Raw genomic sequence first — 57,671 nt, forward strand, 5'->3', positions numbered from 1 at the left:
ACCGTCGCCCAATTTACCGACACCACATCTTCATCGTAATGGCTCTCATTAGTCGAGGATGAATCAACCCCCGTCGCCCAATTTACCGACACCACATCTTCATCGGAATGGCTCTCATTGGTCGATGATGAATCGACTCCAACCATCGAAAATTTCCAGCAATTAGCGATCGATGACTCCATCGATACCACCTTTGATTCTGGCAATTCGATCGAACCTGATTTAGAGATTGTCGAGATTGGCGACTTTGAGCCAGAAGCGATCGAGTATAGCACCGATCTAATTCAGACAGAATATCTCATCGAAGCGATCGAGCAAAGCCCACAATTGAGGAACGATCGTTCTAGTTCCGAATTAGTAGTGAGTACCAGCTCTGGAGTCGATCGCATCTTCCAATCGATTTGGCTCGGACATCCAGAATCATCCTCACCTGAAGATCTCGATCCGTCAGCAACCACCCCAGCTACCGAACGCGAAGCTCAACCCGAAGCACTGGTGAGCGTGCGGGTTGCTACCATTCAACTCGAACGACTCAGCCACACCATCGGCGAATTGCTAATTGACGACAACCAACAATATCTCCGCGCCGAGCAACTCCAAAAACTCGTTCGCTCCACCGTCGAACAATATCGTCGCTGCGAACAAAAACTTCGCCTAGTGAGCGATTGGGCTGACAAAAATACCTTACTCAACGAAGGCTCGAAATCTTCCACCCGCCGTGGTAAGCACAACAGTAAAAGAGCCAAAAAAGCAGCCAGTGAAATCCACTCTCAATTCGATAGCCTCGAATTGGATGTCTACAGCGATTTGAGTATCCTGATCCAAAACCTGACAGACGACATCACCAAACTAGGTATCGACGTCAACAATTTGGCAGAAACAACCCAAAAATCGCGGACGACATTAAACAAGCGAAAACAACTACTCGCCGAAGCTCAGTCAGAATTATTTGAAGCCAGAATGGTGGAGATTTCTGGAGTGCTCAATCGCTTTCCGCGTCTACTCCAACAGATGGTGGCTTCCCATCGCAAACCCGCGCAACTGCAATTAATTGGTAGTACAGTCTCGATCGACAAAATCATCGCCGAAAAGCTCTACGATCCTCTCCTCCACCTCGTCCGCAACGCTTACGATCACGGGATCGAATCATCCGAAATTCGCGCCACCCAAGGCAAATCAGCCACCGGACAACTGACGATCGAAGTTTATCACCAAGGCAACCGCACCAAAATCGAAGTCAGCGACGACGGACAAGGATTGAACTGGACTAAAATTCGTCAACGCGCGATCGATCTCCATCTCCTCGCAGCCAACCACGCCGATACCGCGACCGAAGCCGAACTAGCCGAAATCATGTTTGCTCCAGGCTTCTCCACCGCTGAGAAAGTAAACGATCTTTCAGGTCGCGGCATCGGTTTAGATGTCGTCCGCGACCGTTTGAGTGCCTTGCAGGGGACGATCGATGTCCGCTCGATCGCTGGCATTGGGACAACATTTATCATGCAGTTCCCACTCAATCTCACTACCACCCGCTTGATGATTTGTGAATCCCAAGGATTCATCCACGCACTGCGCTCCGAAGCCATCAGTCAGGTATTATTACCCTCACCCGATCAGATTCAATCCCAATCATTATTCGCCCAAGGTACATCCAACTTCTTGCGCTGGGGCGACGGCTCCGCCCAGAAACTCATCCCCATTTACCCGCTCAATAGCCTCCTAGAATACCACTGCCCGATCGTCGCCAACGAACATGCGCTGAGTCTGTTCCCAGCCAAATCAAAAAACAGCACCAACACCCTCCTCCTCCTCGATATCGATAACGAGCAAATCTGTCTCGAAGTCAGTCGTATCCTCGTCGAACAAGAACTAGTAGTCAAATCTCTCAGTCAAACCTTTGGATTGCCCAACTACATCCAAGGCTACAGCGTTCTCGGCGATGGTAGCCTTACCCTAGCACTCGATCCAGTCGAATTGCTAGCACGAGTACAGACAAAAACCTCCACCTCAGCACCTCGGATCCCTGCTAACCTACCCGCACTACCACCGACAACCCAACAACCAGCCCTGGCTCCAGCCAACGATTCCCCCCTTCCTGACGAAGTTGCCGATACCCTCAACGAGTTAAATAATCGCAACTCCGCCCAACCAGGTAGACAGCTCCAAGTTTTGGTAGTAGATGATTCCCTCGTCCAACGCCAAAGCCTAGTCCGCTCCCTCACCAAAGCCGGATGTCAAGTAATTCAAGCCAGTCACGGACGCGAAGGCATCCTCCGACTCCAAGAACACCCCCGCATCCGCCTCGTAGTCTGCGACATCGAAATGCCCCAAATGAACGGCTTCGAGTTCCTCAGCTATTGCCGTCAAGATCCCAAACTCAAAGCCATTCCGATCGTCATGCTCACCACTCGCGGCGGCCAAAAACACCGCGATCTCGCCATGACACTAGGAGCCAAAAACTACCTCACCAAACCCCAATCCGATCGCGATTTACTAGATATCGTCGCTCAACTAGCTCAACCGAGTGGGGTTTAGGCTTTAGGCTTTAGGTTTTAGGCTTTAGGCTACCCCTGCGAGCGGGACTAGTAATCCAAAGCCCAAGCACTAATGCGAAGCGCAAGCCGCTACACACTAGTCGAACCTTACGCAGGGGAGTTTGAGGGGCGGCGTTCCGCTCCTCAACGGGGGGTCTGGGGGTCGGAACCCCCAGATCCGGGTTCTGTCCACACTAGGAAAATCGCCACCCTCAAGTTCTCTTCGGATACCGATTAGCTGCTTACTAGAAGATCTCAAATGGGTTCTCCCCAGACTAATAAAACTCGCAACCCACCAGTATTTATCATTTACCACTCCGCCCAGCACAATCACTCACCCCAACCCCCATGCTCACCCCATCCCTCCTCCCCCAACGCCTATCCAGCCTCAACGACAACCCCAACACCATCCGCACGATCGTCTTTAGCCTCGCAGACATCGAACACACCTCAATGGCTAAATACCTATTTGCCCTCCCCGTCGAAGCAGTCGAAAAAGCGATCGTTTATCCTCCCGATCGAGCTATCCTCAAAAATGGGATCGGCATGATTAATCTCGGCGAACAAACCCTCACAATTGTAGATTTGCGCCAAAAATTTACAAGTATTGAATCCGATCGTGATTCCTCAAAATTTCTGATCTTATTTCACACTCAAGCCGGAGAATTTTGCGGTCTTCCCATCAAAGATGCACCAGTCCTAATCGATATCGATCCAGGCACGATTCGATCGATCCCCCTCGCCTATCGCGAAGTCAATCAGCTCAGTTTCGTCAGCCACATGGCGATCGTCCCCCAAGAAAATGGTCTAGAACCCTTGCAAATACTGCTCTTAGGTCTTGGATCTCCAGCACAATTAAGTGCTAATTCAGCCAGTCATCTCAATTAATCATTAGAGATCGGGAACTAGAACATATACTTGATCGCCATAGCAATCCTATTTGAGTTCAGAGCGAAAACAATCGATCTGTAGGGGCGGTGCTTCATGCCCGCCCTCTAGGGATTAAGCTTTTCATTTAGAATCGCTAGATGTGAGGATCGATCGACGATTCGCGAACGGAGAGAAGCTACTTGCGATAGTGTGGGAAGATAGAGACTCTCGCGTAATTGACAGAGATCTACCGTGGCACAAGTTACTCTAGAAAATATTTACAAAAGCTATAGTCCTGCGATTCCCGAAGCTAATCGGAAAGCCGGAACAACAAATCTCTCAGTTGCAGAAAGCGTTCTGCGCCGGATAAATTTGACCGTCAACGATGGTGAGTTTATGGTGCTAGTTGGAGCATCCGGCTGTGGTAAGAGTACGCTCTTGCGGCTAATTGCGGGCTTAGAGACAGTGACTGCGGGGAATATCAGCATCGGAGAGATCCTCGTAAACGATTTACCGCCCAAGGAGCGGGAGATCGCGATGGTGTTCCAGAGTTACGCACTCTATCCACATATGCGGGTGTATGACAATATCGCTTTTGGGTTGCGGCGGAGTCAATCTTTCGCCACCGCAGATCTAACCAAAAAAAACGACGGTTTACCCCCGCAGGTGGAAAACTTTCTGGTAGAAATTAGTCGCGGTTTTCCACGCGGGTTTCGCTATATTTCAGCACGGGAAAAAGTTATCGCTCAGAAAGTTTTGCAAGTTGCCAAAATGCTGCAAATCGATAGTTTATTAAATCGCTTCCCCAAACAACTATCAGGCGGACAAAAACAGCGGGTAGCATTGGGTCGTGCGATCGCGCGTGATGCTCAAGTATTCCTCATGGACGAACCATTATCCAATCTCGATGCCAAACTCCGCGCCGAGACTCGCACCCAAATCGTCAAATTACAACGTCAATTAGGGACGACGACGATCTATGTCACCCACGATCAAACTGAAGCGATGACTATGGGCGATCGCATTGCCGTCATGGATCGGGGACAAATTCAACAAGTTGCTACCCCGCTAGAAATTTATAACCATCCTGCCAATATTTTCGTCGCCCAATTTATTGGTTCTCCACCGATGAATTTAATCCCTGTTCAAGTAAAACTACCACTATCGATCGGCAATCAACAATTTTGGATTACGTTAGAAGCAGAATGGGAATCGCTCCTCAGTGAGTACTCGAATCGATCGTTATTAATGGGTATTCGTCCCGAACATTTAACGATCGGTTTACCTGCAACCAAAAACTTTCATGGCATTGTCGAAACAGTCGAAGCCTTGGGTAATGATACTTATATTGCTGTCAGAGTTGATAATTTAGAGCCAGCAGATTTAACACTCCAAGTTCGAGTTTCACCAGATAAATTAGTCGCGGTTGGCGAGGAAGTCTGGCTCTCAGTAGCTACTGATAAAGTTCATCTATTCGATCGAGATACTGGTTTAGCACTGAGGGTAGTTGATAGTTGATAATTGATAATTGGTAGTCGATCGAGGTAGGGTGTGTTAGGCGCAAGCCGCATGAGCACCAGTATCCGCTCGTCGCCAGGATCTGATTTAGGATCGCTCAGTTGACAGTCATCGATCGGTTGATATATATGGTAAAAATTACTATAATAAATTTATTACTTAATTTTATATAAACCATATATGACACAGTTACCTATCCCCCAGCACTTCCAGCCAGCCAGAGTCGGGGAGATCTGGCGAGTGCCTTATCAAGACCTGTCGATCGCAGCTAGAGCCTGGGCACAAACACACCAACTGCAACCCACATTACAGGGACAGACCAATGTTCGACTATTACTCATCGACGTGCAGAATACCTTCTGCTTGCCTGACTTTGAACTATTTGTCGGGGGCAGAAGTGGGCGGGGCGCGATCGATGATAATCTGCGACTATGCGAGTTTGTCTACCATAATTTAGGTGACATCGACCAAATAGTTGCAACGATGGATACTCATCACCTGCACCAGATCTTCCACCCGATTTTTTGGATCGATGAAAAAGACGAACATCCCACGCCAGCAGTGACGACAATTACACCAGAGGATGTGATGTCGGGAAAATGGCGAGTTAATCCTGAATTTGGAGCAGAACCAGACAAGCTTCAAGCGTATGCGCTGCATTATGTACAGCAGTTGAGTGGTGGCGGCAAATATCCGCTGCTGATTTGGCCGTATCATGCCATGTTAGGCGGTATCGGTCATGCTTTAGTTCCCGCTGTGGAGGAAGCGATCTTTTTTCATGGGATTGCACGAACTAGTCAGGCGAGTTTTTCGATTAAGGGCGATCGAACTTTGACGGAAAATTACTCGGCTTTGGCTCCAGAGGTTTTTACAAACCAATTTGGTGAAGAGATTGCTAGTAAAAACGATAGTTTAATCGAGCTTTTATTAGGATCGGATAAGTTAATTATCGCTGGACAAGCGCAGAGTCATTGTGTTGCTTGGACGGTTAACGATCTATTGACAGAAATTGGGGCGATCGATTCGCAATTGACACAGAAGGTTTATTTATTGGTAGACTGTACATCTCCAGTGGTCATCCCTGGAGTAGTCGATTATACCGATCGAGCTGATGCTGCTTTTCAACGGTTTGCTGAGGCGGGGATGAATATTGTTAAGTCAACAGACGATCGGATATTTTTACAGTAGTTTGTGGGGTAAATTGTATGTTTGGCGATCGCGATCGTGCTAAATCCAGTTCTAGTACCCGCTAACCCACCAGCCCTCACCCCCAACCCCCAACCCCTCTCCCAAGCTTGGGAGAGGGGAGCCAGAGCCGGAGGCGAAGGCGGGGAGAGGGCAATATAGCAAAGATTCTTATCCCGAATTGACGCTAGGCTATTAATCCTTATTCCTGAGTTAAAATTCGATGTCTTCAACGAATTTGGGGACGGCGGCGGTAAGGACTTCATTTCCGGTAGCGGTGACGAGGACATCATCTTCGATGCGGACACCGATACCTCTCCAACAGTCATCGATCGAGGGTTGTCCTTCAGCGGCTTCGATGTCGGGGGAGATGTAGATCCCAGGCTCGACGGTGATGATATTCCCTGGTTGGAATTGGTACCAAGTTTCGGCTCCGTGCATGTAGATCCCCGCGTCGTGAACATCCAAGCCGAGCCAGTGTCCGGTACCGTGCATATAGAAGTTTTTGTATTTTCCTTCTTCGATCAGGGTATCGACATCACCCGTGAGGAGTTCGAGGTTGACTAAGCCTTCGGTGATAATTTGGACGGAGGTATGGTGGAAGTCTTTCCAGGTGGTGCCTGGTTTGACTTGTTCGATACTCGCCATTTGAGCATCCAGGACTAGTTCGTAGATGATTTTTTGTTCGGTGGTAAATTTACCATTGACGGGGAAGGTGCGGGTAACGTCGGAGTTGTAATAGCCGACGGAGCAACCAGCGTCGATCAGGAGTAAGTCGCCGTCTTTTAGTTCGCTGTTATTTTCGATATAGTGGAGGACGCAAGCATTAGAGCCAGTTGCGACGATCGAGGGATAAGCAACACCCATCGCACCATGTTTGCGGAAGATATATTCGATTTCGGCTTCGATTTCGTATTCCTTTACGCCTGGTTTAGCAAACTTGCGGGCGTGGTTGTGGGCGATGGCGGCAATTCTGGCAGCTTCGCGCATCAAGTCTAATTCGGCAGGACTTTTGATCATCCGCAGGGGATGGAGGGTGAGGAAGGGGTCTTCAATTGCGATCGGTCCTGTACCGCGTTTACCATAGGAACGGAGCAGACGTTGCCAATGCTTGATTACTTTATTATTGAGCTGTTCGTCACGCCCCATGTGATAGTAGATTTTGTCCCCTTTCTCTAGATATTGGGGGAGTTTTTCGTCGAGTTCGCTAATCAGATAGGCTTCATCTGCACCATATTCGGCTTTGGCGGCATCAACACCAACGCGGTATCCCGTCCAGATCTCCTTCTCGCGTTCTTTAGGCTGCACGAACAGGATAAATTTGTGTTCGTCGTGGTGCGGGGCGAGGACGATGACGGCGTTGGGTTCGTTGAAGCCAGTCAGGTAGTAGAAGTCACTATCTTGACGATAGACATATTCGACATCATTGTGCATCACAGCCATCGGCGCACTACTGACGATCGCGGTGCCATTGCCAATTTTGGACATGAACTGTTCCCGACGGTGGCGGTATTCTGCTTGCATGAACTTCTAACCTATGCTGAGTATATTGTTATCTTAGCAATCCTGGACGATTTAGAGGTTTCATATGATTATGGACATATGGCTTGATAAGGAGCAATGGAAAAATGACGCTTACTTTTAGTCGAGATCGATACAGGGACTTATTATTGGAGTATCAACCCAAGCTGATTAAAACAGAAGTTGAAAACGAGCAGGCTCTCGTAATAGTTGAGAAGTTGATGCACTTGTCCGATCGCACTCCAGAGCAACAGGAACTGTATGAGTTGACGATCGTGTTACACTCAAAACGGCTACAGGATGGACTTTTTATTCAATAGCCTAAGCTTTGCTCCACAAGGGTTTCAACCCTTGGAGTAAAAGTCTAGCTCTCATCCGTGTTTAGTATAGTAGAAAAATTCGAGCAGGATTTTTATCAGCGGGACAAACCAATCAACCCATTATCGATGCTATTATTCCTAATGGAGCAGCGAGATCTGCGATCGACTGAGTTAGTAGATATTTTCGGATCTCAATCAGCCGTTGAAAATATCTTGAATGGCAAGACTCAGATCGATCGATCGAGTGCTGAATTACTGGGTCAATTATTTCACGTCGATTCGATGTTGTTTAGTCGAGCATAAATCATCGACTGGGCATTCGATCGATAATTAACATTACAGTCTTAATCTTGCTAAACATTAGATTATGAGCGATCGCCTGCACCTCATCGAACCTCACATTCAAGACTTGGGCGGATTTGAAGCCCGTCGCTTGCTACCATCAGACACGCTGACACTAGTTGGCCCCTTTATCTTTTTCGACCACCTCGGCCCAGCGGTGTTTCCCCCAGGCAAAGGTGTAGATGTCAGACCTCACCCGCATATTAATTTGGCAACCGTCACCTATTTGTTCGAGGGTGTATTGCTACATCGCGATAGTATCGGCAGCGTTCAGGAAATTCGTCCTGGTGCGGTGAACTGGATGACCGCAGGACGCGGCATCGTTCACTCAGAGCGGACACCGGATGACGAACGAAGCAAAGAAACTACCCTACATGGGATTCAAACTTGGGTCGCACTTCCCGATGAGGATGAGGAAACAGACCCCTGGTTTCGGCATCATCCAGCCAGCGAGTTACCAGCTTGGGAGAGTGAAGGTGTATCATTCGTGCTGATTGCTGGTACCGCATTCGGTCAGACTTCGCCTGTGCAGACGTTTTCACCGATGATTTATCTCGATGTGCAACTTGCTCCTGGATCGCAGTTTACGTTGCCGAGCGATCATTCAGAGCAAGCTATTTATAGTGTCACCGCCGGATTGCAAATCGATGGCACGGCACTGGCACAACATCGCCTAGCAGTGCTTGCGCCTGGAGCATCAGTATCGATCTCTGCCCAGAGTTCAGCTCGTTGTGTTGTCATTGGCGGCGAACCCGTTGGCGAACGGCTCAAATGGTGGAATTTTGTGTCGAGTCATTCCGAGCGGATCGATCGAGCCAAGCAAGATTGGCAGCAGGGACATTTCGGGCAGGTGCCTGAAGAAACCGAATTTATTCCCTTACCTGAAGAAACCGATCGCCAAGAACAACCACTGTAATCGATCCAAGAAATAGATATCCACCATCCACCATTCACCATCCACCATCCACCGTTCATTCCTACCTAAATGTCTAATTTGTCATAGGTTCGGGAGTAGCTTCGAGTTGCAGTTGTCGCGATCGCTCGGTGCGGCGGGCGCGTTGTTCGGGGGTAATTGACGGGTAGCAGCGGGGACAACAGATGCCTGGTTCGTAGTGGGGGGAGGTGAGATCTGACTGAGCGATCGGATCGCCACAGCCCCAGCAGATTTGATAGGTGCCTGGTGCTAGTCCGTGAGTGACGGCGACTCGTTCGTCAAAAACAAAGCATTCACCTTCCCATTGGCTCTGGGTGGCGGGGATTTCTGCTAGGTATTTGAGGATGCCGCCTTGGAGGTGGTAGACGTTCTCGAAGCCTTGGGAAAGGAGGTAGGAGGTAGCTTTTTCGCAGCGGATACCGCCTGTACAGAAGAGGGCGATGTGTTTGTGTTGGTGGGGATCGAGATGGGTGGCGACGTACTCAGGAAATTCGTTGAAGGAGTTGTTGTGCGGATCGATCGCACCTGCAAAGGTGCCGATTTCGACTTCGTAATGATTGCGGGTATCGATCGCCATTACATCGGGATTGGCGATTAGTGCGTTCCAGTCTTGGGGTTTGACATAGGTACCGACGAGATTGGTGGGATCGACGGTAGGAACACCCAAGGTGACAATTTCTTTTTTGAGTCGGACTTTAAGCCTGTCGAATGGTAGTTTAGTGGCGATCGATTCTTTATATTCTAGATCGGTAAAACAGGGATCGGCTCTGAGATCGGCAAAGATGGCATCGATGCCCGATCGAGTCCCCGCAATCGTCCCATTAATCCCTTCAGCAGCCAGCAAAATTGTGCCTTTAATCTGATGCTGCTGACAGAGATTTAGCAAGGGTTGACGACGCTCTGCGTAGTTAGATAGCTTCACAAATTTATAAAAGGCGGCAATAACTCGATCCATAACTGTTGCTTATTTGTCACATTGATTAATTCTAACTAGATCGACTTTGGGGATCGGTCTTACTGTAAAAGCTTTGCTATGAAAGCGTTGTGGTTTTAGCTACCTCACAGTTTAAATAACTCAATTAGAGTTACTAATCTATGGTCAATGCTAATTGTCTCACAGCATACAGATTCGAGCGATAAGATCGGCGAATATATTTACCTAGAAGTTTAATAGCAACTTGTGCTCACTCTAGCCCATGAATATTATCGTGGACGGTCGTTACCAAATTATCAAACGGCTCGGTAAAGGTGGCTTCGCGCATACTTATTTAGCAAAAAATCTGGCTGCACTAGGCGAACCCCAGTGTGTGGTTAAGCAACTGCGCCCGAAAGTCGAGCATCCTCGGATGTTGCAGTTGTTTAAGTTGGAGGCGGCAATCCTCGATCGGTTTCAGCACAGTCAGATTCCCAAAACTGTGGAGTGCTTCGAGCATCAGGGCGATTTTTTTATGGTGCAGGATTTTGTCGCTGGAGACGATCTGAGTAAGGAATTTACGATCGGTCATCGGTGGAGCGAAGCGAAGGTAATTGGATTTCTGCGGGAGATGCTCAAGGTATTGGGTTATGTGCATCAAAAGCAAGCGATTCATCGCGATATCAAACCTGCTAATATCATCCGGCGGTGGGACAATGGGCAATTGTATTTGATTGACTTTGGGGCGGTTCAAGATTTGGAGGGTGATTCATTAGTTCCGATGACGGTGGTAGGTACTCCAGGCTATCACGCACCAGAGCAAGCGGCAGGATTAGCTACTTTCGGGAGTGATATTTACGCGCTGGGGATGACAGCAATTCAATTTCTGACGGGACATTACCCGCTCCACTTGCCCAAGAATGCAGCGCATGAAGTATTATGGCGGGATTTAACGAAGGTTAGCGATCGATTGGCAACGATTTTGGAGCAGATGACAAGGGTTGAGTGTATCGATCGATATGATTGTACGATGGCAGTATTGGCAGATCTGGAGACATTATCGCGATGTGACAACGATATCCCCGTCTCATCAAGTCGCTCGATCGATGCTGAGTTTAGTCATCAACGATTAACTAGCAAAATTATGACGATGGCGATCCTGGTTGGATTGGGTTTGGTCGGTACCGTTGGGGTCGTTAGTCGGATACAATCTGTGGGAGGTATGGGTGGTGGATCGATTAGCGATTCTCCTTTGGATCTAATGCACGAATGAGCGGCGATTGGCTACTCATATCTTGCATCAAGACAAAGTTACTAGTATTGAGAGGGTAGAGGGTAGCGATTCGCGATTCTCGATTCTCGCCCGCCTTTGTTTCCCGACTGCAAGAGCGCGTCGCTGGTGCAAGATGTGAGTAGCTAAATCTACTCGTGCGACGGATCTCAATTGCGGTAAAATCGTTCGATATGACGATCGATAGATTGATAACTATGTCTACTCCATTACGTACCTTCCAAGTTGATGCTCTGCAAGTTGAGGTCTATCGTCAGGAAGCAGATTTGGTTGATAGTCTAGTCCTACAAACTCAGTCTTATCTGAACGCGGTAATCGATAGACAGGGTGCTGCGGCGGCAATTTTGGCGAGTGGTGCTTCACAGATCGAGTTGCTCAAGAATTTGACAACATTTGGCGAGATTGACTGGGGACGAATAACGTTGTTTCATTTAGATGAGTACCTGGGGATTGGGGGTACGCATCCAGCGAGTTTTCAGTTATTTATGCGAGAATTGGTAGAGCAAAAAGTGACTCTGCGTAAATTCAATTATCTAGCTGGAGATACATTGGAACCGATGGCGGAATGCGATCGCTATCATGGCTTATTATTAGCACAATCGATCGATCTCTGCTTGCTAGGGATTGGTGAAACCGGACATATTGCCTTTAACGATCCAGAAGTGGCAGATTTTAACGATCGTTATCCGGTAAAGTTGGTAAAATTGGCAGACAAATCGCGACAACAACAGGTAAATACCGGATTTTTCGATCGAATTGAAGCTGTCCCTCAATACGCCCTCACGCTCACGCTCCCGACGATTTGTCGAGCGCGAAAGATTTGCTGTCTGGCAATGGGAGCGAGGAAAGCAGGTATTATTAAAACTATGCTGACTGGTGAAATTTCGCCAACATGTCCAGCGTCCATCCTGCGGAAGTATCCGACCGCAACATTATATTTAGATGAAGCCGCAGCTAGTATGCTCCAATAACGGACGATTTCGATCGCGATCGCTTAATTAGGAACAGAGCGAATACTCCAGCGTCGAAGTATATAAACCATGAATAACTACGCTAGCTGAGTAGTTGTTTTTGAATTTTACACGATCGCAATCCTAAATGAAAAGCTAGGTTAATGTAGGGTGTGTTGGGCTGCTGCCGTAACGTACCAGTATAAAGATCCTAAGTATCTAATGTAGGCTCGCTATAGTACTAATTAAGTAGAGGTAAAATTAGTGAAAGTTGTACAGTCGATCGTCGTTAGTGCTGTTTTATGCCTGAGCAATTCAGTCGTAACTATGGCAAATGTGAGTGGCGATGCAGTAGTAGTCAGTCAGAGTAGTGTCATCGTCACCACGGATGCCGATGGCGGGCAAGTTCAATCTACCACGGTGAGTCTCGATCGAGCCGATCTCAGTCAACCACATATCTTGCGGGTACAAGGATATACGAATAATGCTCCAGTGCGGATGGAGCGAGTAGAGGTGAAAATGAATGGCAAAGTTATCAAAACGATCTCTAATAACTCGCTAGAATTAAACCTCGCACCGATGATGAAAGCGGGACGCTATGAAGTAGAAATATCTGGAATTGCACCTCGAACTGACGATACAATTTTAGTAAGCTTTACAGGTAAAAATACTAATGTTACCCAGCAGTTTTCTGGCTCTGGTCGAATCGACCAGAAACTAGTTATCGATGTTCAGTAGAACTAGTTATAATTTTTAGTATATTAATCGTCGCAAACATATGTCTTCTGCCGCCATCACAACAATTGTCAAAATGGTTGAATCCCTGCCTGCCGATCTACAGGATCGAGTTTCCGAGCATATTCGCGAATATATTGCCGATTTAGAGGATGAAGCAAAATGGGAGTCTTCATTTCAGAGATCGCACACTAATTTAGTTGCTGCGGCTCAACAAGCGAAGCGAGAGATTGCTGAAGGTAAGTCAGTGCCAATGGATTACTCACAGTTATGAAGTCCGCAACGCTGCCCTCATTTTGGGCTGAATACCAAAAACTTAGCAACCCAATTAGAGAAAGAGCGCGAAAAACATATCGCCTTTGGGCTGATAATCCCTTTCATCCCTCGCTACATTTCAAGTGCATCGACAGCAAAGAAGGAATTTGGTCGATTCGAGTCACACGTAACTATCGCGCTGTTGGCATTTTGGATGGCGATAAGGTGACATGGTTTTGGATTGGTAGTCATGATGATTATGAACAATTCTACTGATAAGTCGATCCCGCCAAGCGGAGGCTACATCAACGAGTTTGAACGCTCTCGATCTTGGTAAATATGAGATAATGAACCAATGACAGCATCTATAGAAGAAATACGCCAGAAAATTGCTGATGAGCAATTCGAGTTTTCTAAACATGCTGTTGACCAATCAATTATCCGTAAGATTGTGCTGCGGGAAGTCAGGGAATCGATCGCTAATGGACAGATTATAGAAGACTATCCCGATGATAAATATGGTGCAAGTTGTCTAATCAGTGGTTTGACACAAGACAAACGACCAATTCATATTCACTGTAGCTATCCTTCTCGCCCACTGATAAAAATTATCACCTTATATGAGCCAAGTCTGCAACGCTGGAATGATGACTTTACACAGAGGATAAGTAATTAATAATGAGTAATAGAGACATGCAAGTTGAACAGCAGGTGACATATACACTCGAACTTAATGGAAAAATTTTCGTAATTGAAAATGTGCCTGCGCGTGTGGATGAAGAAACGGGAGAGCAGTTTTTTTCGCCGTCAACAGTGGAGCATTTACAGCAAATTATCATGACTGGGCAAGCACCCGATCAATTTACTGAAGTTCAAGTTTATAAATATGCTGCATGAGATTCGATCGAGTAAAACAGTCGATCGAGATAACTGGGATAAGCTTGAGAAATTCGATTCTACCTTCCAAATTATCTCGCTCAATACACGCGTACTTAAAATATTTGTATAATAAATTATTATTGAATCTTCCAGGTAAGGGAATTACACAATGAGCGATCGAAACAATGACATGAGTACAAAATCAGATGATGTGAGCGGAGGTATTTTGACAAGTGCTGGTGATTTATTCACTGATTTAGTTACTAGCTCATCAATTCCTGCACCCATTAGAAAAAATGTATTCAAGGCTTTGAATCAGCTTTGTTCAGCCGCTATTGATATCCCAGTTGCTTATCTTGAAGGGATTGCTACAGAAAAACGAGCAGAAACGCAATCACGTGTCAAGCTTATGACTACAAGCGGCGACCAAATTGCCAACCAGATGAATGTCAATCCTGAATTTGCCAATGCTGCGGCAAAAAGATATAGTCAAAAAATTGTTCGTGAGCAGGTCAATCTTGATAAAGTTTCTGAGATCGCAGTTCAACAGATTCATCAAGATGTCATTGAATCTGCATCAATGTCAAATGAAGCAACAGAAGTTCCCGCAATGAATGAGGACTGGTTAAATAATTTTGAAAAGGAGGCTAGTCAGAAAAGTACAGAAGAAATGCAATTTCTATTTGGTAAGATTTTAGCTGGAGAGATTCAACGGCCTTCATCATTTTCGATCAAGACTGTGAAGCTGTTAGCAGAGCTTGACAATAATGCAGCGATTTTGTTTCGACAACTTTGTTCACTGTGTGTATCTCTAAAAATCGGCAATACATTGATTGACGTACGTGTTGTATCAATAAATGGTGACGCAGGATCAAATTCTCTTCAAAGCTATGGACTACAATTTGACAATCTTAATATCCTGCATGAATATGGGTTAATAATTCCTGACTATAACTCCTACCAAGATTACCAAATATGTATTATTAAAAGAAATGATCAAGCTATACTTCCGTTTTTATATCAAAACCGTAAATACGTTCTTAGTACATCCAATGAACGAGTAAGCAATCAAGAATTAAGGCTCAGTGGGGTTAAGCTTTCACGCTCTGGGATAGAACTTATGAATATTATTGATATTGAACCTTCTGAAAGTTACACAACTGCACTCACAGAATACTTTGCACTTCAAAATTTACAGATGATGGAAATCGAAATTATTCCAGCATAATACTGACGCATTTCTAAAAACGAAGCTTAACTCATGATTGGCAGCAGAATTCTAGACAGATTCAACCACCACCGCCAAGTTCGTTAGAATAAGATGCTGTCTGTCAGAGTGAAAATCGATGCACCGTCTCGCTACAATACCTAGTGGGTGGAATCCTGTGGCGGAGGGAGTGATATTTGTCGAACAACAGCCAGCCCCGATCGTAAAAATCAATATTTTATTGTGATGCTTTAACTTTCTCAATATCTGCAATCACTGCATTCAGCGATCGATCTTCAATATCTGCGATCGTTTGTACCGCCTGATAAATTCGCAAAGGTGTATCTTTTAGGTCATTGCTTAGAGGTAAAGCTAGTCGGATCGATCGACCATCATTATCTACCAATCCAGCAAAAACCTGGAGGTTTTTATTGGGGTGATCTACTTGTTGCCAGCCATGACTGAGGATATAAGTTTCGACAGCTTGTTTAGACAGATTCAAGTCTATAATTGGATTATGTTCTATCGTATCAATTGCGTTAGTGGTTACGATCGAATCTTCATCAAATAAGTATGGGCAAGATTTTTTTAAATTATCCAAAAACTGTTCTGACGCGATCGTTTCAAAGTGATTAGCAAATACTTTCTCGAATTCTTTAGGATCTAATGGCATAGCTAAATATCATCCATTGTGAGTATACATAACTCTTCAATTAAGCTTGAATCCAAAATCGCAATCTGGATATGAGTGAGATCGTAAATTGCCGAACTTGGAAAAATCCTGTCACCTTCTATAAATGCCGATCTAATTGAGTCGATCCGATAGTCGGAAGAACTATTAAATGTTTTCACCACATAATTGAAGAATGCAGAGTCTAGTCGATGGGCTTTGGATCGATCGGGATTCTGCTGTGGAAGGGTGAGATTTTGTTGTGTGTAACTGGTTATAAACCCATTGTACATCGTCTTTAAAAGTGGGGAATAACCGATGTCCAATAAATCTAAGCAGCTACGATCCAGTTTCAATCTAGATTTCACCACTGCTGGATTATTTGGATGCGTGGATTGTGCCCATTGCCAAGCTCTTTTGGGGGCATCTTGCCAAAAATAAATACCTTTACCCAGCCAGTCATACTCATTATTACTAGGGTTGAAGCCAGTTTTGACAATTGCGGAAGCTCGATCCATACTGGTGCCATGATAGCCATACACCCAAATAGTTTCACTCATTCTCAGACTGCTTAAATATCTCTAATGCCAAGCATCATACCAAGTTCGTTACAATGAGGTGCTGTCTGTCAGAGTGAAAATCGATGCATCGTCTCGCTACAATACCGGGTGGTTGGAATCCTGCGGCTGAAGGAGTGATCTTTGTCGAACAGCAGCCAGCACCGATCGCATTCATTACCGCCGCCGATACTGATATTCAGACATTAGCAGTCGCTACAACCCAGCTATCAGAAGACTTTCCCCAGGTGCGGGTGGTAAATTTGTTGCAGTTACAGCAGCAATTGACGATCGATACTTATGCCGAGGATGTATTGACGGCGGCGAAGGTAATTATCGTGCGGTTGATTGGGGGTCAATCTTACTGGAGTTATGGGCTGGAAGTAGTCCAGGAGACTGCCAGACAGACGGGAGCGGTGTTGATTGTTTTGCCAGGTGATGAGCGTCCCGATCCGACCTTGATGAGCCATTCTACGGCGAATTTGGCAGATGTCGATCGAGTCTGGCAATACCTGATTGAGGGTGGGGTTGATAATTACCGTCAGTTATTGAATTTTATCGCCAGTCGGTGGTTGGATTTTGAGTGTGAATATCGATCGGCAGAAGCTGTACCGCGCGTGGGGATTTATGATGAGCTGCGCTGGCTACCAGATGGATTGCCGTTACAGGGTGGGGCGGCGATAATTTTCTATCGGGCGCATTATCTATCTGGAAATCTAGCCGCGATCGAGGCATTGTGTCAAGCTTTAGTCGATCGCAAGCTGACTCCGGTACCGATTTTTGTATCTTCGCTCAAAGATCCGGCGGTGCAAAGGGTGTTAACTGGTTATTGTCAGCATGGTGTGGATGTTTTACTCAATACCACGAGTTTTTCCTTGGCTAGTTTGGATACGGATACGCCTCCGGTGGGTTTTTGGGCGACGTTAAATTTGCCTGTTTTTCAGGTGATTTTAAGCGGTGCGGGGAAGGAATTTTGGGAGTCTGGTTGGCAGGGTTTGACACCTCGCGATATGGCGATGAATGTGGCTCTCCCAGAGGTGGATGGGCGGATTATTACCCGTGCGATTTCGTTTAAGGCGGTGCAAAATCAGAATTCGGCACTTCAGACGGATGTGTTGGTGTATGAACCTGTGGTCGATCGAGTCGAATTTGTGGCAGAATTGGCGTTAAATTGGAGCAAGCTCCGGCAAACTCCGGTGGGCGATCGCAAGGTAGCTCTGATCCTCGCTAATTACCCTACCCGCGATGGTAGGTTGGCGAATGGGGTGGGTTTAGATACGCCCCAAAGTTGTGTCAAAATCCTCCACGCACTCAAGGCGGCGGGTTATCAAGTTGGCGATATTCCGGCTGATAGTGGGGAGTTGATTAAGTTATTGACGGCGGGTGTGACTAACGATCCTGAAGGGGATGGATGGCGGAAGGCTAATCAGTCTTTGGATGGTGCGGAGTATTGGGCACATTTTCAGACATTACCGACTTTAGTACAGCAGGGGATAGTTGAGAGGTGGGGCACGGTGGATGGATTACCCCCCCAACCCCCCTTGGAAAGGGGGGCTTTGAATCCTAACATCGCCATCCCAGGCATCCAATTCGGCAACGTTTTCGTCGGTATCCAACCCGCACGCGGCTACGACAAAGATCCCAACCTCAACTACCACGCACCCGATTTAGTTCCGCCCCATCAATACGTCGCTTTCTACCACTGGATTCGCGCTAACTTCGGCGCAAATGCGATCGTCCATGTCGGCAAACATGGCAATCTAGAATGGCTCCCAGGTAAAAGCGTCGCCCTCTCCGAAAACTGCTATCCCGAAGCCGTATTTGGAGCCATGCCCCATTTATACCCCTTCATCGTCAACGATCCTGGCGAAGGTTCCCAAGCAAAACGCCGCACCCAAGCCGTAATCCTCGATCATCTCACGCCGCCAATGACACGAGCGGAACTCTACGGCGGTTTAAATCAATTAGAAGGCTTAATCGACGAATATTACGAAGCCCAAACCCTAGATCCGCAACGGATGCCCTTAATACGCGATCGATTAATTGCCCTCATCCAAACAGAAAACCTCCATCAAACCCTCAACATCGAAATCCCCTCTAGCAAAATCCCCTCCTCGGAGGGGTACCCGAAGGGGGGGGTGGGTAAAGGATTAGATGTGAATTCCAGCGATGACACAATATCGAGGTTTTTAAATACCGCCGACGGTTATCTTTGCGAACTGAAAGAAGCCCAAATCCGCGATGGTTTGCATATATTTGGGCAGTGTCCACAGGATACACAATTGCGGGATCTAGTTGTCGCGATCGCCCGCAATCCCAATGCAAACAGACTCGGTTTAACTCGCGCTCTAGCTCTAGATTGGAACTGGGATTTCGATCCGTTGACAGCAGATTTAGGCGAGGAATTAGTGGGGTTCGATATTGGTGGAGATCCCCCTAAATCCCCCTTCAAAAGGGGGACTAAGAGTTCGATCGATCCATTTCTAGAGAGCGATAAGAATCCGAATCCGGTTCCCCCCTTTTTAAGGGGGGCTAGGGGGGATCGAAATGCCGAAGCGGAGCTAATTTCTAAGCCCTGTCGCATCATCGGCGACGCAGTAGAAATCCTCGAAGAATATGCCGCCGAATTAGTCACCGCCATCATCACAAATCGAGAAATACAAGTAGGCACCCATACCCAAGCCGAATTAAAATGGATAAAAACTAAACTTCTCCCCGCGCTCCAACAAACTAACCTCGAAATGGTTAATTTATTACGCGGTTTAAACGGTGAATATATCCCCAGCGGAGCATCCGGCGCACCCACACGCGGAAAACCCGAAGTACTCCCCACCGGGAGAAACTTTTACTCCGTAGACATCCGCGCCGTACCCACCGAAACAGCCTGGAGCATCGGTAGAAAAGCCGCCGAAGTGCTGATCGATCGATATACTCAAGACAATGGTGAATATCCTCAAACCCTCGGCTTATCCATCTGGGGGACATCCACAATGCGTACTGGCGGCGACGATATCGCCCAAGCTCTGGCATTAATCGGCGTACAACCTGTGTGGGATGGAGTCTCGCGGCGAGTGGTAGATTTTGAGATCTTACCCCTATCAGTATTAGCTCGCCCTCGCGTCGATGTCACCTTACGAATTTCCGGTTTCTTCCGCGATGCTTTTCCCAATCTCATCGATTTATTCGACAGTGCAGTAAAAGCTATAGCCGCATTAGATGAAACCCCCGCCCAAAATCCATTAGCCGATCGAGTTCAACAAGAAATCACAACTTGGCAACAACAAGGACTAACATTAGATGAAGCGGCAACTCGATCGCAATACCGGATCTTCGGCTCCAAACCAGGCGCATATGGTGCCGGATTGCAAGGCTTAATCGAATCCCAAAACTGGGAAACCGAAGCAGATTTAGCCCAAGCTTATATCAATTGGAGTGCCTACGCTTATACCAGCAAAGCCGAAGGCATCGCCGCACCCGAAGCCTTCAACCAACGCTTAGGCAACATGCAAATCGTCCTTCAAAATCAAGATAATCGTGAGCATGACTTACTTGATTCTGATGATTATTATCAATTTCAAGGTGGTTTAACTGCTGCAATTAAACAAGTATCAGGCAAAGCACCCGAAGCCTATTTCGGCGACAATTCTCGCACCGAAAATCCCAAAGTTCGCAAACTAACTGAAGAGATCGATCGGGTATATCGATCGCGCGTCATCAACCCCAAATGGATCGCCGGAGCCATGCGCCACGGCTACAAGGGAGCCTCAGAAATGGCAGCGACGTTAGATTTCTTATTTGCCTATGATGCCACGGCAAATTGCGTTCAGGACTTCATGTATCAAGGTGTGGCAGATGCTTATTTATTCGACGAACCAGTCCGCGAATTCATCGAACAAAATAATCCCTGGGTGCAACGAGATATGGCAGAAAGATTGCTCGAAGCTAATCAGCGGGGTTTGTGGGAGGATGTTGAATTGGGGACGTTGGAGCGATTGAAGTTGATGGTAAATGAAGCCGAAGGCGTAATCGAATCTCAGGGGAATTAATAGTAAATAATGGGAATACTAAAGCTGTAATCAACATTCTTTCCAATTTAAATCATGAAAGTATCAATAGCAGATAATAATGACTTTCTTGTCATTTATTGTGAAAATCTTGAAAATTGCAAAGCAAATATTAAGAATCCAAACACAATATTTATAATTGGATTCCCCTCTTTCTTGGTTTTTGTTTGTGTTTCTCAGTTTAGCTTAGTGCAAATTGAATCTTATTTGAGCAAGCACACAATGTTAAGCTTTTCAATTATTTTTCTTTTAATTACTATAGCAGTTAGTGTGATTCACGACTTTTTCTTAAAACATCCCAGGACAAGAACTTCGTTTGTTTATCAAGTAGATAGGGATGGCTCTTTCTCATCTTATGATGGAAAAGTTAAAAAAATAAGCGATGTCAATATAGAAGAAAAAGATAGTATAATTGAATCATTAAAAATCGTAGTTGATATGCCGATAGGCTCTTATGAAGAAGATGCACTTTATGTCTCGTCCGATATTTTCTACAAAGTCATTGTTGAATTAAATTCAGGAAAATATTTTTCGATAGAGGAGAATAGTATAGAAGTTTACAGTCATTCTGAGAACCACGTTGCATTCCAGAAACTAACAACAGAAACTAATATAGCAGTAGGGCAGATTAAAAGTTTTCTGGAAAAATCTAAAAACTAAATTACTCAATTTTTACATTCCATTTATGCTATCAATTGCTGCTTTCAATTCATTACGATCGATCCTTATCGTACCCAGCCACACCACTCACCCCAACAATATCTAACTCTCTAATTTTGTGCCGATCGCCCAATATTCCACAACAAAATTAGAAGTTATAATGATATCGGCACGAAATAATTGTTAAATACTCATCTTCCACTGCATAAACCAACCGATTGGCATCATCAATTCGCCGCGACCAAAAACCCGCTAAATTCTCTCTCAGTGGTTCCGGTTTACCCACACCTTCAAACGGATCGCGCATCGTTTCTGCGATCAATTTATTGATTCTTTTAAGCGTCTTTTTATCTTGTCCTTGCCAGTAAAGATAATCATCCCACGCCTCATCTGTCCAAGCTAATTTTCTACTCATCCAGCAAGTCTCGCTCTACCACCTTTCCAGCTCTAAATTGGGCGATCGATCGCTCTAAATGAGCCGCATTTGCTGGCGACTTGAGTAAATGCACCGTCTCCATCAGACTATTAAAAGACTCCAAGGACATCACTACCACGTCATCGGCATCGCGTCTGGTGACAATTGTATAATCAGCATCCGCCGACACTCGATCGAGTACTGTCTTGAGGCTACTTCTCGCCTCACTGAAGGATACAACTTTCATCTATTTAACTTGTACACTTATCAGTACAAGTATAGCAACGTTCGGCAGTTATGGCAATCCGATCGATCGCGGCTCTAGATATAATGGTAACTAGATTCCTGAGCTTACCTGTCAATGAATACTCAGTTAGTAGACTCAATCGTGCAAATGGTTCAAACTCTTCCCCCAGCCGAAAGGGAATTAGTCAAACAGAAATTATCGATATCATCCGATTTTCGTTCCGAAAGGCTACGCCAACGCGAGTGGTCTGACAACAAGACCGAGTTAACCTTAGAAGATCGGCGGGCTTTTCTTCGCAAGCCTCTAGCCGAACGACAACTCATTCTAGCCCAACAAGCGCAACAGATGGTCGAGCACTATCAAACATCAACCGAATGGGGGGAATTGATGGCTGGAGACATTATCGATGACTAACTCGAATTTACGATCGCAACATTGAACGTTATCGATCGAAATGATAGTATTTAATTATACTCCCCATGAAGATTCAGGCTTGAACCTACAATGTCAGAAGAACGCCTAGAGCAAGTCGAACAGAAGCTAGATAGCCTGATTAGTGCCATCCAATCGGGATTTGGTAGCTTTGAACGCCAATTGAACGATGTACGCAGTGATAATAGACAACTTTCCAGTGATAACCAAAAAATTTCCACCGACATCCAACAAGTTTTATCTCAATTAAAAAAAGTCGAAGAACAGGTACAAATTATTGACAGCCGGATTAACACGATCGATTTGCGTCTAGCTGGAATATCTAGTGATATTCTTGGCTTACAAACCGAGCAAAATCGAATCAAAGAATATCTCTTCGATCGTCCTCGATAGAAAGGTAAATTTGTAGGGTGGGCAATGCCCACCAGCTAAATGACAGATGATATCGATATTGATGCCGAAATATTTAGATCGATTAGATCCGATCGAGAGCCAATTTCTAATTACTAATCTTGAGTAATTCAACATCAAAAATTAGCGTTGCATTCGGTGGGATTACACCGCCAGCACCTGCGGCTCCATAACCTAATTTTGGTGGAATAGTTAACTTACGTCTCTCGCCGACTTTCATCGTACTTAGAGCTTCATCCCAACCAGGAATTACTTGTCCTTGACTGACTATAAAACTAAAAGGTTGACCTTTATCGCGAGAACTATCAAACTTTTTGCCGTTGGTGAGCGTACCTGTATAGTGAACGACAACTGTTTGCCCTGGTTTTGGTGTTGCTCCTTTTCCTACTTTGAGAACGGTATACTTTAAACCAGTAGGAGTCGTAATTGTTTTTGCATCCTTATTTACTGCTAACGCTCCGATCTTTTGGATGGGCTGTTGCTGCGAGATATTAGTAACTGCGATCGCGGCTGTGTTGCTCATTGCCAACTGGCATAACGAACCGAGTGTCCCAATACATAGCATCCAACTAGAATTAACCAAAAATTTTCTCATGAATACACCTCAACTTCTAGTTAAATACCATATCATGAATTAATCTTAGTTAAAATAAATTTTGAAACTGATTAATTGAAACCTAGTTAAAGTTATCGATCGCTTGGAGTGATGACGATCGATTAAGTGGGCGGCTGATTTTCGATGAGGGTAAAGTTGGGATGCTGCAAACCACCTCGCCACATGATGACGCCATCTTCTCCAGTGTCTTGATAGTATTTCTTCCGGCGTCCGACAGTTTGGAAACCGTATTTCTCATAGAGATGAATGGCACCATCATTGGAAGCGCGGACTTCTAGTGTAGCTCGTGCCATCTCGATCGCGCGCGCCTTAATGAGTAATTCACCTAATAGTAATTGTCCCAATCCTTGCCGTTGATACTGCGGATGGATGCCGAGTAAGGTGATATGAGCCTCGTCTAAAATCGCCCAGAAGCAACCGAAACCGATAATCCCTGATGTGGCTGGTTCTAGATCTTTAGCGACTGAGATGCCCAGAAAATGGCTATTTTCATTGGTTAATTCACGACGATAACTATCGCTCGACCATAACCCTCCAAAGCATAAGCGATCGAGGATGACTAGCGATTCGATTTCGTCTACCGATATTGGACTAACAGTTAGATCTAAACCCACTCTATTTGCTTGGTATTTGAGTATCGATTCTAGATTTGTGCTCTCTTTTATTACCCTAATCCAAATGCGCGATGAATTGTTTTGAGTGCATCGATACCTTGAGATCGAGTCACCACACAACTAATTTTAATCTCAGACGTGGCAATCATTTGAATGTTAATCCCCGCCGTAGCGAGACAATTAAACATTTGTGCCGCTACACCTGGATTACTAATCATCCCCGCACCGACGATGCTAACTTTAGCGATCGATTTGTTGACAACTACCGCCCCACAGCCCAATTCCGGCGCGGCAGCTTCCAGTACGCGCTTGGCATCTGCGGCATCACATTGGGCGATCGTACAGGCGATATCCCGCGTGGCTACCCCAGCGATAATCCGAGTGCGTTGAGACTGGATAATTGCATCCAAACTAATATTGTTTGCTGCCAAAATCCCAAATAACTCCGCCGCCATGCCGGGACGATCGGGTACTTGCAGTATAGCTAATCTCGCCCGATCGAGATCGAGGGCGACACCGCGTACTGATGGTGCGGTTATCTGCTTGGCATTCTCGTGAGAGGAGGTAGAAATCTCAAACTGATGGCACAGTGCATCGATCGCTCGATCGCTATCAACAGCCGCAATTACACAACTTACCTTGATTTCTGAGGTAGAAATCATTTGAATATTGATCCCTACATCGGCGAGGGTTTTGAACATCTGGGCGGCTACTCCAGGTCTACCAATCATCCCCGCACCAACGATGCTAACTTTGGCGATATCGTCGGCTACGAGGACTCGATCGTCATTGGCAATAGAATTGTCATGGAGAACGGGAGAGATGGCTTCAGCGACCGCCTGGGCGCGTTTGCTGGCCTGTTTATCCACAGTGAAAGCGATATCATTAGTATTGCCTTCGTGGATCGATTGGACGATCAGATCGACATCGACATTTTCTCGTGCTAATGCCCCAAATAATTGTCCGGCAATTCCGGCTCGATCGGGTACCTGTAACAGCGCGATCTTGGCTTGATTTGTCGAAAATTCTACCGCATCTACAGAGCGGGCAATCTCTAAGCCAGTCAGAGAGCGCGATCGCGGCACTGGTGAGACTACCCATGTACCTGGCTCATCCGTCCAACTCGATCGCACGACTAGCGGTACGCCATAATTTTTGGCAATTTCGACAGCGCGAGGGTGCAATACTTTCGCCCCCAAGCTGGCGAGTTCGAGCATTTCATCGGCAGTAATTTCGGTGAGTAGTTGCGCCGCTGGGACGATCCTCGGATCGGTCGTCAAAATCCCTGGTACATCGGTGTAAATCTCACAGGCACTTGCTTTGAGCGCAGCAGCGAGGGCGACAGCCGATGTATCTGAGCCGCCCCGCCCTAAAGTGGTAATCTCCCGATCCTCAGTGGCAATTACGCCCTGAAATCCAGCAACTACTACCACTTTACCCTCTTTGAGATGGCGTTCGATTCGATCGGGTACGATCTCCAAAATCCGTGCGCGGGTATGCTCGGCTTCAGTGATAATTCCTGCTTGGGCACCTGTGAGCGAGATCGCGGGTTGTCCCAATTCCTGGATAGCAATACTCAATAATGCGATCGTTACCTGTTCGCCTGTCACCAGCAGCATATCCATCTCACGGCGCGATGGCTGACTCGATAGCTCGTGCGCTAACTTGACTAAACCATCCGTAGTTTTGCCCATCGCCGAGACGACTACTACCAATTGGTTCCCAGCTTTGACAGTCTCAACTACTCGCCGTGCAACTGCTTGAATCCGCTCGGCGGAACCAACTGATGTCCCCCCATATTTTTGAACAATTAACGCCATCTTGCTTGTTTCCTCAACCACATTTCACTAATATTCATCCCCTACTCTATTCTTCCCGCTGGAAAGGCTAATGCATACTGACAAATCCACCAGACTTCGCTTCGAGCCAGAAAATCCCCTCCTCGGAGCGAAAAGTGCGGTCTTGGGGTTTCCCCAAGTAGAGCACCTTTTCAAGACAGGGGTGCCCGAAGGTTGGGGTGGGTAGATCTCCGCAACAATTCAAAATCCCAATTAAAGCATCTAATCTACTCGATCGAATGACAGTTCGGGAAGACGATGCTCCAGAGCAGGAACTACATCAACAATTCTCGCCAAAGCTGCGGACATCAAACCTTTGAACAAAGGATGAGGCAAACTGGGCGTAGACTGAAATTCAGGATGGAATTGAGTAGCGATAAAGAAGGGATGCGCGGGTAGCTCGATGATTTCCACCAAGCGTGTATCGGGAGATGTCCCGCTGACTACATAGCCGCTATTGAGAAATAAATTGCGGTAGGCGTTATTAAACTCATACCGATGGCGATGGCGTTCGTAGATCGCTTCTTGCTGATAAAGCTGGTGCGCGAGGCTATTTGGCTCCAGTCTACAGGCATATAAACCCAACCGCATCGTACCACCGAGATCGACGACATCTTGCTGTTCGGGCAGGAGATTAATCACTGGATTGGGAGTATCAGGATCGAATTCCGCACTATTAGCCCTGTCGAGTTTAGCGACATTTCGCGCCCATTCGATCGTCGCCGCCTGCATTCCCAAGCACAATCCGAGGAAAGGGATCTCATGCTCTCGTGCATACTGGATGGCGGCAATTTTGCCCTCTACGCCGCGAATACCGAATCCGCCAGGGACTACTAACCCCTGCACGTCTGCGAGGTATTTAGCCGCACCGTGGCACTCTAGATCTTCAGAATTAACCCAGACGATTTCTAATTTAGCACCTGTGGCGATCGCGGCATGTTTGAGAGCTTCGACGACGGATAGATATGCGTCGCCGAGTTGGGTATACTTACCAACGAGGGCGATTTTGACTTCCTGGGTAGATGTCTGCATTCGATCGACCAAATGCTGCCACTGAGTCAGATCGGGGGTGCGTTGTTCGAGCTGGAGTAGTTCGATCGCTTGTGTTGCCAGCCCCTCACGTTCCATAATCAGGGGAACTTCATAAATACTCCCAGCATCGGGCGCATTAATTACGCACTCTACAGGCACATCACAAAATTCTGACAGTTTTTCTTTAATCCCTTGGGGTAGTGGCTGGATACTGCGACAGACTAAAATATCTGGTTGAATCCCGATCGATCTGAGTTCTTTAACCGAATGCTGTGTCGGCTTTGTCTTCATCTCTCCCGCAGTGGAAATCCACGGTACGAGCGCAACGTGCATGTATACTACATTACGTCGTCCGACATCTTTCCGAAATTGACGAATTGCTTCGAGGAAGGGGAGTGATTCGATATCGCCGACGGTGCCACCGATTTCGGTAATCACGACATCAGGGTTGGTATTTTTGGCGACGCGATCGATCCGTTCTTTAATTTCGTTGGTAATATGGGGAATTACCTGCACTGTACCGCCATTGTAGTCGCCACGGCGTTCTTTATTAATTACCGCTTGATAAATCGCTCCCGTCGTGACGCAATTGAGTCGTGACATGGATGTATCGGTAAATCGCTCGTAATGTCCCAAGTCCAGATCTGTCTCTGCGCCATCCTTGGTGACAAATACTTCCCCATGTTGGTAGGGACTCATCGTACCAGGATCGATGTTGATATAAGGGTCGAGCTTGAGAATTGAGACAGAATAGTTGCGTGATTTGAGCAATCGTCCCAAACTGGCTGCGACAATCCCTTTGCCAATACTCGAAACTACGCCACCAGTGACGAATACAAACTTAGTCATGTTGCTTTGAGGTTCTCTACTTACTCGATTACTGCCGTAGACGGCAAGCCGTTCGACTAGATCATTGTAGACTACCCTGCAATAATTGCTTCACGATCCACACTCACATCGGCACTGAAAATTTCTTGACTAAGTACGCTCTTTGGTCAGATAATATGTAGCATCATCAGTAGCATTGAGACGATCGTGAAAATATCTATTTCATTGCCCCACGAACTGGTTCGCTATGTCGATGAACGAGTAGCCAACCGCAGCCAATTAATTGAATCATTGCTTTCTGCTTGGCAGAAAAAACAGCAGCAACAAGCCATGCTCTCCGCTTGCTTGAATCTAGACGAACAAACATCAGCGGAGGATGAGGAATGGCAACAAGCAGCAATTACCGACTGGGAAGTATCTGGTTAGTCAATTTTGACCTTTCAATTGGCACTGAAATTCGCAAGACTCGCCCCGCGACGATCGTATCTGGTACACTTTTTAATCAGCGCAGGAAGGTAACAGTATTGCCGATTACATTCAGTGCTCCAGATAATAGACTACTACCTGTGGTTGTCCCGATCGAACACAATGTAACCAATGGCTTAACTACCGATAGTTTTATTGTTTGTGTCGATCCAATGACTTTTGATAAACAGCGATTAGTAAAGCAGTTAGGAATGTTGAGCACTGACAAAATTCGCCAAGTTAAGTCTATTTTGTCATCTTATTTAGAACTAGATTTTATGGATAGCGATTTCGAGGATTCAGTGGATATTTTTAATTAGGATTTGAATTATTAGCTAGATTAATATTAGACTTCCTGCGAAAGTCAGGCTTTAGGCTTTAGGGGAAGTTTTGGACGAGAATAGTATCATCAAAGATTTTGCTTTTATTTTCGCAGGAGGTCTATCGTCGATCGATTTGTGGATGGTGGATGGTGAATGGTGGATGGTGAATTGTGAATCATATTGAGATCGCATTAGATAGCCCCGACTTATGAATATAAGTCGGGGCTATCGCTCAATCATTAGTAGCGAACCAAAGATAATATAGTGCCTTGGTGAGATACCGATTGGTGATATTAGTAACCGACCGTTCGAGCTGACAATTGGAATCAGTCGCTAGTTTACATGACACATCTGTGAATGTCGGTAAACTGCCTGTTACTTTTTTAGGGCTGAGTTACCATTTCGGGCGATCGCTACTTGCAACATTTGAATTGCTTTGGCATACTGTGGATCGGCAGCCGTCGCAACTTTAGTCCGATCCTTGACTAAGGCTTGAATTTGAGCTTTGGTTAATTTGACTTCTATATCTGGCTTGATGCCCGCGCGATTGATATCTTTACCATTGGGCGTAAAGTATTTAGCGATCGTCACTGCCATTCCCGCACCATCTGAGAGCGGTCGCACGGACTGTACCAACCCTTTCCCAAAGGTTTTCGCGCCTACGAGTTGGGCGCGTTTGTTGTCTTGAAGGGCACCAGAGAGGATTTCACTAGCACTTGCCGAGCCGCCATCGACGAGGACGACTAGAGGTTTTTTGGTAATGGCGGTATTGTTTGCCACACTCACATCGCCTGTGCCTTGACGGTTGACGGTCGAGACAATTTTGCCATCATCTAACCACATCCGCGCAATATCGATCGCGCCATAGAGTAAGCCACCAGGATTCGATCGTAAGTCGAGGATATAACCTTTAGCACCTTGGCTTTCGAGTTTGCCGATTGCCGTTCCCATTTCGGTTGCAGCGTTAGCACTGAACTGTTTGAGGCGGATGTAACCGATGCCATTGAGTTCGTTCGGACGATATTTGGCTTCGACGGGGTGAATCTCGATTTGTTGGCGCAGTAGGGTAAAGTCGAGTGTCTGACGACTATCCCGTTGAATGGTGAGTTTGACACTCGTACCTTCCTTACCTCGGATCAGTTGTACGGCTTGATTTACATCCATACCTGCGGTACTTTTACCATCAATTTTGATGATAATATCCTTAGATAAGATTCCCGCTTTAGAAGCTGAAGTATCTTCGATCGGGGCAATTACTTCAAGTTTCTTGGTTTTCTCATTCTGACTCAGTTGAATGCCCACCCCGATTAATTGACCAGAGGTTTCGACCTGAAGATCCCGAAATTCTTTGGGATCCATAAATCGGGTATAGGGGTCGCCCAGATTTTTGAGCATCAACCGGATCGCTTTATAAGCTTCTTCCTTGGTCTTATAATCTTTTTGAACGACGTACTGTTTGCGGATTGCCCGCCAGTCTTTCTGATTGAAAGTACCATCGACGTATTGTCGATCGACGATTTGCCACACTTCATCGATCGATTCCTTAGGACTATTCTTGAAGAATGCAACACCTTTGGGAAGATGAAGCCCCGCACCAGTAACCGCTACTGCTGTGAGGACTAAGGCAGTGGCACCGATAACTAACCCGTGTTTTTCAATCTTCATGATTTACGTCTAAAATTTAGCAGGAAAGGAAAGGTTAATGTGACAATATCATCTTTAATTTAGCATAAATCAGCGATCGGCAGGTGTGATGGGGGGATGGGGGGACTGGGGGACTGGAGGATTTCGGAATGGCACAAAAGAGATCGGCAACGCCGAATTACGAGTTATTCTGGTTCCATCCAGCGATCGTCAGCTTTAATCAACGCAATCAACTCAGCGACACCATCAGCTTCAGGCACCCGTTTAATCTCATCTCGACCGCGATACAAGGAGATATAGCCAGGAGTTTTGCCAACATAACCATAATCAGCATCAGCCATTTCTCCTGGCCCGTTGACAATACAGCCCATCACGGCAATATCCAACCCAATCAGGTGATTAGTTGCCGAGCGCACTTGGTGGAGAACTTCTTCGAGATTAAATAATGTCCGACCGCAAGAAGGACAAGCGACGTATTCTACCATCGTTTTGCGGAGTCCTAACGACTGGAGAATACTGTAACAGACCGGAATTTCTTTTTCTGGAGCTTCCGTCAGGGATACTCTAAGCGTATCGCCAATCCCTTCTGCTAATAGAGTGGCAATACCAGCGGTGGATTTGATCCGTCCGTACTCGCCATCACCAGCTTCTGTAACGCCCAAGTGAATCGGATAATCCATTCCGGCTGCGTCCATCCGTTGTGCGAGCAATCGATACGCCGCTACCATCACTGGGACGCGAGAAGCTTTCATCGAGATGATGAGATTGTGAAAGTCAAAAGATTGGCAGATGCGGACGCATTCGAGCGCGGACTCGACCATTCCTTGGGGCGTGTCCCCATAGGTAAACAACATCCGTTCGGCAAGGGAACCGTGATTGACCCCAATCCGCATCGCTTTATTTTGATCTCTGAGGGAGATTACTAGCGGTTCGAGCATATCGCGGATGTTGTCGCCAATTTCGGCAAATTCGGCTGGTGTATACTCTGTGCGGTCTGGCTTGGGCTTTTCAAATACGTACAAGCCTGGATTGATCCGCACCTTATCGACATGTTTGGCGACTTCGAGGGCGATTTTCATCCCATTGTGATGCACGTCTGCCACGAGCGGGACGATTTGATATGTGTCGATCAGTTTTTGTTTGATTTGAGCCAATGCTCTGGCATGTGCCATGCTGGGGACGGTGACACGGACAATTTCGCAGCCGATCTCGTGGAGACGGCGAATTCCGGCTACTGCACCATCGATATCTAGAGTATCTTCGTTGATCATCGACTGCACTACAACTGGGTTGTTACCGCCGATAATTATGCTGCCAACGGCTACAGGACGGGTCTTGCGGCGATGAATTGTGGTGTCTGTACCTAAATTACTATAAGCGGACTGAGTGGGTGCTGGCAGGGTCTGCATATACAAAAGAAGTTTAGGATTTGGCTGCTATTATCTCCCCTTTAGCTTGCCACAACTTGGGCATTTGGTGTGTGTAAATAGTTGACAGTTGACAGTTGACAGCGATTCGTGCTTGTTGGGTTCCCCGTCAGATTAAACCCGCTGCCTGATTTTAGTGTTTGACAATGCCACGAACTTACTCTAATGTGTTACTTTTAGTAGTCGCAACCAACTCTGAAAATCCGCAAGTTAAGGGCACAAGCCTCAAATCCATCTACTACTAATCAATCCGGAGCCTGTTAAAATGTGGGAAGGTCGCTGCTACACTCGTTGGGCTTGGCGATACCGATGCAGACCGCAAGCCGTTCGGTCAACTTACTCAATAGTAATCAGCTAAACCAGATCGATCGAATCTCACCTCTACCCTAATCTTTCCCCTAGTTGTTGCGTGTTACCTGCAATCAAGTCAAATCAGCGTAGTGATTATCAGCCAAAATTTTTGCGTGAAATGCAGTTGGGGCTGGTAGTCTATGGCGGCATCTCTTTGGCGATTTATACTCATGGTGTTTGCCAAGAATTCTACCATGCAGTCAGAGGTCGTGGTATTTATAAGTTGGTGAAGGCATTGACAGATGCCGATCTGGTTGTCGATCTGATTTCTGGCAGTTCGGCGGGTGGTGTGAATGGGATTCTGCTCGGATACGCGATCGCCAATAGCACCGATCGCCAAATGGTGGACTATAGTATGTTTGCGAGAATTTGGCGCAATAGTGGCGATTTGCTAAAACTACTCCAAAAACCCAATTTATTTAAATCTCAAGTTGGGGGATCGATCGCTAATGGTGACTTTTATCAACGGGAATTACTGGCAACATTAATCGGCTCGATCGAGCATAAACGATCTCGTTCGCCGCAAGAATGGTTTTCGCCCACTCAAGAGTTGGATTTGGCGATCGCTGGAACTGATTATATCGGCAAGGTAGATCGGACACTAGCAGAAAATCGGCTCAATCTTAAATCGAAGAATCATCGAACACTGTTTCGGATCGAGCATCGCTTAGGACGTAAAGAACCTTTCAATCCGCACTACCCAGATCCCAAGCTACCACGAACACCAAGCGATACATATCAAGCTTTGGTTAAATTGTGTCAGATTACGGGTGGAACGCCAGTGATTTTTCCACTGGTGGAGGTAGATTTAGAAGATCGCTCAAATTTGGTCGATCGGCAGTTGGTAAGATGGGGAAAGTTAACGCGTCATTATTCGCCAGATTTACAAACAAGTACCGATAAATTATATTTTCTAGATGGTGGTTTACTCGATAATACTCCTTTGACTTGCCTGATGAAGGCAGCATATTATCGATTACCCACTCGTCAGGGACGCCGCAAGTTATTTTATGTCGATCCCAATCCCGAACATTTGAATGACAGGCTGCAATTGAGTGGCAAGCAACAATCTCGGATGGGGCAAATTCTCCAAGCCGCAGCTCTATCGATTCCGATTCATCAGAGTATTACCAACGATCTGCGGACGATTCACGAACATAATCATAAAGTGCGGCGGTATCAAGCTCTAATCGATCGAGCTGAAGTTGAAGTTGATACTCAGCAACTGTTAGAGAGTGGAGATCGAACTCAATCTCAAATTTATTTACGGGGAAGATTATTTGATTTTCGCGATCGCAATTTACCCCTATTGCTTCATGCCGATCTCAGCTCCCAGAATACTCAATATTCGGTGACGCTCGATAAGATCGATCGAATTTTAAATAGTAAGTTTACTAGTAATCAAGATCGCCACCATTACTACAAGCTACTCGATCGATTTGAGTCGCAAATTATCGATTTGGACGTTGAGTATAGTATTCGGCAGCACTTTTATTTAATTGAGAGAATCGCTGATTTAATCGCTGTCGATAGTGATGCCGAGCAGCAGCTTCAATATTTGTCAAATCAATTGAGCTGCAATATTAAATTACTAGAAATAATTAGAGCTAGTTTAGAATTGTTACTGAGCGATCGAACTATTAGTAATTACTTTTACTATCTAATCAATCAAGAATCAAACGATCGACGGCTACGTGCTTTAGTATACGAACTAATATTTCGGCTGCACCGATTCTTATTAGATGGAACTAGATTTCGTACCTTTGTCCCGAATGATTCATCTGGAGCAAATCTTGAGACTATTCCCGTCTACTTTTGGCTGGACTTACCAGAATTAGCAGCCACAAATAGTTTGGGACAATCAGATCGCTGGTTGTCCCAAACTCGAATTTCTAGCGTCTTTGCCCAACTCAAGCAGCGGATTGCCGAGCTACAGCAAAGTACCGATCTCCGGCTCCTAATCTGGACAGATCGACGGTTGGAAGATGACACAAATCACAATCAAAGCTTTCCCAGTATCTTGAAGCAAGTGGAATTAGCAGCAGCAGCAACGATCGATAAATTGGGCGGTTCATATACAGATCGATTACTTCAATATTGGCATACATTTGAATATATCGATCGAGAATTATATCCATTTGAGTATCTCACTAGTTTGAGTGAAAAGAAAATAATTAATCCGATCTGTATCAGTCCAGACAATGCCCAATTAGGGATTGGAAATGGTAAAAATACGCAAGAGAAATTAGGCGGCGATAAACTATATAATATTGGTGGTTTTTTTAAAAAGTCATGGAGAGCAAACGATCTACTCTGGGGACGTTTGGATGGACTAAATCGAATCTTAGAAGGGATTATTACTCCAAAGTCAGTAACTGCTTTTGCTAATTTTGTTCAGAGAGAATCGATTCGTCTCAACTGTAACCAAGCTCAATATTTAGAATGGCTCATTAGTGAATCGCTCCCACACCTAACGGGTGTCGAACGTCAAGCGATCGATCGACATCTCACATATTTAGCCCAACCTGGATTGCAGATCGATCGGATCGAACTCCGCAAGATTTTAGCAGATCTCGTGTTGGCTGGACAGCGTGAAATCTTGACAAGCGATGTTCACTCCGCGATTGAAGGCATGGACGAACAACCAGGCTGGTGGCGATTAGCTGGAGATAGTCAATCATCAACCGAAAATTGGCTATTAAATACATTCGCTTCATCATCTTTACCAACATCAAATCCCAGTACGATCGGTCGGATCGTACATCATTCTCTCACCAATTTAGCAGCACAACAGCAGCATTTTTTCCGCGATCAATATCGAATTGGTGTAGACAAACTCTGGGAAAATATGCCCTTAGTAACATTGATTAGTTTGTGTACTAAAATCGTCTTAACCCTTCGCAATTTACTAGTTAAGGTATTTCAGGCATCTTCCCGCACACAGACAATGCGCCATCCTCTCTACCACTGGCTGGATGGCAATCTACAGTCGATCTATTGGTGGCTTCAAGGTGGCACTATTAAATTGGGTACAGCCCATAGAAGACCACGAATTATTTTACTACAACTTTTGGGGATTGCTACAGCGATCGGTGGTATAGTCTTAGCTTTTTTATTATCGCCACTGTGGTTATTATTATCTCTCCCAGGTGCCGTCGCTTGCTGGTTTTTACAAACTGTCCGCCTCAAACGTTTACCTAGCAGTAGGAATAGTTCTTTTTTACCACAATCACGGGAAGGCTGAATTTAGGCTTTAGGCTTTAGGGTTTGGGGTGTAGGGTTTAAGGTTTAGGGTTTAGGGTTTAGGCTTTAGGGTGTAGGGTTTAGGGTTGTTGAACGGGTGACACCTTGGTTTACTATTGTCACCGAGATTATTTTAGATCTAGTAAACCTTGCTCTTTGAGCTTGGGATTGAAGCGAATTTCGGTTTTGATACCACGCTGGTGGAGTTTCGTGATGATGGTGTCTTCGACTCGTCTGGCGACTTGCTTGAGTAACTTGATTTGAGCTAAACCATCGAGATCTGAAAAGCTGGCACTTTCGGCTGCTGTCATCGCATAGCTGGTGGAAATCGGATCCAGCCAGATGGCATTAGCCGCACCATTTCCTAGGGGTATACTGCCATTTTCAGCAATCCAGGCTGACTGCACACTTTCGAGAAATGTCCGATTTGGACGATCGATCGTGGTAGCTTTTACCCAATAGCAATGTTCGGGTTGTCTGACTAGATGCTGTTTGAGACTCAGGTAAATATCTCGCGAGTAGCCAACAAATTGTAATACTTGAGTGCGATCGAAAATTGCATAAATCCCAATTTGATGCTGGAGACTCTGAGGTAATTCTCCCGCATCGTCAATATATGGTAAAGATTCCAAGCTACCTAAACTTGGAAGATCGGTAGTCGATGACATAATTCTTAAACAGTATTAATCCCGAATTTTCTGATAGATTGCACATAGCCGACTCGGCTGAAAAATCTTTGCAGCAAACATAAAGTTAGGCGGTACATTGATAATTAGATACTCTGGCGATTGATGATATCGTTCGAGATCGGCAGGCATTCCTTTTGGCGTACCTGGACTATATGGGACTGGTTGAAACAATATTTCAGTAAATATTACTGCTTGAGAATTAGCTTGCTCTGCGACTTGCTGAATAAATTTTTCACCATTTAGTAAGCTAAATAATATTGCTTCTACTTGTGGTTCGAGAGTGAAACTACCATCAAAGTTTTCAATTACTTTTATTTTCATAAAGAAGTAGTTGGCGATCGCGATCGATTATTATATATTAAAGCTATTTTTTAATAGCTCGTCCAATCTAGATGGTAGGTCATATTTACCATCTAGATTGACACAACTAGCAGCTTAACTATCAAATTTAAACAGTTGTAATATCCTTTTCCTTTTCAGCTAATACCTGCTCGACTTTAGCTCCATACTTATCAGTTAGTTTCTGAATTTTATCTTGGAGATCCTTGGATTCATCTTCAGAAATCTCGCTATATTTTTCCTGCTTCTTGACAAAATCGATCGCATCGCGGCGGATATTCCGAATCGAGATTTTACCTTCTTCGGCGTATTTACCAGCCTGTTTGACAAATTCTTTGCGACGTTCGCCAGTTAATGGGGGAATATTTAACCGAATTGTCGAACCATCGTTATTGGGAGTCAAGCCAATATCTGAGAGCGAAATCGCTTTCTCAATCGTACTCATACTACTGCGATCGAATGGTTGGATCGTAATCGTCGTTGAATCGGGAGTCCCGATATTTGCCAGAGCTTTTAATGGAGTGGGAGTACCATAATAATCGATCGAGATTCGATCGAGCAAACTCGTACTAGCGCGTCCGGTACGAATCGTATTAAATGAGCGACTGACAGACTCAATCGCTTTCTGCATATGACCTTCGACATCAGCAAATTTCACAAGAAACTCCTATAAATGTACCAATTGTTTCACCAGCTACCACCCGTTGAATATTCCCCCGTTCCAATAAATCGAACACGATAATGGGAATATTATTTTCCCGACACATCGCAATTGCAGTAGTATCCATCACCCGCAAGTCCTGAGCGAGAACGTGACTAAATGTCAGGCTTTGAAACCGTTTAGCATCAGGATTTATCTGCGGATCGGCATCATATACACCATCAACTTTGGTAGCCTTAAAAATTACATTAGCATCGATCTCGGCTGCTCGGAGCGCAGCGGCGGTATCGGTTGTAAAGAAAGGATTACCAGAACCCGCTCCAAATATCACTACTCGTCCTTTTTCGAGATGGCGGATTGCCCGCCGCCGGATATAGGGTTCAGCGACTTCCTGCATGGCGATGGCTGTCTGGACTCTAGTTGGTACTCCCTTCTGTTCTAACGCGTCCTGGAGGGTAATAGCATTCATCACAGTGGCAATCATCCCCACATAGTCAGCCGTGGCTCGATCCATTCCTTTCGCCGAAGCTTTGACTCCACGGAAAATATTTCCACCACCAACAACGATGGCGACTTGGACACCAGTGGCGACGACTTCGGCTACTTCTTGGGCGATGGCTTGAACAATTGTCGGATCGATACCGTAGCCAAGATCGCCCATCAGGGCTTCCCCACTCAATTTGAGCAATACCCGTTGGTAAGTCGTCCCCATCTTGTTTCTTTTCTCAACTCAAATTTTCTCACACCTACAATAACAGGAAATGGCGATCGTTTGTGGATGGTGGGTCGTGGATGGTGGATGGTGGATGGTGGATAGTAGAAGTTGGCAATCTAAAAATTGTGGTTTTGCCGATTCCTGACGCGCAATGCGCGTTAAACTCTATTCACTATCCACCCTCCACCTTCCACCATTCACTCGCTCATGGATTATTATATCGCTCCGGCTTTTCTCGATAAATTAGCCGTACACATCACCAAAAATTTTCTCGACTTACCTGGTGTAAAAGTACCGCTGATTTTGGGCGTACATGGGCGCAAAGGCGAGGGAAAAACTTTTCAGTGTGAATTGGTATTCGATCGCATGAAGGTGGAAGCAATCCACATTTCGGCAGGGGAGCTAGAAAGTCCCGATGCGGGTGATTCGGCGCGATTGATCCGGTTGCGGTATCGCGAAGCCGCCGAAATCATCAAGGTGCGGGGGAGAATGGCGGTATTAGTCATCAATGATATCGATGCTGGTGCGGGGAGATTTGACCAAGGAACCCAATATACAGTAAATACGCAGTTGGTTAATGCCACGCTAATGAACATTGCGGACAATCCGACAAATGTGCAGTTACCTGGTAGTTATGATTCGACTCCTTTGCCTCGGATTCCGATTATTTTAACTGGTAACGATTTATCGACGCTGTATGCTCCATTAGTCCGAGATGGACGGATGGATAAATTTTATTGGGTGCCGACTCGCGATGACAAAATTGGGATCGTTAGTGGTGTATTTGCCCCCGACAATATTTCAGGGCGAGAAATTGTCGGTCTAGTCGATCGATTCCCAGAGCAAGCAGTTGACTTTTTTGCAGCGATACGTGCGCGGATTTATGACGAACAAATTAGGGATTTTATTCAACAAGTAGGTTTGGAAAGAGTCGCGATGGAAGTCGTCAATCCTGCCAGTGGTATCAAGCCGACTTTTCCCAAGCCTTACTTTACGATTGCTCGGTTGATTGAATTTGGCAATCTTTTAGTGCAAGAGCAAAAAGCTGTTTCTGAAAGTAGACTAGTTGAGGAATATAATCGCGTCCGCTATGGTGCCTCATCTAAATCTTTTTAGATCGACATTGGTGCTCATGCGGCTGCTGCCTAACACACCCTACACCGATTTAGCTTCTCAGTTAGGATTGCTGTATCAACCATTCACCATTCACTTACTATCCTAGATATCTAATTTGACACTTGAAAGGAAATAGGTATTTAAAAACCACCAGATGCAAATTACCTATAGTCCTGCATATACGATCGTTCCTACCTATGAATGCTTCAATCGTTGTAGTTACTGCAACTTTCGCGTCGATCCTGGTGTGGATAATTGGATGACACTCGATCGAGCCGCAGCAATTCTCACCGATCTTCAAGGTACAGGTATCTGCGAAATATTGATCCTGAGTGGTGAAGTTCACCCCCAATCTTCTCGCCGAAAAGCTTGGCTCGATCGCATTTACGATCTCTGCAATTTAGCTCTCGACCTGGGTTTTTTGCCACATACTAATGCTGGCCCTCTCAGCTTAGTGGAAATGGAGAAACTAGCGCAGGTTAATGTCTCAATGGGATTGATGTTGGAGTCGCTAGATCCGGCTGTGATTGAGGGAGTTCATCGTCATGCTCCGAGCAAATTACCAGCAATTAGACTCGAACAACTAAATTGGGCTGGTGAATTAAAAATTCCATTTACAACAGGATTATTATTAGGTATCGGTGAATCAGAATCTGACTGGAAAATTAGTCTCCAAGCGATCGCCGATATTCATACCCGCTGGGGACATATTCAGGAAGTAATTTTACAACCATATAGTCCAGGTAGCCAGGAAAGTCTCGCTGGACTAGGTTTTGATATCCTTAAATTACCCGAAGTAATTCAGTTAGCCAAACAGATATTACCTGCGGATATTACAATCCAAATCCCACCAAATTTAATTCCCAATCCCGATTTATTATTAGCTTGTTTAGCTGCGGGTGCGAGAGATTTGGGCGGGATTGTTCCTAAAGATGAAGTAAATCCCGACTACCATCATTTACAGCTAGCAAACTTGAGTGCGTTACTTGCCAGTGCTGGCTATGAATTACAGCCCAGATTACCAGTTTATCCAAGTAGAGAACATTATTTATCCGATCGATTACAAGCTAAGATTCAACATCAGCGTCAATCGATCCGCGCATAGGATGCGATCGATAAGTTCTTAGACTAAAATCTCTATTACCCTGCTGCATAATCCCATCATTCGCTCCCAATGAGTAAGATAAGTCAAGAGCGATAAGGGAAATAAGCAATGAGTGTCAGACAACTTCGATCGTCATTAAGGTTTAGCTACTGACCCCGTTAAGTATTTTGCTGCCCCTGAAAATCAAGACTTGGGAGTTGTCAAATCTATTCGTAAACCGTTGACGTAGCCTTTCCTTGGAGAATTGATGCTGAGTACAACTAAGCATCTTTACCAAATTGTGATAATTGATTGTAATGCTTGAATCTTTCGATCGCGAGTCACCAGTGGTAAATTCAAATTGAGATAATCGCTCTGGTTCAACCAAATACCAAATGATGGCGTGTGTATCGGCAACAATCGCCATCTCTAAACGATCTCCCGTGGAGAGTTACCCCACATTTCTTGACGGGCTTCGTCAATATCGGCTGCGGTAATCTGAATCTTCAAATCGGCACCTAAACCCTTGAGACTGCGACGAGGGGGCTTGACTGCTGCTTTTTGATGGAGGAATTGGGCAAAGTTCAACACCTCATGCTGTTGCTGTATAGGCAAGGTGCGGATACTTACGAGGATTTGTTGTTCGAGAGCGATCGCTTCCATAGCTAAAATTACGCTAATTTATCTTCAATTATGACAGACGACACCTGCTGATGAACGGTTTGAGAGAAAGAACTGACGATCGCTGCTTCAATTTAAGTTAATTTTACTTGAGATAATTCACTGCTGAATTGATAATTAATTTATGTAAATCTAGTAGTGGATTATTTATTAAATACTGCGCTTCCCAGCACTATAATAATCAATCTTTGCCAGAATCTCTGCCCAGCCAATGCCCGCTAAAGTTGGTAAGACCATATGCGCTCGTGCTAATCGTGTGTGGGGGCCGATGCCCAATACCCACATCTTGGCGGCTAAGGCGGCGGCGACACCTGCGGGAGCATCTTCGATGACCAGACAATTAGCAGGGGGAATCGCCAATGCCTCAGCGGCATATAGAAAGACATCTGGAGCGGGTTTGAGATGAGGTACACTGTGACCGTCAGCCATAAAATGGAAGAAATGTCTAATCCCTAAACGTTGTAGGACTAATTGGGCATTTTTACTCGAAGAGCCGAGGGCGATCTTCACGCCAGCAGTATGTAGTTCTACCAATAGGTTGCCAATACCTGGCAGGAGATGCTCGCTGTTGAGTTCATCAATTAGTTCTAGATAGTAATCGTTTTTGCGCTTTAATAGTAGTTGCTGTTGGATCGGATCGAGATCGCGATCGCTCAAGCTCAACAGATAACCCAGGGCATCCTCCCGATTTAATCCCAACATTGCTCGATCGTGAGTCAACTTGTCAAAGGGAATTTCCTCTTCATCGGCTAGTTGTTGCCATGAAAGGTAATGGAAGTAGACTGTATTAGTGATGACGCCATCAAGATCGAAGATGACTGCTGCGATGTGTGGATCGCGCTCCAGTTTATCCATAGCTATGTGATGTCGATCGACAGTTGCTGCGATTGCGATCGCTTTAGGTCAGATGTATACTCATTATGCCCTCAGATCGTCCCGATCTTTGGGATATTGTCAACGATCTCTGACGACAATAACTAATAATTTTCGGCGAGCGTCACTTTGGACAACATCCAACTTTGAAGCTTAAAATTAAATAAAGCCGATCTAAAATCTTTCATCCTGCCATTAAGCCATTGAATCCTCAATATCTACCGCCTTGGTGGCTGCAATCTGGTCTGGCGATGACCCTCTACACCGCGCTGCGGATAAGCCACAATTGGGAACGCCATACCATCGAGCCAGAGCCAATTTATCAAGAGCATATTTTTAGTGGTGACGGGGATGTGCCAATTTTTGGGATCTATGCAATCCCGCCCGATCCCAAAGGTACGATTGTCGCTACCTACGGTATCACTGGCACCCTGGAGAACCAGTGGTTTCTGAGGATCTTAGGTCGCAAAGCTTATGCTCAAGGTTATGCTGTCGTCTTATTTGACTGGCGCGCTCATGGTAAGACTGCCGAGTTATCTCCCCAACTTACTTCCGACGGTCTGCACGAAGGCGAAGATTTCGTGCGGATTGCCCGCCAATCGCTCCAGCTAGGCTGTCCCGCCCCGATTTGGGTGATGGGGTACTCTTTGGGCGGTCAGTTGGCACTGTGGGGCGTTAAAGCTGGTCTGGATGTCCCAGAAATTGCTGGCGGGGCGGTCATCTGTCCCAGTCTGGAATCCGATCGATCTTTGACTTATTTAATGGCGGATCCGCTAGGCAAATATTTAGAACGATCGATTGCTAACGAGCTGCGAAAATTAGCTAGAGATTTACATCGCTATCATCCTACCCAGATCGATCCAGGCGCGATCGATCGAGCGACCTCAATTTGGGGATTCGATCGCGAATTAGTAATTCCCCGACTGGGTTTTGCGACTGTCCAAGATTATTATGCCGCGACGAGTCCGCTGTATTTTTTGGCAGATCTCCACAAACCCGTATTAATAATCTATGCCGCTGACGATCCGCTATTCGATCCCACTCTAGTGCCCGAACTGTGCGACATTGCCAGCAAGCAACCCCACCTCGATCTATTGCTAACCCCTCACGGCGGACATGTCGGGCATATCAGTAGCAAAGCTTGTCAAAAGTTAAATATCGATCGCGACCCCTGGTGGAGTTGGAATCGTATTTTAGAATGGATACAGTAGTCTACCGATCGTTGGATCTGGGAGAGGGGGAAGGGTAATTGGTAATGAGAATGAACGATTTAACTACCCTCTACTCCCTACCCTCTCCCCTTTACCCTCTACTTCCTACCCTCTACCCTCTACCCTCTAAAACTATGAGCTTACGCGACCAGTTCAATAAACTCACAGGCAAAACCCAATTTGTCGTATCCCGAATTTTTATCCATCTCGGCGGTGAAGAAGTATCGCCACTACTAGGAATCTTAAACCAAGCCGCCAGACAAGCGATCGAAGCTGATGGCGATCTGACAATTGTTGGTGAGGGATTGGTAGAGATCTGTCAAAACCTGCTGCAATACGATACCTACTGGCAATCGGCAGCCAATGAAGGTGATGTCTTCTGGGATGAAGGTGGCGCGGGTGACTATGCCAATGAGTTGTTCACTGATTCAGCCTCGCGGTATTTGAGCGAACCAGATCTGAGCGAAACTAGCACTCCCAATGCCCAGTTAACCTTGCCCCCAACCCGAAATCTGATCGTGATGCTCACGGTAGCTTTAGAAGGCGAAGAACCTACTATTGAAGCAGATCTATCTAATATGTCCGCGCTCAAAATTGCCTTAAAATCTTTAGTAAATCTTCATTACCAAGAACGCTTACGTGCAATTTATATCCATTTTTCTCCAGCACGATTTGGCGACGAACTCACCGACGACCAAGTTTTACAAAATTTCCCTGAGTTAATTCCTTTGTAAATAGACAAACGTACTGCCACTTCGATCGAGATTCCTCTGAGTTAATTACTCGAAAAATAGTGATGACTTGCTAGTAAATAATTATGGAGTTTTTACTAGTTACGAGCTGATGTAGGCATTACTTTCACGATTTGATGCAGAAGCGGCTACGCTAACGAGATCGGTTAACCAGATCTAAACGATCGGTTTATTGGGTACTTTATAGATCCGATCGTCAGCTAACATAAGAGTAAAAGATAGAGATTGATGCTTGCTTTTAGATGCTTGGCTTTGGTATAGCATTTATAAGAGATAAATATCTAAACTCTATCTTTAGGCTGAGATTGTGAATTGTAAATCAACCTGAGAATTAGCTAAGATAAGAAAATACAACAGTCATGAAATCAGCATATATGTTACGTCGATTAGTGATAATTTTTATGGCTTTGACCTTATCGATTACTTCTGTAGCCTGCGGCTCTGGAAATGAAAATCGGTCAACTCAGGGACAAGATCGATCCAATACTTCGGTCAGTAATAATACCAATCAAAAGCCAATCGCCGATGGCAAGTATCCCGTCCAGCAAGCTACCTACAATGATGCAAACGGTGAATACAGCCTGATGCTGCTGAATACACCTGCTGGTACGCCACCTGTGTACCGCAGTACCAATCTGCAAATGGCGCGATTGACTGATGAAGAAGTCAAAGCAAGTGAAAAGGCTTATTTCAAGTCAGAAAAGGGACAAGTCTCCCTCCACGTGCCAGAGGAATTTAAAATTGAGTATGTGCATAATGTGACACAATCTCAGACCAATCCTCAAACCGGACAACAAGAAAATGTTGTCGTCAAACGAGAATCTAGCTTCTGGACGCCTTTTGCTGGCTCTGTGGCTGGCTCCCTCGCCGGACAAGCGATCGGTAGTATGCTGTTTAGACCACAGTACTATGTACCCCCTGTCTATAATTCGGGTGGGCTACGCGGCTATGGTGGCTATGGCAGCAATTACGGTCAAGCTGTGCAGGGTTATCAGACTCGCTACAACAGTCCCCCACCAGCAGTAGTCAACCGCAGCACACTACGGACGACTGGAAGACTCAACAACAACAATAACTTCAATCGCACCAATACCAATCCAAATCGGATCGAACGAAATCGTGGTACTGGATCGGGATTTGGAGGTAGCACACTCCGTCAATCTGACGGATCTCGTCCCACCGTTCGTCCATCTGGAGGTTCCAGTCGCAGCTTTGGTAGTGGTGGTCGCAGCCGTTCGGGTGCTGGATTTGGCAGCCGCAGACGTTAGATTAGGTATTAGGCTTTAGGTGTTAGGTGTTAGGTGTTATGATTCTACATCTCCCTAAAGCCTAAAGCCTAAAGCCCAAAGCCCAAAGCCTAAAGCCTAAAGCCTGATATCCTAATAATTGACCCACAGCACTCAAGATTAAATTATGGCACTCAAGAAAGGAGATTCAGTTCGGGCGATCGCTAGTATGCTGGCAAATAGTCTCGAAGCAAAAGCTAGTGATGCTAGGTTCCCTAAATATCTATTTGAAACTAAGGGTGAAGTGCTAGATCTACGCGGTGATTATGCTCTGGTTAAATTTGGACAAGTGCCAACACCCAATATTTGGCTGAGACTCGACCAGTTAGAGGGGTTTTAGGAGCTGGGCTTAGTCACTTTTGACTCTATCTACGATCTGCTACCTCATCAAGATGCGATGAGAATGATGTCACTAGTGGCACCACTCTATTACTCCCGATCCCTAGTTTGAACTAGTCTTTGTCGCGGAGCAGTTCTCTAATTTGCTTGAGCGCGGCTGGAAGAATATTGAAAACTGCCCAACCAGCCGCTGCGGCAAGAGGAGCGAGCACGATCAAGAGTCGAAAGTCGAAGTCCATAATGGTTTCCTTAATGAGAAGTAAAAGTTATTTTGATGGTCAGATATCGCTTACTTACTTTAACAGAGTTAGTGGCTGGTATTGCATTGGCTCTGTCTCAAAATCATTGAACAGCGATCGAACCCTTGCCTCGCAGTAGACCAGTACTAGCACCTGGACAGATATGACTGAGCGGATACTGAGATGGGAATTGTGCCCAGATTGCATCGACACTGCGGAGTTGACGGAGCCAATGAAAAGTTTTGGCAGTGCGGAGCGCAACAGCCGCCCCAAACTGGTTGGGTAATAGATGCCTACCTGTAAATAGCACGCCCCCAGCACCAGCATAATAGACACAAGATGCACCAGGTGAGTGCCCAGGAGTCCAAATTGCATGTATGCTATCGTTAATGTTTAAATTATGCCTAAAAGTAGTAACTTTAAGTTCTGGGAGTAAGTAAGCTTCTTGTTCTTGAACGATTGCTTCACAACCTAATTCAGTAGCGATGGCTGTGGTTTTTCCCATGCCACCACGATGAGTAATTACCAGCCATTTCGCGCCGCCTCGATCGAGCATAAACTGTCGATTGACATCATTCCAAGCTGGGCTATCGATTAAGATATTCCCAATCGGAGTTAGGATGAGATAAGCAGTCCCACCCAAAGTATCGCGGTTGGGAGGAAAAGCAAAAATTCCTGGCAAGATTTCAGTAGGCAGTTTACTCGCTACAGGTGTAATTGAAAGTGTGGGATCTGACAAATTTGATGGCGACATAAGAGCGCGTACTGGGCGATGATTTATATTTTAGCAATTTCTAAGATCGATAAGTACAGCGACGATCGTCGCAATTAGTTCCAGTTCGATCGATTACTTATAATTTTATCCATGTGGTTGTCCTTACTATTCATCTTAATTTTATCGGGTATTCTGACGTACATTATTCTACGTCAAACTGTTAGTCAGATGACCGCAGTGCCGCTGTGGATACTATGGGCGATCCTGATGACGCCGCCGCTAGTAACTGGCGCGACAGTGACTTGGAGCAAGCAAGTTCCGCCCCTACCGATCGCCATTACCATTTGTTCGATTTGTTGGCTGCTATACTGGCGATTGCTGAGTTGGCGACGATCGAAACCGCGATTGTCTAGTGAAAAGGCTTCGTCAATCGAGATGCCTGCTGCCGATCTAAATCGTACTTTACCTGAAATTACACCCTTGCCACCAGACGTACCAGCTTCACCCCCACCAGAACCAACGGTAGATGTCGCCCGACCGATCGAAGCCGAAGAAGAGGCGATCCTCAGGACTTGTTTTGCGTGGAATGTGTTCTTTTTAGACAAGATCGAATATCGTCCGCAAGCAGTGTTATGTCGTGGTAAATTGCGAACTGATGCCGATAATGCCTACAGGACGATCGTGCAAAATATTGAAGAATTATTCGGCGAACGGTTCTTTATTTTATTTCAATACAGTCTGTCTACTGGTAAACCATTTTTCGCACTGGTACCACGTCCCCAACAGACACAGATTACGCGATCGCGTCGCTGGCTAGACTATGCGATTATGGGCATGTTATTTTTGCTCACACTCCTACCGACTACCTATTTTGGAGCGGCATTGGCGCGATTACCACAGGGTGATATCGGTGATATTCTTGTGGCTGGTTTACCCTATGCTTTGAGTATTATTTTTGTGCTGGGGCTACGCGATTTCGGACGTTATTTTGTGGCTAAATTTTACAAAATCGACACGACTTTACCCTATTTTATTCCCCTACCATTCTTTCCTGGGACGTATGGCTGTCTAGTACAAATTCAATCGCCAATTCCTAACCGTAAAGCTGTCTTCGATCTGGGGTTTGTCGCCTCAACTTTAGGATTGGTAGTCTCGATTCCACTCTTAGTGTGGGGACTAGCACAATCGGCAACTGTACCATTAGATCTCAAATCTACCCTATTTAGCTTTCACGCTTTCGATCCGCGCTTTTCGCTGCTGATGACGCTGTTGTGCAAGTTAGCATTAGGTAGTCAATTCGTCGCCCAACGCGCGATCGATTTGGATAATGTCGCGATCGCTGCTTATATCAGTTTGTTGATTATTACGATCAATTTGATGCCGCTCCGTAGACTAGATGGCGGTTATATCGTTCATGCGATGTTCGGACAAAAGCCGAGTGCAATTATCAGTCAGTTGAGTAAAGTAGCCTTAGCTCTACTGGGCTTTATCCGCTACAGAGCTTCGGATTTTACCAATCCCGATCTCCTATTTTTGGCGATCGCGATTGCTCTGATTCCCGCGATTGATGAACCTGCACTCAATGATGTTTCAGAAATCAATAGCTGGCGGGATGCCCTTGGTATGGTGATTTTAGCAATTTTAGTCTCGATCTTGATTCCGGTACCAACTGTGTTGATGCAATTTTTGAATGTGTGAATTTAGCGATCGCATCTTGCGCTAGTCGATAAGCATTAGTTACAACCTAGATTGAGGTGACTTATCGGGGGTATCCCTGCAAGATGAGTAATTGTCAAGAAATCATGACAATAACGATCGCTAAAATGGCGCAAAACCGTTAAACCATGTAAATTAAAGGCGATCCCCCCTTGACGGATGGGGGCAAAATTTTGTTAGATAGTGTGAAGACACCGAAATTGTCGATTGCTGATAGCTGAGACAATGATTTCAGGGTTTAGTCAATGCGGTTAACGGTTGGATGTTTGGACGCAATTTAGTCACCTGCGATCGAGTATCATCTCGACCTTTGCAGATTCTAGAAATTTCACCAACAGCTTAAACATAGTTAGTCGATCGACCAACTAACAGCAGCAAATTTTCTTTTGTGACAAACAAGTGTAGATCCAAATTTACAGAATCTAGATCTACACCATAATTCGGAGATTCAGATCGTGACTAAAGACAACGCATTAGAAGAAATGACTCTCAGACAACTGCGCCGCGTGGCGAGTGTCTGTGGAGTATCCCGTTACAGTAGGATGCGGAAATCCCAACTCCTGGAAGAAATTCAAAAAATTCAGAGCAATACCAATAGTCCATCTACCGAACTGGAGGCACAATTAACAGTGGAAGCAGGCAAATTTGAACTTGGAATCGTTGTCGATCTTACGGCGGAGGAATTAGCAGGGGTAGATGAAGGATTGGGTGATTTGCCTAGTGGCTATGGAGATAGTCGAATTGTCTTATTACCACGCGATCCTCAATGGGCTTATGCTTATTGGGACATTCCGATCGAGCACAAAAATGAACTGCGCCATCATGGTGGACAACAATTAGCTCTGCGGATTTATGATGTCACTGACATCAATTTGGACTATCAAAGTCCCCACAGTATTCAAGAGTATCCGATCGATGAGATGGCACGAGAATGGTATGTACCAATTCCTGTGAGCGATCGATCCTACGCGATCGATATCGGTTATCGTTGTGGTGATGGACGGTGGTTGGTGCTGGCTCGATCGGCATCTGTCGGCATTCCCCCTGTTTACCCCTCTGACTGGATTGAAGATGTCTTCATCACCGTACCGTGGGAAGAAGAATTGATCGACAGAACATTTGTCGAGCTGATCCCGCCGAGCTACAAGACAGCAGATGCTGGTGGAGCTGGTACCAATGCAACTGGTACCGCCCAGACAACTGGCAATAGTAATACCGAACAGAACGCTATCTACGAGCGGATCTTTGGGATGACAGCATCAACCGAATCCTTGCGAATTTCTGGCTCACTGTATGGTTCCATGCAGCAATCACCGCTAGAGTCGGTTAGTTCCTTTGTGTTCCCCTCTGGAGTTGGGATGTGGGCACAACCGACTACTTTCGGCATGAATATGTCTGGGGTGGGGATGTCTGGCGTTGGGATGTCAGGAATGGGCATGGATAGCAGCGATCGTCAGCGTCAATTCTGGCTGATTGCTGATGCCGAATTGATCGTCTACGGTGCTACCGAACCCGATGCGGTAGTTTCGATCGGCGGACGACAAATCAAGCTCAATCCCGATGGTACGTTCCGCTTCCAGATGTCCTTCCAGGATGGAAATATCGACTATCCGATCGTCGCTGTCGCTAAAGATGGCGAACAACAACGCTCGGTACATATGACATTCGATCGATCGACTCCTTCACGGAATACCAATACTAAGGAAGAAGCCGTCGCTGAAAAATGGTTCTAACTGCATAGTATTGCCAAACTTAGTCAATAGTCTAAATTATCCCTGTCAATCTTCACGGTTGATGGGGATAATTTGTTAGGATCGAGGGATAGATTTGGTTAGCCTCAGACAGTTAAAGCTGTTATCCTGTAGTTATTACGCCCGATTATTATTCCCAACAATAATTCGTTCGAGAGCGATATTTTTTCACTGAGATTGGTAAACTCTTTACCCATTTAGAGGAAAAACGAGCCTCACTACATGCACATTGCCAGGGTGGAATTGATGTCGATCGCCAGTAATCGAACAAAATTAATTAGTTATGTATTTTTACGATTTAAATATCCCCCATCCTCTATCCTCAGATCTCCTAGACAATGACTAATGTTACACAATCTCGCGATCGACAGATAAAATCGCCAGTGCTCCCAGATAATGATTGGCGATTATTATTAAGGTTATTACCTTATGCTCGTCGCAGTGGTAAGTTATTTTTTATATCATTTGGACTATTAGTACCTTTAGCGATCGCCAATGCGATCCAGCCGTTGATTATCGGACAGGCAATATCCAAAATTAGGAATGAAACAACCTGGGATTTTGTCCGCGATCTATCGATGTTAGATGGATTGAATTTACTCACTCTGATCCTGATGGGTACAGTAATTATCAGGTTAATATTGACAGCAATTCAAGGCTATACCGCTCAACGGATCGGACAACAAATCACCGCAGATATTCGGAACGATTTATTCGATCGAGTCACATCATTAGCGGTGAGATTTTTCGATCGCACACCCGTTGGTAAATTGATTACCCGATTGACTAGTGATGTCGAAGCTCTCGGCGATGTCTTTACCAATGGTGCAATTGGGATCGTCAGCGATCTGCTGTCGATCTTCGTGATGATTTATTATATGTTCATGCTTCAGTGGCAAATTGCCACCATGCTATTGGTGATGATGATCCCAGTAGCGGCATTGGTAATTTACTTTCAGCATGAATATCGCAAAGCCAATTATCGCGGGAGAGAAGAGTTATCTTTACTCAACTCGATGGTGCAAGAAAATGTCGTCGGAATTAATGTCGTTCAACTATTTCGGCGAGAAAAATATAATGCCGAACTCTTTCGGACGATCCGCGATCGCTATGTCAAAGAAATTGATAAAACCAACTTTCACGACTCAGCCGTATCCGCAACTTTAGAGTGGATTTCCCTCGTAGCGATCGCTGGAGTCCTGTGGATGGGTGGGTTGATGGTACTCGACAAAACATTAGAGATTGGGACATTAGCCGCATTTATTTTGTATGCCCAAAGACTATTCGATCCATTGCGGCAATTTGCTGAGAAATTCACCGCAATTCAAGCAGGATTTACCGCAGTAGAACGGATTAATGATATTCTCAACGAGCCGATCGAAATTAAAGATGTCGATGATGCCCAAAGGTTGCATCTAACTCATATCGATAGTGCCGCTCAAGGTGAAATTTGCTTTGAGCATGTTTGGTTTGCCTACAATGACGATGACTATGTGATTCGCGATCTAGATTTTACAATTAAACCAGGTGAAAAAATCGCCTTAGTCGGCCCGACTGGTGCGGGGAAAAGCTCGATTATTCGCTTGCTCTGCCGTCTATATGAGCCAACAAAGGGGCGAATTTTAGTTGATGGTGTAGATATCAAAAACATCACTCAAGCCGAACTACGTCGCTATTTGGGCGTGATTCTGCAAGATGGTTTTCTATTTGCTGGCGATGTCCGTACGAATATTACCCTGGGGGAAGACTATACCGAAGCTGAAATTGTGGAGGCGGCTAAATCGACGAATATCGATCGATTTATCACCCAACTTCCCCAAGGCTATGACACGAAGCTGCGAGAACGCGGTTCAAATTTATCCGCCGGACAAAAACAGCTAATTGCCTTCGCTCGCTCGATAATTCGCAATCCACGGATTTTAGTCCTCGATGAAGCTACCGCTAGTTTGGATGTGGGTACCGAAGTATTGGTTCAAGATGCCCTCAATCGGTTGATTATCGATCGCACCGCAATTATCATCGCCCACCGTCTGTCAACAATTCGGAACGTCGATCGGATCTTTGTACTCAAACAAGGCACTCTAGTTGAATCTGGCTCTCATGAGCTATTACTCCAACAGGGCGGCTTGTATGCGAGTTTATATCAGCTTCAAATGTTGGGGACTTAGGGTAAGGGATCGGGGTTAGAGAAAAAAGATTGACAAAAATGGATCGAGCAAGTATTATCTATTTAGTGTGAGGAGCGAATCAAGAAGAAGACCGAGACGAAACACGGCCAGTCGTCGGTCTTCTTTTTGATTTTATATCTAATAACAAAGATTTTGACTATTACGGCACCCAGCGACTAAGCGTTGAGAATAAACTTTTCGATGGCTACAGCGACACCATCTGCATCCACATGTGGAGCAACCCAATCACCCAGAGATCGGACATCCTCAGGGGCATTGCCCATCGCAACACCGATCCCAGCATAAGCCAGCATTTCGACATCATTGTAATTGTCCCCGATCGCCAGAACATTTTCCGCCGTAATTCCGAGTAATTTCACAAGATAATCGATCGCGTTACCTTTATTGACTCCAGCTTGGGTAGTTTCTAAGAAGATCGGGACGGAGGTAGTTACGTGCAACTTTGCTGGTGTATAACGTTGGCGCAATTCGGTTAGTAAGGATTGGATCAGCGCGATATCTTCAGACATGGCGAGGATTTTTGTAGGACGCTCGGTTAAGACTGTGCGGAGATCTGGTGCGGCGATGACTTCGACACCACTACGTCCGATATATGCTTCCGTATCGGGGTTGATCTCCCGCACGTACAAGCGATCGTCGCGATAGACATGAATTGATAATTTGTCGCGTAAATGGGATTGCTCGAAATAATCGATTAATTCTTGGGCGATGTCGATCGGTACGGGGAGATGTCGATGAGTTATTCCTGTGGCTGGATCTTGAATCCACGCCCCTTGATAGGCGATTAGCGGCAGATCCGCGCCGATCTCATGGTGAAACCGCAAGGCAGATTTATACATTCTCCCCGTGGCAATCCCGACGCGGACTCCTTGCGCTTGGGCAGCTTCGATCGCGTGTTTGACTCTAGAACTTACCTGATTGGAGCTTCCCGCGATCGTGCCGTCGATGTCTACGATCAGGAGTTTAATTTGGGCGGTGCTGAGTGATGACATGGTTACAGGAGTATGGATCTGAAGCCACGTATCAGCCTATCATACCAAATCCATCTGAGATCTTCTAAGCAGTCCTATTTGATTTGTAAGAAGCTCGTAGGGTGTATTATCGCGACAGCGTAACGCACCAAAGAATAAATCTCATGAATCATTTGAGATCTTCTAGTGGGCAGCTAATCGGTAGGCGATGAGAACTTGTAAGGTGCGATTTTCTTAGTGTGGGCAGAACCCGGATCTGGGGGTTGTCTTGATGCGCTAAACCCTCGGGGAACCCGAGGAGCGCGCATCGCTCCGACCCCCAGACCCCCCGTTGAGGAGCGGAACGCTGTCTTGTCTCGCTAAACCCTCGGCAGAGCCGAGGAGCGCGAGCCGCCGCCCCCTCAAACTCCCCTGCGTATGGATGGCTTGTGTGAGCGACTCGCGCTCCTCGGGTTCCCCGAGGGTTTAGCGAGTCAAGACAGCTTGGAGCGGCATTCACTTCACTCTAGATGGTAGTTGAAGGTTGCTTGACTAGAATTTAGTGAGATTTATTCGAGCCATCTCTTTCTATTCGCTTCGGTGCGTTACGCTTCGAAATAACACACCCTACAACTACTATTCCCTTCGGTGCGTTACGCTTCGCGGTAACACACCCTACAATATTCTTACTGTCAACTAATTAAGCCATGGCTGCGCGCTCGGCAATGATTAACGGTAGGGTAAGTTGATAACCTCGATTGTTAGTCACGATTTCAATTTTACCGCCGTGGGATTTGGCGAGGCTGTGACTGAGTGATAAGCCCAAACTAACGCGGAGTTGCCCCAGATTGGTTTCGGTAGTGGGGCTGGGTGGCTGTTGGGAACCGTTAGGGATTGCTGTTTTGTGACGCTTTGAGCCTGGGAGCGGTGGTACAGTATTTTCTACCCACTCCTGTTTGAGGATGACTTGAGGATCGTTGGTAGCGATCTGAATCTGTAATCCATCAGTGAGATTGGTGAGCGCGATCGAGATTTGAGAGTCGATCGCACTAGCATGGATCAAGCTCAGACACAGATAGTAGACGATCTGACGCACTTTGTCTTTATCCAATAACCAGATCCGGCTCGTCAGTAATGGATCGTCACAGAGATTTAGGACGATCTGCTGCTGTTTTTTCTGGGTTAGGGCTTCTAAACTCTGAATTGCTAGTTGACAGAGCATTTCTAGATCTACTGACTTGAGCGTGAGTTGGTGCTGCTGAAAGTCAAATCCACCAAGCTGAGAGATTTCCTCGACGATCGTTACCAGTTGGCGACTACTATGATGGATGATACCTAGATAGTCTTTTTGCTTGCTACTCAATGGTCCATAAATTTCCTGCTGCAAGACACTTGCCATCCCCAGCACAGAAGTAAGTGGGGTACGGAGTTCTTGGGCGAGGTGAGTCAGTAGTTTAAACTGGATTTCACTTTGGAGTTGGGGATAAACTGAGAGGCGTGTAGATGGGATGATTTGTCGATCGGGATTGTCCAAAGTGGTGGATATCTCCATCGCCACGCGGGATTTTGAATCGCGCTGGGGTGGCTGTACTGGGGGACTAAGATGCTCCGAGGCTGCTACAGGATCGTCAAATCCCGAAATTGCTCCATACCGCAGCTCCCCAATCCAGCGATTTAGCTGGGCTTGACTCAATAATTTTCGCTCGAATTCACTGGCGACAAGACGGCTGACTAATTGGAGTAAGTCGATGTCTCGATCGCTAAATTGGTGCGGTTTAAAATCTAGAATCGCTAGCGTTCCCAATCGATCGTTCGCGGCGGTGATAATAGGTACGCCTAAATATGCCTGAATACCATGTACCCGACACAGTGACGATCGAGCTAATTGTGGATGTTGGTGACAATTAGTTACGCTAAAGCTGTGTGTGCAAATGGTTCGATCGTGAAAATACTCCAATCCAGCTAACTCAATGGGTAAATTAGGCTGATGCGGCAGATGGATAAATTGCTCTAATCCAGCGATCGAGCCGATTTGGTAGCCCGATCCGGCGATCGCGGTGAGGATGGCGACAGGCGCATCGGTGAGGCGCATAGCCTGCGCGGTTGCTTCGGCAAATATCGGCATAGGCGATTGCTCGATGCTCAATTCAGGGAGTGGTGAGGATTGAAGCGATGTAGACTTAGCTACGTGGCTATTGGGGCTAATATCTAGATCTTGGTTTGAATTGAGCATGGGACAATTGCCCGGAGTGGGATAAATAAAATTTTGACGATCGGAGCGATAAAATGTGTCTATACCTAAAATTCCCACACAAATAGGTTAGAGCAACATTTTGGTACTAGATTGGAGTAGTCTATTGAAGTTTTTTGAGAGGTTTACGGAATTATCGATCGTGTCACTGTAGTAAGTGCCAAGATTACCTCTGGCAAAAAATCATGAAAGCCTCCTACTACTCTGCTATTCTAGCTCTAGCCACATTATCTACCTTGGTGCCCCTTGCAGTTGTCCCTGTGAACGCACAATGTGTGATGAATGACATCAATTTCCAATCATCGATCGGTGGTTCTAGACAACCAGCTAATCAATCCAATAATGTCAGTCAAGGTTCGACTGGCGGTTGCGTTGGCAACACCGTCAATACTACCAATGTCCAATCTCAGACTGGCGGTACCGAGCGCACTACTCAACGCCGTCAAAGTACCCAGCAAATTAACGGTAGTAATAACAGCCCGACTGGAATTAATATGGATCCTGTAAAAATCAGAACAAACGTTCAAATTCAGGTAGATAATCCAGCCGATCGGTTACGTCGCTAGATCGACTCTCGATCGAGCTAAAATCGGGGTAATCGATCCGATTACCCCGATTTTACTCTCTTCCCACCGCAGAGATATGCATCCACCACTACACTAAATGTCTAATTTGCCACTAGAAAGGGAGTAGTTATCTCGAAGATTTAGTAGAGCGATAATCCACACAATCTACCGCTTCTTCTTTCAATGCTTTATAGGGATGAACGGTACATTTGAGATTGTATTCGCCTGTAAAAAAGACACAGCGATCGCAAGGGATCTGATGCAGTTTTTGGAGATGCTTCCAATCTTTTTTTAAAGTCTTATAAACAGAGCGGCTATAGCTGAATATACTAAACGCCATCCCAACCATAAAAGCGAAGCTGAAGATAGTTGGTATGAGTTGAGCTAAAACCTGGATCGACATAGTAGATTAAGCAAGCGAGATTTAGTAGGATCGAGCTGATAAGGGACGTAGTTCGACTGCACCGATCGATTGAGGTTGTTCTAGGCTAGATCCATACAGATCGACATACCGCTTAAAAAGCTGCATTGTATCGCGGTTGGAGCCTTGGGTAGACTTGACGCGGCGGTGAAGATTTCCATTAGCTAGCTTGTGCAGATAGGGCAAATCTTCAAATAAGGTGATGCAAGATGCACAATGTAAAAACATTTGCATAATTGGCTTAGGAAATACTAGATCGCTATAGATATCAATAAATAATTTGTGTGCATTGTCACCTAGTGGTAAGATATTAAAAAGTATAATAATCTTACGACCATTGTAGATTGGAATGCTCAGTTCGATCGTGTAAGGAGTGTGTAGAGTCAACTCTACTTCGACCACAGGCTGTCGCCACATTCTCAAGATGTTCAGCGAAGTATTGAGGCTCGTTTTGAATTTAACACTACCACCGATATTTGTTGATTCAATTTGACTGACATTACCAACTTTTAGCCCATTGAGACTAAGACCATGAACTTGTTCTAAATGCTTTAGATTTAGCAAGTGGTAGATCTGACAAAGATAAGGAATCGGTAGAACGTATTCTTGGCTGATCTTGTGGTATTTATTGAGCTGAAGCATTCTGGCTTCAGTCTGGCGGAGATAATCGGCGTGTGGGGGTGTGACTGAAGAGAGCTTATAGTACTTGAGCGTACTCATGCTCTTGATATCCGAGCTGTCGATCTCTAAATTGGCAGTAGTCATATGTCAGTTTCCTGAGTTTGGTGCAGCAAAACATCGAGCTTTGCGCTTGGTGTCTGCGTGGATTTGGCAGGTGACTCAACGTCAATTACACTCACCATCCAAAAATGAACTAGTCGATATCGCGATGTGTGTAACTATCGGCATCTAAACACAAGGGCATGGGGTGTGAACTCCATGCCCTCGCTAACATTTAGACTGTTGCCCTTGTGCTAGGACGAAGCCTTGACTGTTGCAGGAACGATGTCTAGTTCGGGGGCATCATGTGCCATCCCGTTTTCGTTACCCTGCTCTCGATCGAATTTGGTCTTGGCGACGGCAATCGCAAATATATATAGACCAAATATGGGCTTGGCTAGTATATCGGCGATCGTATAACCGAGTTGCACTCCAACTGTTGCCGAGGTGCCTGTAACGCCAATCAGGGGCAAGATGTAGGCGATCGGGTAAACGCCCCAAGAGAGTAGCAGTAGTAACCGCATAGTGCGAACTAGCTTCTGCACGCTTTCAGGTTGGCGTTCGAGTGATTTGGATAGTTCTACCCACAGTACATAAATAATGTAAACAAAAGGAATCGTGCTCAGAGTCCCCCAGATCGCCCGCGTCGTGAAATCATTGGAGATCTCACCAGGGTAGCCCAAGCCAATCATCAGAATCGATGCTCCCACCAGTTTGGTGAGTAAAGGTTTGGCTTCTGTACCAGGTAGTGCTAATACGGCTACTGTCTCGACTAATAGCAATGGCACGGTGAGGAGCCAATCGACATAACGGTAAGCATCATTGAACGGTACGCCAGTGAGGGTGTAAACGCCGTTCTGTAAGCTATAGGCTGCACCCCAACTGTCGAAGATGCGGAAGTAGTGATAGCCAGCGATGCTAACCAAGACCGCCGAAACAACTAATGCTAACCGATATTTCTGACCTACTTGTGCTTGAGCACTCAAGAAAAATAGGGCGGAGCCAAACATCGCCGCGATCGCCAATGAGAAAGCGTTGTAAATTAGATTGAATTGACTAGATGATAAGGACTGAACTGTTGACAACCGACTGGAAGTGTCTTCATTCAGCAATCCT

Annotated in this window: 56 protein-coding genes and 2 pseudogenes (1 of these 58 running past the window's edge); 33 read left to right on the forward strand and 25 right to left on the reverse strand. The window is 45.8% G+C overall.

Annotated elements, in window-relative coordinates; all coding sequences use genetic code 11:
* The first annotated feature begins 117 nt into the window (after positions 1–117).
* The 4 genes from ACEW9J_RS25350 (at position 118) to ACEW9J_RS25365 (ending at position 6,110) form a co-directional block, all read left to right on the forward strand.
* Positions 118–2,535: a response regulator gene (locus ACEW9J_RS25350; RefSeq protein ID WP_373547844.1), complete on the forward strand. Its 2,418-nt coding sequence runs from the start codon at positions 118–120 to the stop codon at positions 2,533–2,535.
* A gap of 347 nt (positions 2,536–2,882) precedes the next feature.
* On the forward strand, positions 2,883–3,422 hold the full coding sequence (locus tag ACEW9J_RS25355) for a chemotaxis protein CheW (RefSeq protein ID WP_373547845.1): 540 nt from the start codon (positions 2,883–2,885) through the stop codon (positions 3,420–3,422).
* Positions 3,423–3,656: 234 nt separating this feature from the next.
* On the forward strand, positions 3,657–4,922 hold the full coding sequence (locus ACEW9J_RS25360; protein ID WP_373547846.1) for an ABC transporter ATP-binding protein: 1,266 nt from the start codon (positions 3,657–3,659) through the stop codon (positions 4,920–4,922).
* A gap of 180 nt (positions 4,923–5,102) precedes the next feature.
* Positions 5,103–6,110 carry an isochorismatase gene (locus tag ACEW9J_RS25365; RefSeq protein ID WP_373547847.1) on the forward strand — a complete coding sequence of 336 codons (1,008 nt, stop codon included), beginning with the start codon at positions 5,103–5,105 and terminating at the stop codon, positions 6,108–6,110.
* A gap of 210 nt (positions 6,111–6,320) precedes the next feature.
* Here the strand turns inward: ACEW9J_RS25365 and ACEW9J_RS25370 are convergent, their stop codons facing one another.
* Positions 6,321–7,631, reverse strand: coding sequence for an aminopeptidase P N-terminal domain-containing protein (locus tag ACEW9J_RS25370; RefSeq protein ID WP_373547848.1), 1,311 nt, complete (start codon positions 7,629–7,631; stop codon positions 6,321–6,323).
* Between the two features lie 104 nt (positions 7,632–7,735).
* Here ACEW9J_RS25370 and ACEW9J_RS25375 point away from each other — a divergent pair.
* From ACEW9J_RS25375 to ACEW9J_RS25385, 3 genes and pseudogenes are all read left to right on the forward strand, one after another.
* Positions 7,736–7,909: pseudogene (locus tag ACEW9J_RS25375) on the forward strand (transcriptional regulator); the annotation flags it as partial.
* Between the two features lie 165 nt (positions 7,910–8,074).
* Positions 8,075–8,251 (forward strand): hypothetical protein, encoded by a 177-nt coding sequence (locus ACEW9J_RS25380; protein WP_373547849.1) that lies wholly within the window; start codon positions 8,075–8,077, stop codon positions 8,249–8,251.
* Between the two features lie 64 nt (positions 8,252–8,315).
* Positions 8,316–9,206 (forward strand): pirin family protein, encoded by an 891-nt coding sequence (locus ACEW9J_RS25385; RefSeq protein WP_373547850.1) that lies wholly within the window; start codon positions 8,316–8,318, stop codon positions 9,204–9,206.
* Between the two features lie 73 nt (positions 9,207–9,279).
* Here the strand turns inward: ACEW9J_RS25385 and ACEW9J_RS25390 are convergent, their stop codons facing one another.
* Entirely contained in the window at positions 9,280–10,179 is a 900-nt protein-coding gene (locus tag ACEW9J_RS25390) for a rhodanese-related sulfurtransferase (RefSeq protein WP_373547851.1), read from the reverse strand.
* Between the two features lie 241 nt (positions 10,180–10,420).
* Here ACEW9J_RS25390 and ACEW9J_RS25395 point away from each other — a divergent pair, with 241 nt between their 5' ends.
* From ACEW9J_RS25395 to ACEW9J_RS25430, 8 genes are all read left to right on the forward strand, one after another.
* The gene (locus ACEW9J_RS25395) at positions 10,421–11,410 is read left to right on the forward strand and encodes a protein kinase (protein ID WP_373547852.1); all 990 of its coding nucleotides are present in this window, start codon (positions 10,421–10,423) and stop codon (positions 11,408–11,410) included.
* Positions 11,411–11,625: 215 nt separating this feature from the next.
* Positions 11,626–12,399 carry a glucosamine-6-phosphate deaminase gene (locus tag ACEW9J_RS25400; protein WP_373547853.1) on the forward strand — a complete coding sequence of 258 codons (774 nt, stop codon included), beginning with the start codon at positions 11,626–11,628 and terminating at the stop codon, positions 12,397–12,399.
* A 243-nt stretch (positions 12,400–12,642) separates the two neighbouring features.
* Positions 12,643–13,116, forward strand: coding sequence for a hypothetical protein (locus ACEW9J_RS25405; protein WP_373547854.1), 474 nt, complete (start codon positions 12,643–12,645; stop codon positions 13,114–13,116).
* Positions 13,117–13,156: 40 nt separating this feature from the next.
* Positions 13,157–13,387, forward strand: a complete 231-nt coding sequence (locus tag ACEW9J_RS25410) for a hypothetical protein (RefSeq protein WP_373547855.1) — start codon at positions 13,157–13,159, stop codon at positions 13,385–13,387.
* The gene (locus ACEW9J_RS25415; RefSeq protein WP_373547856.1) at positions 13,384–13,644 is read left to right on the forward strand and encodes a type II toxin-antitoxin system RelE/ParE family toxin; all 261 of its coding nucleotides are present in this window, start codon (positions 13,384–13,386) and stop codon (positions 13,642–13,644) included. The genes ACEW9J_RS25410 and ACEW9J_RS25415 overlap by 4 nt, the downstream gene beginning before the upstream one ends.
* Positions 13,645–13,723: 79 nt before the next feature.
* Positions 13,724–14,044: a DUF4258 domain-containing protein gene (locus tag ACEW9J_RS25420; RefSeq protein ID WP_373547857.1), complete on the forward strand. Its 321-nt coding sequence runs from the start codon at positions 13,724–13,726 to the stop codon at positions 14,042–14,044.
* A 17-nt stretch (positions 14,045–14,061) separates the two neighbouring features.
* Entirely contained in the window at positions 14,062–14,265 is a 204-nt protein-coding gene (locus tag ACEW9J_RS25425) for a YgiT-type zinc finger protein (RefSeq protein ID WP_373547858.1), read from the forward strand.
* A 172-nt stretch (positions 14,266–14,437) separates the two neighbouring features.
* Positions 14,438–15,475: a DUF2806 domain-containing protein gene (locus ACEW9J_RS25430; protein WP_373547859.1), complete on the forward strand. Its 1,038-nt coding sequence runs from the start codon at positions 14,438–14,440 to the stop codon at positions 15,473–15,475.
* Positions 15,476–15,692: 217 nt separating this feature from the next.
* Here the strand turns inward: ACEW9J_RS25430 and ACEW9J_RS25435 are convergent, their stop codons facing one another.
* Positions 15,693–16,127 (reverse strand): hypothetical protein, encoded by a 435-nt coding sequence (locus ACEW9J_RS25435; RefSeq protein WP_373547860.1) that lies wholly within the window; start codon positions 16,125–16,127, stop codon positions 15,693–15,695.
* A gap of 2 nt (positions 16,128–16,129) precedes the next feature.
* Positions 16,130–16,684 carry a hypothetical protein gene (locus ACEW9J_RS25440; protein ID WP_373547861.1) on the reverse strand — a complete coding sequence of 185 codons (555 nt, stop codon included), beginning with the start codon at positions 16,682–16,684 and terminating at the stop codon, positions 16,130–16,132.
* Positions 16,685–16,767: 83 nt separating this feature from the next.
* On the opposite strand from ACEW9J_RS25440, the gene cobN reads away from it, so the two are divergent.
* Complete coding sequence (cobN, locus tag ACEW9J_RS25445) at positions 16,768–20,727, forward strand: cobaltochelatase subunit CobN (protein ID WP_373547862.1); 3,960 nt, start codon at positions 16,768–16,770, stop codon at positions 20,725–20,727.
* Positions 20,728–20,781: 54 nt separating this feature from the next.
* Positions 20,782–21,405 (forward strand): hypothetical protein, encoded by a 624-nt coding sequence (locus ACEW9J_RS25450; protein ID WP_373547863.1) that lies wholly within the window; start codon positions 20,782–20,784, stop codon positions 21,403–21,405.
* A gap of 148 nt (positions 21,406–21,553) precedes the next feature.
* Here the strand turns inward: ACEW9J_RS25450 and ACEW9J_RS25455 are convergent, their stop codons facing one another.
* A complete protein-coding gene (locus ACEW9J_RS25455) occupies positions 21,554–21,820 on the reverse strand; it encodes a Txe/YoeB family addiction module toxin (protein WP_373547864.1) in 267 nt (88 codons plus the stop codon).
* A complete protein-coding gene (locus ACEW9J_RS25460) occupies positions 21,813–22,067 on the reverse strand; it encodes a type II toxin-antitoxin system Phd/YefM family antitoxin (RefSeq protein ID WP_373547865.1) in 255 nt (84 codons plus the stop codon). Before ACEW9J_RS25460 ends, ACEW9J_RS25455 begins: the two co-directional genes overlap by 8 nt.
* Positions 22,068–22,181: 114 nt before the next feature.
* On the opposite strand from ACEW9J_RS25460, the gene ACEW9J_RS25465 reads away from it, so the two are divergent.
* Together ACEW9J_RS25465 and ACEW9J_RS25470 are read left to right on the forward strand one after the other, a co-directional pair.
* The gene (locus ACEW9J_RS25465; RefSeq protein ID WP_373547866.1) at positions 22,182–22,481 is read left to right on the forward strand and encodes a hypothetical protein; all 300 of its coding nucleotides are present in this window, start codon (positions 22,182–22,184) and stop codon (positions 22,479–22,481) included.
* A gap of 90 nt (positions 22,482–22,571) precedes the next feature.
* Positions 22,572–22,892, forward strand: coding sequence for a hypothetical protein (locus ACEW9J_RS25470; RefSeq protein WP_373547867.1), 321 nt, complete (start codon positions 22,572–22,574; stop codon positions 22,890–22,892).
* Between the two features lie 106 nt (positions 22,893–22,998).
* On the opposite strand, the gene ACEW9J_RS25475 is transcribed toward ACEW9J_RS25470, so the two are convergent.
* From ACEW9J_RS25475 to ACEW9J_RS25490, 4 genes are all read right to left on the reverse strand, one after another.
* The gene (locus tag ACEW9J_RS25475; RefSeq protein WP_373547868.1) at positions 22,999–23,505 is read right to left on the reverse strand and encodes an FKBP-type peptidyl-prolyl cis-trans isomerase; all 507 of its coding nucleotides are present in this window, start codon (positions 23,503–23,505) and stop codon (positions 22,999–23,001) included.
* A 122-nt stretch (positions 23,506–23,627) separates the two neighbouring features.
* The gene (gene rimI / locus ACEW9J_RS25480; RefSeq protein WP_373547869.1) at positions 23,628–24,140 is read right to left on the reverse strand and encodes a ribosomal protein S18-alanine N-acetyltransferase; all 513 of its coding nucleotides are present in this window, start codon (positions 24,138–24,140) and stop codon (positions 23,628–23,630) included.
* A 50-nt stretch (positions 24,141–24,190) separates the two neighbouring features.
* A complete protein-coding gene (locus ACEW9J_RS25485) occupies positions 24,191–25,960 on the reverse strand; it encodes an aspartate kinase (RefSeq protein WP_373547870.1) in 1,770 nt (589 codons plus the stop codon).
* 240 nt (positions 25,961–26,200) lie between these two features.
* Positions 26,201–27,859, reverse strand: a complete 1,659-nt coding sequence (locus ACEW9J_RS25490) for a CTP synthase (RefSeq protein WP_373547871.1) — start codon at positions 27,857–27,859, stop codon at positions 26,201–26,203.
* 186 nt (positions 27,860–28,045) lie between these two features.
* Here ACEW9J_RS25490 and ACEW9J_RS25495 point away from each other — a divergent pair, with 186 nt between their 5' ends.
* Positions 28,046–28,264 carry a hypothetical protein gene (locus ACEW9J_RS25495; protein WP_373547872.1) on the forward strand — a complete coding sequence of 73 codons (219 nt, stop codon included), beginning with the start codon at positions 28,046–28,048 and terminating at the stop codon, positions 28,262–28,264.
* Positions 28,222–28,623, forward strand: a complete 402-nt coding sequence (locus ACEW9J_RS25500; protein WP_373547873.1) for a type II toxin-antitoxin system PemK/MazF family toxin — start codon at positions 28,222–28,224, stop codon at positions 28,621–28,623. Before ACEW9J_RS25495 ends, ACEW9J_RS25500 begins: the two co-directional genes overlap by 43 nt.
* Before the next feature lie 378 nt (positions 28,624–29,001).
* Here the strand turns inward: ACEW9J_RS25500 and ctpC are convergent, their stop codons facing one another.
* Entirely contained in the window at positions 29,002–30,291 is a 1,290-nt protein-coding gene (gene ctpC, locus ACEW9J_RS25505) for a carboxyl-terminal processing protease CtpC (RefSeq protein WP_373547874.1), read from the reverse strand.
* Positions 30,292–30,455: 164 nt separating this feature from the next.
* Positions 30,456–31,679: a (E)-4-hydroxy-3-methylbut-2-enyl-diphosphate synthase gene (gene ispG / locus ACEW9J_RS25510; protein ID WP_373547875.1), complete on the reverse strand. Its 1,224-nt coding sequence runs from the start codon at positions 31,677–31,679 to the stop codon at positions 30,456–30,458.
* 427 nt (positions 31,680–32,106) lie between these two features.
* Here ispG and ACEW9J_RS25515 point away from each other — a divergent pair, with 427 nt between their 5' ends.
* Positions 32,107–35,292 carry a patatin-like protein gene (locus ACEW9J_RS25515; protein ID WP_373547876.1) on the forward strand — a complete coding sequence of 1,062 codons (3,186 nt, stop codon included), beginning with the start codon at positions 32,107–32,109 and terminating at the stop codon, positions 35,290–35,292.
* A gap of 127 nt (positions 35,293–35,419) precedes the next feature.
* Here ACEW9J_RS25515 and ACEW9J_RS25520 read toward each other — a convergent pair whose 3' ends face one another.
* The 4 genes from ACEW9J_RS25520 to pyrH all read right to left on the reverse strand — a co-directional run bounded on the left by ACEW9J_RS25520 (position 35,420) and on the right by pyrH (position 37,692).
* Positions 35,420–35,959 carry a GIY-YIG nuclease family protein gene (locus ACEW9J_RS25520; protein ID WP_373547877.1) on the reverse strand — a complete coding sequence of 180 codons (540 nt, stop codon included), beginning with the start codon at positions 35,957–35,959 and terminating at the stop codon, positions 35,420–35,422.
* Positions 35,960–35,974: 15 nt separating this feature from the next.
* Positions 35,975–36,301, reverse strand: coding sequence for a hypothetical protein (locus ACEW9J_RS25525; RefSeq protein ID WP_373547878.1), 327 nt, complete (start codon positions 36,299–36,301; stop codon positions 35,975–35,977).
* A 127-nt stretch (positions 36,302–36,428) separates the two neighbouring features.
* Positions 36,429–36,977, reverse strand: coding sequence for a ribosome recycling factor (gene frr / locus ACEW9J_RS25530; protein ID WP_373547879.1), 549 nt, complete (start codon positions 36,975–36,977; stop codon positions 36,429–36,431).
* Positions 36,964–37,692: a UMP kinase gene (pyrH, locus tag ACEW9J_RS25535; protein ID WP_373547880.1), complete on the reverse strand. Its 729-nt coding sequence runs from the start codon at positions 37,690–37,692 to the stop codon at positions 36,964–36,966. Before pyrH ends, frr begins: the two co-directional genes overlap by 14 nt.
* 210 nt (positions 37,693–37,902) lie before the next feature.
* Between pyrH and ACEW9J_RS25540 the strand changes: the two are divergent.
* Positions 37,903–38,802: pseudogene (locus ACEW9J_RS25540) on the forward strand (AAA family ATPase); the annotation flags it as partial.
* A 163-nt stretch (positions 38,803–38,965) separates the two neighbouring features.
* Complete coding sequence (cofG, locus tag ACEW9J_RS25545) at positions 38,966–39,916, forward strand: 7,8-didemethyl-8-hydroxy-5-deazariboflavin synthase subunit CofG (RefSeq protein WP_373547881.1); 951 nt, start codon at positions 38,966–38,968, stop codon at positions 39,914–39,916.
* A gap of 408 nt (positions 39,917–40,324) precedes the next feature.
* Here cofG and ACEW9J_RS25550 read toward each other — a convergent pair whose 3' ends face one another.
* Positions 40,325–40,558 (reverse strand): DUF2281 domain-containing protein, encoded by a 234-nt coding sequence (locus ACEW9J_RS25550; protein ID WP_373547882.1) that lies wholly within the window; start codon positions 40,556–40,558, stop codon positions 40,325–40,327.
* Positions 40,559–40,726: 168 nt separating this feature from the next.
* Positions 40,727–41,431 (reverse strand): beta-phosphoglucomutase, encoded by a 705-nt coding sequence (pgmB, locus tag ACEW9J_RS25555; protein ID WP_373547883.1) that lies wholly within the window; start codon positions 41,429–41,431, stop codon positions 40,727–40,729.
* A gap of 269 nt (positions 41,432–41,700) precedes the next feature.
* Between pgmB and ACEW9J_RS25560 the strand changes: the two genes are divergently transcribed.
* The 4 genes from ACEW9J_RS25560 to ACEW9J_RS25575 all read left to right on the forward strand — a co-directional run bounded on the left by ACEW9J_RS25560 (position 41,701) and on the right by ACEW9J_RS25575 (position 45,038).
* The gene (locus ACEW9J_RS25560; RefSeq protein WP_373547905.1) at positions 41,701–42,660 is read left to right on the forward strand and encodes a YheT family hydrolase; all 960 of its coding nucleotides are present in this window, start codon (positions 41,701–41,703) and stop codon (positions 42,658–42,660) included.
* A 134-nt stretch (positions 42,661–42,794) separates the two neighbouring features.
* Positions 42,795–43,394, forward strand: a complete 600-nt coding sequence (locus ACEW9J_RS25565) for a DUF1517 domain-containing protein (RefSeq protein ID WP_373547884.1) — start codon at positions 42,795–42,797, stop codon at positions 43,392–43,394.
* Between the two features lie 419 nt (positions 43,395–43,813).
* The gene (locus tag ACEW9J_RS25570) at positions 43,814–44,680 is read left to right on the forward strand and encodes a hypothetical protein (RefSeq protein WP_373547885.1); all 867 of its coding nucleotides are present in this window, start codon (positions 43,814–43,816) and stop codon (positions 44,678–44,680) included.
* A gap of 145 nt (positions 44,681–44,825) precedes the next feature.
* On the forward strand, positions 44,826–45,038 hold the full coding sequence (locus tag ACEW9J_RS25575) for an NAD(P)H-quinone oxidoreductase subunit O (protein ID WP_373547886.1): 213 nt from the start codon (positions 44,826–44,828) through the stop codon (positions 45,036–45,038).
* A gap of 112 nt (positions 45,039–45,150) precedes the next feature.
* Here ACEW9J_RS25575 and ACEW9J_RS25580 read toward each other — a convergent pair whose 3' ends face one another.
* Positions 45,151–45,276, reverse strand: coding sequence for a photosystem II protein Y (locus ACEW9J_RS25580; protein ID WP_373547887.1), 126 nt, complete (start codon positions 45,274–45,276; stop codon positions 45,151–45,153).
* A 103-nt stretch (positions 45,277–45,379) separates the two neighbouring features.
* On the reverse strand, positions 45,380–46,030 hold the full coding sequence (locus tag ACEW9J_RS25585) for an MBL fold metallo-hydrolase (RefSeq protein WP_373547888.1): 651 nt from the start codon (positions 46,028–46,030) through the stop codon (positions 45,380–45,382).
* A gap of 111 nt (positions 46,031–46,141) precedes the next feature.
* Here ACEW9J_RS25585 and ACEW9J_RS25590 point away from each other — a divergent pair, with 111 nt between their 5' ends.
* The 3 genes from ACEW9J_RS25590 to ACEW9J_RS25600 all read left to right on the forward strand — a co-directional run bounded on the left by ACEW9J_RS25590 (position 46,142) and on the right by ACEW9J_RS25600 (position 51,626).
* Complete coding sequence (locus ACEW9J_RS25590; RefSeq protein ID WP_373547889.1) at positions 46,142–47,689, forward strand: site-2 protease family protein; 1,548 nt, start codon at positions 46,142–46,144, stop codon at positions 47,687–47,689.
* A gap of 500 nt (positions 47,690–48,189) precedes the next feature.
* Complete coding sequence (locus ACEW9J_RS25595; RefSeq protein ID WP_373547906.1) at positions 48,190–49,440, forward strand: DUF4912 domain-containing protein; 1,251 nt, start codon at positions 48,190–48,192, stop codon at positions 49,438–49,440.
* Between the two features lie 356 nt (positions 49,441–49,796).
* Positions 49,797–51,626, forward strand: coding sequence for an ABC transporter ATP-binding protein (locus ACEW9J_RS25600; protein ID WP_373547890.1), 1,830 nt, complete (start codon positions 49,797–49,799; stop codon positions 51,624–51,626).
* Between the two features lie 176 nt (positions 51,627–51,802).
* On the opposite strand, the gene ACEW9J_RS25605 is transcribed toward ACEW9J_RS25600, so the two are convergent.
* Both ACEW9J_RS25605 and ACEW9J_RS25610 read right to left on the reverse strand, forming a co-directional pair.
* Positions 51,803–52,639, reverse strand: coding sequence for a Cof-type HAD-IIB family hydrolase (locus tag ACEW9J_RS25605; protein ID WP_373547891.1), 837 nt, complete (start codon positions 52,637–52,639; stop codon positions 51,803–51,805).
* A 658-nt stretch (positions 52,640–53,297) separates the two neighbouring features.
* Entirely contained in the window at positions 53,298–54,830 is a 1,533-nt protein-coding gene (locus tag ACEW9J_RS25610; protein ID WP_373547892.1) for a histidine kinase dimerization/phospho-acceptor domain-containing protein, read from the reverse strand.
* A gap of 203 nt (positions 54,831–55,033) precedes the next feature.
* On the opposite strand from ACEW9J_RS25610, the gene ACEW9J_RS25615 reads away from it, so the two are divergent.
* On the forward strand, positions 55,034–55,414 hold the full coding sequence (locus tag ACEW9J_RS25615; RefSeq protein WP_373547893.1) for a hypothetical protein: 381 nt from the start codon (positions 55,034–55,036) through the stop codon (positions 55,412–55,414).
* Positions 55,415–55,541: 127 nt separating this feature from the next.
* Here the strand turns inward: ACEW9J_RS25615 and ACEW9J_RS25620 are convergent, their stop codons facing one another.
* Both ACEW9J_RS25620 and ACEW9J_RS25625 read right to left on the reverse strand, forming a co-directional pair.
* Entirely contained in the window at positions 55,542–55,817 is a 276-nt protein-coding gene (locus ACEW9J_RS25620; protein ID WP_373547894.1) for a hypothetical protein, read from the reverse strand.
* 21 nt (positions 55,818–55,838) lie between these two features.
* The gene (locus ACEW9J_RS25625) at positions 55,839–56,600 is read right to left on the reverse strand and encodes a hypothetical protein (RefSeq protein ID WP_373547895.1); all 762 of its coding nucleotides are present in this window, start codon (positions 56,598–56,600) and stop codon (positions 55,839–55,841) included.
* Here ACEW9J_RS25625 and ACEW9J_RS25630 point away from each other — a divergent pair.
* Positions 56,587–56,748, forward strand: a complete 162-nt coding sequence (locus ACEW9J_RS25630; protein WP_373547896.1) for a hypothetical protein — start codon at positions 56,587–56,589, stop codon at positions 56,746–56,748. The two genes, ACEW9J_RS25625 and ACEW9J_RS25630, sit on opposite strands and share 14 nt — an antisense overlap.
* 61 nt (positions 56,749–56,809) lie before the next feature.
* Here ACEW9J_RS25630 and ACEW9J_RS25635 read toward each other — a convergent pair whose 3' ends face one another.
* Positions 56,810–57,671, reverse strand: partial view of a bacteriorhodopsin-like gene (locus tag ACEW9J_RS25635; RefSeq protein WP_373547897.1) — the 3' portion only. The gene runs 53 nt beyond the window's last position; 862 of the gene's 915 nt are visible here — the last part of the coding sequence; its start codon lies off the right edge, out of view — the gene reads right to left on this strand; the stop codon is at positions 56,810–56,812.

Source organism: Chamaesiphon sp. (assembly GCF_041737865.1).
Taxonomy (GTDB): domain Bacteria; phylum Cyanobacteriota; class Cyanobacteriia; order Cyanobacteriales; family Chamaesiphonaceae; genus Chamaesiphon.

Bases quoted from the DNA above. Each gene is read 5' to 3' on its own strand.
- ACEW9J_RS25355 (WP_373547845.1), top strand. From the start codon at position 2,883: ATGCTCACCCCATCCCTCCTCCCCCAACGCCTATCCAGCCTCAACGAC.
- ACEW9J_RS25365 (WP_373547847.1), top strand. From the start codon at position 5,103: ATGACACAGTTACCTATCCCCCAGCACTTCCAGCCAGCCAGAGTCGGG.
- ACEW9J_RS25370 (WP_373547848.1), bottom strand. From the start codon at position 7,631: ATGCAAGCAGAATACCGCCACCGTCGGGAACAGTTCATGTCCAAAATT.
- ACEW9J_RS25380 (WP_373547849.1), top strand. From the start codon at position 8,075: ATGCTATTATTCCTAATGGAGCAGCGAGATCTGCGATCGACTGAGTTA.
- ACEW9J_RS25385 (WP_373547850.1), top strand. From the start codon at position 8,316: ATGAGCGATCGCCTGCACCTCATCGAACCTCACATTCAAGACTTGGGC.
- ACEW9J_RS25390 (WP_373547851.1), bottom strand. From the start codon at position 10,179: ATGGATCGAGTTATTGCCGCCTTTTATAAATTTGTGAAGCTATCTAAC.
- ACEW9J_RS25395 (WP_373547852.1), top strand. From the start codon at position 10,421: ATGAATATTATCGTGGACGGTCGTTACCAAATTATCAAACGGCTCGGT.
- ACEW9J_RS25400 (WP_373547853.1), top strand. From the start codon at position 11,626: ATGTCTACTCCATTACGTACCTTCCAAGTTGATGCTCTGCAAGTTGAG.
- ACEW9J_RS25410 (WP_373547855.1), top strand. From the start codon at position 13,157: ATGTCTTCTGCCGCCATCACAACAATTGTCAAAATGGTTGAATCCCTG.
- ACEW9J_RS25415 (WP_373547856.1), top strand. From the start codon at position 13,384: ATGAAGTCCGCAACGCTGCCCTCATTTTGGGCTGAATACCAAAAACTT.
- ACEW9J_RS25420 (WP_373547857.1), top strand. From the start codon at position 13,724: ATGACAGCATCTATAGAAGAAATACGCCAGAAAATTGCTGATGAGCAA.
- ACEW9J_RS25425 (WP_373547858.1), top strand. From the start codon at position 14,062: ATGCAAGTTGAACAGCAGGTGACATATACACTCGAACTTAATGGAAAA.
- ACEW9J_RS25430 (WP_373547859.1), top strand. From the start codon at position 14,438: ATGAGTACAAAATCAGATGATGTGAGCGGAGGTATTTTGACAAGTGCT.
- ACEW9J_RS25435 (WP_373547860.1), bottom strand. From the start codon at position 16,127: ATGCCATTAGATCCTAAAGAATTCGAGAAAGTATTTGCTAATCACTTT.
- ACEW9J_RS25440 (WP_373547861.1), bottom strand. From the start codon at position 16,684: ATGAGTGAAACTATTTGGGTGTATGGCTATCATGGCACCAGTATGGAT.
- cobN (WP_373547862.1), top strand. From the start codon at position 16,768: ATGCATCGTCTCGCTACAATACCGGGTGGTTGGAATCCTGCGGCTGAA.
- ACEW9J_RS25450 (WP_373547863.1), top strand. From the start codon at position 20,782: ATGAAAGTATCAATAGCAGATAATAATGACTTTCTTGTCATTTATTGT.
- ACEW9J_RS25455 (WP_373547864.1), bottom strand. From the start codon at position 21,820: ATGAGTAGAAAATTAGCTTGGACAGATGAGGCGTGGGATGATTATCTT.
- ACEW9J_RS25460 (WP_373547865.1), bottom strand. From the start codon at position 22,067: ATGAAAGTTGTATCCTTCAGTGAGGCGAGAAGTAGCCTCAAGACAGTA.
- ACEW9J_RS25465 (WP_373547866.1), top strand. From the start codon at position 22,182: ATGAATACTCAGTTAGTAGACTCAATCGTGCAAATGGTTCAAACTCTT.
- ACEW9J_RS25470 (WP_373547867.1), top strand. From the start codon at position 22,572: ATGTCAGAAGAACGCCTAGAGCAAGTCGAACAGAAGCTAGATAGCCTG.
- ACEW9J_RS25475 (WP_373547868.1), bottom strand. From the start codon at position 23,505: ATGAGAAAATTTTTGGTTAATTCTAGTTGGATGCTATGTATTGGGACA.
- ACEW9J_RS25485 (WP_373547870.1), bottom strand. From the start codon at position 25,960: ATGGCGTTAATTGTTCAAAAATATGGGGGGACATCAGTTGGTTCCGCC.
- ACEW9J_RS25490 (WP_373547871.1), bottom strand. From the start codon at position 27,859: ATGACTAAGTTTGTATTCGTCACTGGTGGCGTAGTTTCGAGTATTGGC.
- ACEW9J_RS25500 (WP_373547873.1), top strand. From the start codon at position 28,222: ATGGCAACAAGCAGCAATTACCGACTGGGAAGTATCTGGTTAGTCAAT.
- ctpC (WP_373547874.1), bottom strand. From the start codon at position 30,291: ATGAAGATTGAAAAACACGGGTTAGTTATCGGTGCCACTGCCTTAGTC.
- ispG (WP_373547875.1), bottom strand. From the start codon at position 31,679: ATGCAGACCCTGCCAGCACCCACTCAGTCCGCTTATAGTAATTTAGGT.
- ACEW9J_RS25520 (WP_373547877.1), bottom strand. From the start codon at position 35,959: ATGTCATCGACTACCGATCTTCCAAGTTTAGGTAGCTTGGAATCTTTA.
- ACEW9J_RS25525 (WP_373547878.1), bottom strand. From the start codon at position 36,301: ATGAAAATAAAAGTAATTGAAAACTTTGATGGTAGTTTCACTCTCGAA.
- pyrH (WP_373547880.1), bottom strand. From the start codon at position 37,692: ATGGGGACGACTTACCAACGGGTATTGCTCAAATTGAGTGGGGAAGCC.
- cofG (WP_373547881.1), top strand. From the start codon at position 38,966: ATGCAAATTACCTATAGTCCTGCATATACGATCGTTCCTACCTATGAA.
- ACEW9J_RS25550 (WP_373547882.1), bottom strand. From the start codon at position 40,558: ATGGAAGCGATCGCTCTCGAACAACAAATCCTCGTAAGTATCCGCACC.
- pgmB (WP_373547883.1), bottom strand. From the start codon at position 41,431: ATGGATAAACTGGAGCGCGATCCACACATCGCAGCAGTCATCTTCGAT.
- ACEW9J_RS25560 (WP_373547905.1), top strand. From the start codon at position 41,701: ATGACCCTCTACACCGCGCTGCGGATAAGCCACAATTGGGAACGCCAT.
- ACEW9J_RS25565 (WP_373547884.1), top strand. From the start codon at position 42,795: ATGAGCTTACGCGACCAGTTCAATAAACTCACAGGCAAAACCCAATTT.
- ACEW9J_RS25570 (WP_373547885.1), top strand. From the start codon at position 43,814: ATGGCTTTGACCTTATCGATTACTTCTGTAGCCTGCGGCTCTGGAAAT.
- ACEW9J_RS25575 (WP_373547886.1), top strand. From the start codon at position 44,826: ATGGCACTCAAGAAAGGAGATTCAGTTCGGGCGATCGCTAGTATGCTG.
- ACEW9J_RS25580 (WP_373547887.1), bottom strand. From the start codon at position 45,276: ATGGACTTCGACTTTCGACTCTTGATCGTGCTCGCTCCTCTTGCCGCA.
- ACEW9J_RS25585 (WP_373547888.1), bottom strand. From the start codon at position 46,030: ATGTCGCCATCAAATTTGTCAGATCCCACACTTTCAATTACACCTGTA.
- ACEW9J_RS25590 (WP_373547889.1), top strand. From the start codon at position 46,142: ATGTGGTTGTCCTTACTATTCATCTTAATTTTATCGGGTATTCTGACG.
- ACEW9J_RS25595 (WP_373547906.1), top strand. From the start codon at position 48,190: ATGACTCTCAGACAACTGCGCCGCGTGGCGAGTGTCTGTGGAGTATCC.
- ACEW9J_RS25600 (WP_373547890.1), top strand. From the start codon at position 49,797: ATGACTAATGTTACACAATCTCGCGATCGACAGATAAAATCGCCAGTG.
- ACEW9J_RS25605 (WP_373547891.1), bottom strand. From the start codon at position 52,639: ATGTCATCACTCAGCACCGCCCAAATTAAACTCCTGATCGTAGACATC.
- ACEW9J_RS25610 (WP_373547892.1), bottom strand. From the start codon at position 54,830: ATGCTCAATTCAAACCAAGATCTAGATATTAGCCCCAATAGCCACGTA.
- ACEW9J_RS25615 (WP_373547893.1), top strand. From the start codon at position 55,034: ATGAAAGCCTCCTACTACTCTGCTATTCTAGCTCTAGCCACATTATCT.
- ACEW9J_RS25620 (WP_373547894.1), bottom strand. From the start codon at position 55,817: ATGTCGATCCAGGTTTTAGCTCAACTCATACCAACTATCTTCAGCTTC.
- ACEW9J_RS25625 (WP_373547895.1), bottom strand. From the start codon at position 56,600: ATGACTACTGCCAATTTAGAGATCGACAGCTCGGATATCAAGAGCATG.